At 41.1% G+C, this 57,366-nt stretch carries 62 protein-coding genes and 1 pseudogene (1 of these 63 running past the window's edge); 16 read left to right on the top strand and 47 right to left on the bottom strand.

Annotated elements, in window-relative coordinates:
* Positions 1-835, bottom strand: the 5' portion of a protein-coding gene (locus ACTJKA_RS01230) for an MFS transporter (protein WP_216099183.1). 557 nt of this gene lie to the left of the window's left edge; 835 of the gene's 1,392 nt are visible here — the first part of the coding sequence; its start codon is at positions 833-835; its stop codon lies off the left edge, out of view.
* 176 nt (positions 836-1,011) lie between these two features.
* Between ACTJKA_RS01230 and ACTJKA_RS01225 the strand changes: the two are divergent.
* From ACTJKA_RS01225 to ACTJKA_RS01205, 5 genes and pseudogenes are all read left to right on the top strand, one after another.
* Positions 1,012-1,900: pseudogene (locus ACTJKA_RS01225) on the top strand (transporter substrate-binding domain-containing protein).
* A 41-nt stretch (positions 1,901-1,941) separates the two neighbouring features.
* On the top strand, positions 1,942-2,619 hold the full coding sequence (locus tag ACTJKA_RS01220) for an amino acid ABC transporter permease (RefSeq protein ID WP_007497584.1): 678 nt from the start codon (positions 1,942-1,944) through the stop codon (positions 2,617-2,619).
* A gap of 10 nt (positions 2,620-2,629) precedes the next feature.
* On the top strand, positions 2,630-3,370 hold the full coding sequence (locus ACTJKA_RS01215; RefSeq protein ID WP_216099184.1) for an amino acid ABC transporter ATP-binding protein: 741 nt from the start codon (positions 2,630-2,632) through the stop codon (positions 3,368-3,370).
* 193 nt (positions 3,371-3,563) lie between these two features.
* Entirely contained in the window at positions 3,564-4,772 is a 1,209-nt protein-coding gene (locus ACTJKA_RS01210) for an ammonium transporter (protein WP_008343343.1), read from the top strand.
* 18 nt (positions 4,773-4,790) lie between these two features.
* Positions 4,791-5,138 carry a P-II family nitrogen regulator gene (locus ACTJKA_RS01205; protein WP_007497589.1) on the top strand — a complete coding sequence of 116 codons (348 nt, stop codon included), beginning with the start codon at positions 4,791-4,793 and terminating at the stop codon, positions 5,136-5,138.
* An 85-nt stretch (positions 5,139-5,223) separates the two neighbouring features.
* Here the strand turns inward: ACTJKA_RS01205 and ACTJKA_RS01200 are convergent, their stop codons facing one another.
* Positions 5,224-6,120 (bottom strand): peptidoglycan DD-metalloendopeptidase family protein, encoded by an 897-nt coding sequence (locus tag ACTJKA_RS01200; protein ID WP_007497590.1) that lies wholly within the window; start codon positions 6,118-6,120, stop codon positions 5,224-5,226.
* A 127-nt stretch (positions 6,121-6,247) separates the two neighbouring features.
* On the opposite strand from ACTJKA_RS01200, the gene ACTJKA_RS01195 reads away from it, so the two are divergent.
* A complete protein-coding gene (locus ACTJKA_RS01195; protein ID WP_008343345.1) occupies positions 6,248-6,745 on the top strand; it encodes a GNAT family N-acetyltransferase in 498 nt (165 codons plus the stop codon).
* A gap of 236 nt (positions 6,746-6,981) precedes the next feature.
* On the opposite strand, the gene ACTJKA_RS01190 is transcribed toward ACTJKA_RS01195, so the two are convergent.
* From ACTJKA_RS01190 to ACTJKA_RS01180, 3 genes are read right to left on the bottom strand one after another with little or no spacing between them, the layout of a single operon-like run.
* Positions 6,982-7,512 carry a TlpA family protein disulfide reductase gene (locus tag ACTJKA_RS01190; RefSeq protein ID WP_007497592.1) on the bottom strand — a complete coding sequence of 177 codons (531 nt, stop codon included), beginning with the start codon at positions 7,510-7,512 and terminating at the stop codon, positions 6,982-6,984.
* On the bottom strand, positions 7,509-8,078 hold the full coding sequence (locus ACTJKA_RS01185) for a MauE/DoxX family redox-associated membrane protein (RefSeq protein ID WP_039962976.1): 570 nt from the start codon (positions 8,076-8,078) through the stop codon (positions 7,509-7,511). The genes ACTJKA_RS01190 and ACTJKA_RS01185 overlap by 4 nt, the downstream gene beginning before the upstream one ends.
* A gap of 1 nt (position 8,079) precedes the next feature.
* On the bottom strand, positions 8,080-9,879 hold the full coding sequence (locus ACTJKA_RS01180; RefSeq protein ID WP_171465856.1) for an ABC transporter ATP-binding protein: 1,800 nt from the start codon (positions 9,877-9,879) through the stop codon (positions 8,080-8,082).
* A 98-nt stretch (positions 9,880-9,977) separates the two neighbouring features.
* On the opposite strand from ACTJKA_RS01180, the gene ACTJKA_RS01175 reads away from it, so the two are divergent.
* Complete coding sequence (locus ACTJKA_RS01175) at positions 9,978-10,487, top strand: thiol:disulfide interchange protein (RefSeq protein ID WP_144683470.1); 510 nt, start codon at positions 9,978-9,980, stop codon at positions 10,485-10,487.
* A 48-nt stretch (positions 10,488-10,535) separates the two neighbouring features.
* Here ACTJKA_RS01175 and ACTJKA_RS01170 read toward each other — a convergent pair whose 3' ends face one another.
* Positions 10,536-10,934, bottom strand: coding sequence for a hypothetical protein (locus ACTJKA_RS01170; RefSeq protein WP_007497596.1), 399 nt, complete (start codon positions 10,932-10,934; stop codon positions 10,536-10,538).
* A 516-nt stretch (positions 10,935-11,450) separates the two neighbouring features.
* Here ACTJKA_RS01170 and ACTJKA_RS01165 point away from each other — a divergent pair.
* The 4 genes from ACTJKA_RS01165 (at position 11,451) to rpsN (ending at position 13,726) form a co-directional block, all read left to right on the top strand.
* Positions 11,451-11,873, top strand: coding sequence for a DUF5362 family protein (locus ACTJKA_RS01165; RefSeq protein WP_058213515.1), 423 nt, complete (start codon positions 11,451-11,453; stop codon positions 11,871-11,873).
* A 140-nt stretch (positions 11,874-12,013) separates the two neighbouring features.
* Positions 12,014-12,163 carry a 50S ribosomal protein L33 gene (gene rpmG / locus ACTJKA_RS01160; protein WP_003214771.1) on the top strand — a complete coding sequence of 50 codons (150 nt, stop codon included), beginning with the start codon at positions 12,014-12,016 and terminating at the stop codon, positions 12,161-12,163.
* Positions 12,164-12,243: 80 nt separating this feature from the next.
* The gene (locus tag ACTJKA_RS01155; protein WP_008343361.1) at positions 12,244-13,440 is read left to right on the top strand and encodes a GTP-binding protein; all 1,197 of its coding nucleotides are present in this window, start codon (positions 12,244-12,246) and stop codon (positions 13,438-13,440) included.
* Positions 13,441-13,456: 16 nt separating this feature from the next.
* Complete coding sequence (rpsN, locus tag ACTJKA_RS01150; protein WP_008343369.1) at positions 13,457-13,726, top strand: 30S ribosomal protein S14; 270 nt, start codon at positions 13,457-13,459, stop codon at positions 13,724-13,726.
* Between the two features lie 254 nt (positions 13,727-13,980).
* Here the strand turns inward: rpsN and moaA are convergent, their stop codons facing one another.
* Both moaA and fdhD read right to left on the bottom strand, forming a co-directional pair.
* Positions 13,981-14,988 (bottom strand): GTP 3',8-cyclase MoaA, encoded by a 1,008-nt coding sequence (moaA, locus tag ACTJKA_RS01145; protein ID WP_017360030.1) that lies wholly within the window; start codon positions 14,986-14,988, stop codon positions 13,981-13,983.
* Between the two features lie 10 nt (positions 14,989-14,998).
* A complete protein-coding gene (gene fdhD / locus ACTJKA_RS01140; RefSeq protein WP_052320294.1) occupies positions 14,999-15,787 on the bottom strand; it encodes a formate dehydrogenase accessory sulfurtransferase FdhD in 789 nt (262 codons plus the stop codon).
* A 134-nt stretch (positions 15,788-15,921) separates the two neighbouring features.
* Between fdhD and ACTJKA_RS01135 the strand changes: the two genes are divergently transcribed.
* Entirely contained in the window at positions 15,922-17,187 is a 1,266-nt protein-coding gene (locus ACTJKA_RS01135; RefSeq protein ID WP_268359789.1) for an L-lactate MFS transporter, read from the top strand.
* An 82-nt stretch (positions 17,188-17,269) separates the two neighbouring features.
* Positions 17,270-19,618: an FdhF/YdeP family oxidoreductase gene (locus ACTJKA_RS01130; protein ID WP_268359787.1), complete on the top strand. Its 2,349-nt coding sequence runs from the start codon at positions 17,270-17,272 to the stop codon at positions 19,616-19,618.
* Between the two features lie 51 nt (positions 19,619-19,669).
* On the opposite strand, the gene ACTJKA_RS01125 is transcribed toward ACTJKA_RS01130, so the two are convergent.
* From ACTJKA_RS01125 to ACTJKA_RS01100, 6 genes are all read right to left on the bottom strand, one after another.
* Positions 19,670-20,344 carry a VWA domain-containing protein gene (locus ACTJKA_RS01125; protein ID WP_171465861.1) on the bottom strand — a complete coding sequence of 225 codons (675 nt, stop codon included), beginning with the start codon at positions 20,342-20,344 and terminating at the stop codon, positions 19,670-19,672.
* Between the two features lie 81 nt (positions 20,345-20,425).
* A complete protein-coding gene (locus ACTJKA_RS01120; RefSeq protein WP_375830738.1) occupies positions 20,426-21,124 on the bottom strand; it encodes a VWA domain-containing protein in 699 nt (232 codons plus the stop codon).
* A 324-nt stretch (positions 21,125-21,448) separates the two neighbouring features.
* Positions 21,449-22,471: a stage II sporulation protein D gene (gene spoIID, locus ACTJKA_RS01115; RefSeq protein ID WP_008343381.1), complete on the bottom strand. Its 1,023-nt coding sequence runs from the start codon at positions 22,469-22,471 to the stop codon at positions 21,449-21,451.
* Positions 22,472-22,729: 258 nt separating this feature from the next.
* Positions 22,730-24,037: a UDP-N-acetylglucosamine 1-carboxyvinyltransferase gene (murA, locus tag ACTJKA_RS01110; protein ID WP_007497616.1), complete on the bottom strand. Its 1,308-nt coding sequence runs from the start codon at positions 24,035-24,037 to the stop codon at positions 22,730-22,732.
* 32 nt (positions 24,038-24,069) lie between these two features.
* Positions 24,070-24,804: a YwmB family TATA-box binding protein gene (locus ACTJKA_RS01105; RefSeq protein ID WP_035389789.1), complete on the bottom strand. Its 735-nt coding sequence runs from the start codon at positions 24,802-24,804 to the stop codon at positions 24,070-24,072.
* Positions 24,805-24,932: 128 nt separating this feature from the next.
* Positions 24,933-25,163, bottom strand: coding sequence for a DUF1146 family protein (locus ACTJKA_RS01100; RefSeq protein ID WP_025208130.1), 231 nt, complete (start codon positions 25,161-25,163; stop codon positions 24,933-24,935).
* A gap of 170 nt (positions 25,164-25,333) precedes the next feature.
* Between ACTJKA_RS01100 and ACTJKA_RS01095 the strand changes: the two genes are divergently transcribed.
* Positions 25,334-25,810 carry a hypothetical protein gene (locus ACTJKA_RS01095; protein ID WP_045033929.1) on the top strand — a complete coding sequence of 159 codons (477 nt, stop codon included), beginning with the start codon at positions 25,334-25,336 and terminating at the stop codon, positions 25,808-25,810.
* A 42-nt stretch (positions 25,811-25,852) separates the two neighbouring features.
* Here the strand turns inward: ACTJKA_RS01095 and ACTJKA_RS01090 are convergent, their stop codons facing one another.
* The 21 genes from ACTJKA_RS01090 to prfA form a co-directional block, all read right to left on the bottom strand.
* Positions 25,853-26,248 carry a F0F1 ATP synthase subunit epsilon gene (locus ACTJKA_RS01090; protein ID WP_008343393.1) on the bottom strand — a complete coding sequence of 132 codons (396 nt, stop codon included), beginning with the start codon at positions 26,246-26,248 and terminating at the stop codon, positions 25,853-25,855.
* Positions 26,249-26,272: 24 nt separating this feature from the next.
* Positions 26,273-27,694: a F0F1 ATP synthase subunit beta gene (gene atpD, locus ACTJKA_RS01085; protein ID WP_008343395.1), complete on the bottom strand. Its 1,422-nt coding sequence runs from the start codon at positions 27,692-27,694 to the stop codon at positions 26,273-26,275.
* Between the two features lie 24 nt (positions 27,695-27,718).
* A complete protein-coding gene (locus ACTJKA_RS01080) occupies positions 27,719-28,585 on the bottom strand; it encodes a F0F1 ATP synthase subunit gamma (protein WP_007497628.1) in 867 nt (288 codons plus the stop codon).
* 88 nt (positions 28,586-28,673) lie between these two features.
* A complete protein-coding gene (atpA, locus tag ACTJKA_RS01075) occupies positions 28,674-30,182 on the bottom strand; it encodes a F0F1 ATP synthase subunit alpha (protein ID WP_035389793.1) in 1,509 nt (502 codons plus the stop codon).
* Positions 30,183-30,198: 16 nt separating this feature from the next.
* Positions 30,199-30,744, bottom strand: coding sequence for a F0F1 ATP synthase subunit delta (locus ACTJKA_RS01070; protein WP_007497632.1), 546 nt, complete (start codon positions 30,742-30,744; stop codon positions 30,199-30,201).
* Positions 30,741-31,253, bottom strand: coding sequence for a F0F1 ATP synthase subunit B (gene atpF / locus ACTJKA_RS01065; RefSeq protein ID WP_007497634.1), 513 nt, complete (start codon positions 31,251-31,253; stop codon positions 30,741-30,743). Before atpF ends, ACTJKA_RS01070 begins: the two co-directional genes overlap by 4 nt.
* A 120-nt stretch (positions 31,254-31,373) precedes the next feature.
* Positions 31,374-31,586: a F0F1 ATP synthase subunit C gene (gene atpE / locus ACTJKA_RS01060; protein WP_003214968.1), complete on the bottom strand. Its 213-nt coding sequence runs from the start codon at positions 31,584-31,586 to the stop codon at positions 31,374-31,376.
* Positions 31,587-31,634: 48 nt separating this feature from the next.
* Complete coding sequence (gene atpB / locus ACTJKA_RS01055) at positions 31,635-32,369, bottom strand: F0F1 ATP synthase subunit A (RefSeq protein WP_007497637.1); 735 nt, start codon at positions 32,367-32,369, stop codon at positions 31,635-31,637.
* Positions 32,370-32,376: 7 nt separating this feature from the next.
* Positions 32,377-32,760, bottom strand: coding sequence for an ATP synthase subunit I (locus ACTJKA_RS01050; RefSeq protein WP_007497639.1), 384 nt, complete (start codon positions 32,758-32,760; stop codon positions 32,377-32,379).
* 498 nt (positions 32,761-33,258) lie between these two features.
* The gene (gene upp / locus ACTJKA_RS01045; protein WP_003214553.1) at positions 33,259-33,888 is read right to left on the bottom strand and encodes a uracil phosphoribosyltransferase; all 630 of its coding nucleotides are present in this window, start codon (positions 33,886-33,888) and stop codon (positions 33,259-33,261) included.
* 147 nt (positions 33,889-34,035) lie between these two features.
* A complete protein-coding gene (gene glyA / locus ACTJKA_RS01040) occupies positions 34,036-35,283 on the bottom strand; it encodes a serine hydroxymethyltransferase (RefSeq protein ID WP_024718755.1) in 1,248 nt (415 codons plus the stop codon).
* A 177-nt stretch (positions 35,284-35,460) separates the two neighbouring features.
* Positions 35,461-36,000: a TIGR01440 family protein gene (locus ACTJKA_RS01035; RefSeq protein WP_322536071.1), complete on the bottom strand. Its 540-nt coding sequence runs from the start codon at positions 35,998-36,000 to the stop codon at positions 35,461-35,463.
* 12 nt (positions 36,001-36,012) lie between these two features.
* Complete coding sequence (rpiB, locus tag ACTJKA_RS01030; RefSeq protein WP_003214714.1) at positions 36,013-36,462, bottom strand: ribose 5-phosphate isomerase B; 450 nt, start codon at positions 36,460-36,462, stop codon at positions 36,013-36,015.
* Between the two features lie 141 nt (positions 36,463-36,603).
* Positions 36,604-37,062 (bottom strand): low molecular weight protein arginine phosphatase, encoded by a 459-nt coding sequence (locus tag ACTJKA_RS01025; RefSeq protein ID WP_017360042.1) that lies wholly within the window; start codon positions 37,060-37,062, stop codon positions 36,604-36,606.
* A 63-nt stretch (positions 37,063-37,125) separates the two neighbouring features.
* Complete coding sequence (locus ACTJKA_RS01020) at positions 37,126-37,680, bottom strand: manganese efflux pump MntP (RefSeq protein WP_025208133.1); 555 nt, start codon at positions 37,678-37,680, stop codon at positions 37,126-37,128.
* Positions 37,681-37,740: 60 nt separating this feature from the next.
* Positions 37,741-38,793: an L-threonylcarbamoyladenylate synthase gene (locus tag ACTJKA_RS01015; RefSeq protein ID WP_249476696.1), complete on the bottom strand. Its 1,053-nt coding sequence runs from the start codon at positions 38,791-38,793 to the stop codon at positions 37,741-37,743.
* 161 nt (positions 38,794-38,954) lie between these two features.
* Positions 38,955-39,398, bottom strand: a complete 444-nt coding sequence (locus tag ACTJKA_RS01010; protein WP_210552237.1) for a GNAT family N-acetyltransferase — start codon at positions 39,396-39,398, stop codon at positions 38,955-38,957.
* 63 nt (positions 39,399-39,461) lie between these two features.
* Positions 39,462-40,112, bottom strand: a complete 651-nt coding sequence (spoIIR, locus tag ACTJKA_RS01005; protein WP_007497652.1) for a stage II sporulation protein R — start codon at positions 40,110-40,112, stop codon at positions 39,462-39,464.
* A 162-nt stretch (positions 40,113-40,274) separates the two neighbouring features.
* Positions 40,275-40,754: a hypothetical protein gene (locus tag ACTJKA_RS01000; RefSeq protein ID WP_017360046.1), complete on the bottom strand. Its 480-nt coding sequence runs from the start codon at positions 40,752-40,754 to the stop codon at positions 40,275-40,277.
* Positions 40,755-40,891: 137 nt separating this feature from the next.
* The gene (gene prmC / locus ACTJKA_RS00995) at positions 40,892-41,779 is read right to left on the bottom strand and encodes a peptide chain release factor N(5)-glutamine methyltransferase (protein ID WP_035389803.1); all 888 of its coding nucleotides are present in this window, start codon (positions 41,777-41,779) and stop codon (positions 40,892-40,894) included.
* The gene (gene prfA / locus ACTJKA_RS00990; protein ID WP_008343422.1) at positions 41,769-42,836 is read right to left on the bottom strand and encodes a peptide chain release factor 1; all 1,068 of its coding nucleotides are present in this window, start codon (positions 42,834-42,836) and stop codon (positions 41,769-41,771) included. Before prfA ends, prmC begins: the two co-directional genes overlap by 11 nt.
* 210 nt (positions 42,837-43,046) lie before the next feature.
* Between prfA and racA the strand changes: the two genes are divergently transcribed.
* Positions 43,047-43,598: a chromosome-anchoring protein RacA gene (racA, locus tag ACTJKA_RS00985; protein WP_035389804.1), complete on the top strand. Its 552-nt coding sequence runs from the start codon at positions 43,047-43,049 to the stop codon at positions 43,596-43,598.
* Between the two features lie 35 nt (positions 43,599-43,633).
* On the opposite strand, the gene ACTJKA_RS00980 is transcribed toward racA, so the two are convergent.
* From ACTJKA_RS00980 to ACTJKA_RS00935, 10 genes are all read right to left on the bottom strand, one after another.
* Positions 43,634-44,590, bottom strand: a complete 957-nt coding sequence (locus ACTJKA_RS00980; RefSeq protein ID WP_017368214.1) for an AEC family transporter — start codon at positions 44,588-44,590, stop codon at positions 43,634-43,636.
* A gap of 91 nt (positions 44,591-44,681) precedes the next feature.
* The gene (gene malS / locus ACTJKA_RS00975) at positions 44,682-46,382 is read right to left on the bottom strand and encodes an oxaloacetate-decarboxylating malate dehydrogenase (protein WP_017368215.1); all 1,701 of its coding nucleotides are present in this window, start codon (positions 46,380-46,382) and stop codon (positions 44,682-44,684) included.
* A gap of 279 nt (positions 46,383-46,661) precedes the next feature.
* Complete coding sequence (locus tag ACTJKA_RS00970; protein ID WP_007497666.1) at positions 46,662-47,264, bottom strand: thymidine kinase; 603 nt, start codon at positions 47,262-47,264, stop codon at positions 46,662-46,664.
* An 87-nt stretch (positions 47,265-47,351) separates the two neighbouring features.
* Positions 47,352-47,552, bottom strand: coding sequence for a 50S ribosomal protein L31 (rpmE, locus tag ACTJKA_RS00965; protein WP_003215407.1), 201 nt, complete (start codon positions 47,550-47,552; stop codon positions 47,352-47,354).
* Positions 47,553-47,682: 130 nt separating this feature from the next.
* Positions 47,683-48,966 (bottom strand): transcription termination factor Rho, encoded by a 1,284-nt coding sequence (gene rho / locus ACTJKA_RS00960; protein WP_007497667.1) that lies wholly within the window; start codon positions 48,964-48,966, stop codon positions 47,683-47,685.
* A gap of 364 nt (positions 48,967-49,330) precedes the next feature.
* The gene (gene glpX, locus ACTJKA_RS00955; protein ID WP_007497670.1) at positions 49,331-50,296 is read right to left on the bottom strand and encodes a class II fructose-bisphosphatase; all 966 of its coding nucleotides are present in this window, start codon (positions 50,294-50,296) and stop codon (positions 49,331-49,333) included.
* Between the two features lie 32 nt (positions 50,297-50,328).
* Entirely contained in the window at positions 50,329-51,618 is a 1,290-nt protein-coding gene (locus ACTJKA_RS00950) for a UDP-N-acetylglucosamine 1-carboxyvinyltransferase (RefSeq protein WP_007497673.1), read from the bottom strand.
* 246 nt (positions 51,619-51,864) lie between these two features.
* Positions 51,865-52,503 (bottom strand): fructose-6-phosphate aldolase, encoded by a 639-nt coding sequence (gene fsa / locus ACTJKA_RS00945; protein ID WP_003215343.1) that lies wholly within the window; start codon positions 52,501-52,503, stop codon positions 51,865-51,867.
* A gap of 111 nt (positions 52,504-52,614) precedes the next feature.
* Positions 52,615-53,472: a class II fructose-bisphosphate aldolase gene (locus tag ACTJKA_RS00940; protein ID WP_007497678.1), complete on the bottom strand. Its 858-nt coding sequence runs from the start codon at positions 53,470-53,472 to the stop codon at positions 52,615-52,617.
* Positions 53,473-53,650: 178 nt separating this feature from the next.
* A complete protein-coding gene (locus ACTJKA_RS00935; protein ID WP_003214681.1) occupies positions 53,651-54,025 on the bottom strand; it encodes a response regulator in 375 nt (124 codons plus the stop codon).
* Between the two features lie 180 nt (positions 54,026-54,205).
* Between ACTJKA_RS00935 and ACTJKA_RS00930 the strand changes: the two genes are divergently transcribed.
* Positions 54,206-54,736, top strand: coding sequence for a DUF2529 domain-containing protein (locus tag ACTJKA_RS00930; protein WP_035389805.1), 531 nt, complete (start codon positions 54,206-54,208; stop codon positions 54,734-54,736).
* Positions 54,737-54,778: 42 nt separating this feature from the next.
* Here ACTJKA_RS00930 and pyrG read toward each other — a convergent pair whose 3' ends face one another.
* Together pyrG and rpoE are read right to left on the bottom strand one after the other, a co-directional pair.
* The gene (gene pyrG, locus ACTJKA_RS00925; RefSeq protein ID WP_035702325.1) at positions 54,779-56,386 is read right to left on the bottom strand and encodes a glutamine hydrolyzing CTP synthase; all 1,608 of its coding nucleotides are present in this window, start codon (positions 56,384-56,386) and stop codon (positions 54,779-54,781) included.
* A 238-nt stretch (positions 56,387-56,624) separates the two neighbouring features.
* Positions 56,625-57,161 carry a DNA-directed RNA polymerase subunit delta gene (gene rpoE, locus ACTJKA_RS00920; RefSeq protein WP_017368217.1) on the bottom strand — a complete coding sequence of 179 codons (537 nt, stop codon included), beginning with the start codon at positions 57,159-57,161 and terminating at the stop codon, positions 56,625-56,627.
* Positions 57,162-57,366 lie beyond the last annotated feature (205 nt).

Below are 57,366 nucleotides of genomic sequence, written 5' to 3'. Positions count from 1 at the left end.
AAATATTCAAAATGATAAATTGCACATACACAAGTGAAAGCCGTTTCTCCTGCCTGAACATCCGAATTTGGATAAATGGTTCATCCACCTGATGCTCCCACCATATAAAAGCACCCGCACTCACAAGACAGAGAATGCCCTGCACATACTGAATACCATCAGATAGTGATAATAAAAAAGAAAGCAAAAGGACAATACAAACTGTAAATAGAAACATCCCTGGCAAATCAAGCTTTCGGACAGTGTCTCCGATACGCAATTTTTTCTTCTTCTCCTTAGGAAACAAGGAAAGGCCTAGAAAAAAACTAATCAATATGAATGGCAGATTCACTAAAAAGATCGCCGGCCAGCTGCCGATCGTCATCAAAAACCCGCCAAGTGTCGGACCAAGTGCTGTCATCGCTGAAGCAAAAATAGACAATACCGCTAAAGCAGAAGCTTGTCGTTCCTTCACATGATCCCGAATCAGTCCAACACCTGAAGGATAGATCGCACTACTTCCAATCGCCTGAAGAAGCCGGATTACAATCAGCACCGCAAAAGTCGGGGCAAACGGCGCACAAATGGCTGAGACTGCCACTAGAACTAGTCCAAATAAAAATAAAGTTCTCCGGCTCATCACATGATCTCCAATTCGTCCACTCACCGGCTGCGTGACCGCGCTGGCCAAATAAAAGGTTGAAATGAGCCAAGATACCGTCGTAAACGACAAACCGAACTCATGCTGAATTTGATGCAAGGCTAAAGAAATCATTGAGGAATTCAGTGGATTTAACATCGTTCCAAAAGCAATCGCCGTTAAAAAGACTTTTCGGTTGTTTTTCCATTTGTTCATACACCCGCCCCCTTCTTTTGACATACACGTTCTTTGTCTATCTCCTCGTTATTATGAGATTCATTTCCCTTTTTTACCCTTAGCAATTCAAGTTCTCTCTCCGAAAAGCAAGACATACATTCTAAAAAGGGCAAGTGTTGGAAAAGCGCATATAAAATTGAGAATATGAGGAACAAATGGTAAGATGCTACACATATTTAAAAGCCTACTTTCTCCTTATACGGAGAACGGCTGAAAAGGAGGAGATAGCTTATTATTAAAAAAAGACGGTTTTGGGTCCCAGCCCTTTTCTCGGTTGCAGTATTACTTCTGTCTTCGTGCGGTTCAAATGAAACAAATGGGAACGGAGATAAACGTAATTCTACAGCGAAAGGGTCGCCGATTTTGGAAGATGGGAAATTTATTTTTGCAGCATCAGGTGAATTCCACCCATTCAGTTACATGGATGGAAACCAGATGTCCGGCTTTGATATTGATGTCGGCAATGCGATTAGTGACAAGATGGGCCTAGAGCCTGTACAGAAAAAATATAAATTCGCAGGCATCGTCGAAGGCGTCAAAGCAGGCAAATTTGATGCGGCCGTTGCAAGTCATACCATCAACGAGGAACGAAAAAAACACGTCCTTTTTTCTCAACCGTATTACTACTCCGGGCCGCAAATCTTCACAAGACCCGGCGCAGACATTCACAGTGCAAATGACTTAAAAAACAAAGAAATCGCTGTCTCTAAAGGTTCGTCCTATGCGGATATTGCCAAAGAACATAGCGGGCAGGAACCAAAATATTACGACAGTGATGTTGTCGCTTTAGAAGCACTAGCCAACGGCAAACACGATGCGGTCGTCACTGATTTTGCCACAGGTGCAGAAGCCATGAAGAAAAAACTTAAAATTGAAGCACAAGAAAGACTCGGGCAAAGTGAGCAAGCAATCGCTGTCTCTAAAGACAATAAAGAACTCATGAAAGAGATCAATGATGCGATTGATGCACTCAAAAAAGACGGAACATTAAGACAAATTAGCGAAAAGTATTTTGACGAAGATATTACCGTCAAACAGGATTAAAACCACGATTGTGCGCCTTTCTCTAGGCGCACTTTCTTCAAATGGAGATGATTGTTTTGCCTACCTTATCACACTTTTTTCAAACGCTGATTGATTCTAGAGGCGTTTTCTTAGAAGGAATGCTGCTCACCTTACAACTCACTGTCATCAGTATTTTCATCGGCATGTTCATCGGGCTTTTCTTTGCCTTACTAAAAATATCCCGCGTGGCCGTTTTCGGTTATATCGCAAATGCCTATATCTTCCTTGTACGCGGGACACCACTCATTGTGCAGATTTTTATCCTGTATTTTGGGCTGACAGAATTAAATATACCCGACTTTTGGGCAGCCTCTATTGCGCTTGCCTTCCATAACGGTGCCTATATAGCAGAAATATTCAGAGGGGCGATTCAATCAATCGATCAAGGTCAAAAAGAAGCAGGACGTTCTCTTGGCATGGGGCGATTTCTAACCATGAGACGTATCATTCTACCGCAAGCGATGCGGCGCGCCCTTCCCCCTCTCGGCAATCAGTTTATCATCGGCTTAAAAGATTCATCACTTGCTGCCTTCATCAGCGTCAATGAACTCTTTAACATAGCCACTACTCAAGGCTCCAACAGTTTTGACAACATGACGTACTTACTTGTCGTGGCTGTCTATTACTTAGTTCTTGTCCTGCTGTTAACATTCGCTGTGCAAACCGTTGAGAAGAAACTATCAGTCAGTGATCATTAGGAGGAGAAGCATGACAGAATCAAAAGAAATCATTCGTGTTGAAAAACTGAATAAATACTTTGGAGAGCTGCATGTCTTAAAAGATATCGATCTCACTGTATATGAAAATGATGTCGTCGTCTTAATTGGTGCAAGCGGCTCTGGGAAAAGCACCTTGCTCCGTTGTATGAATTTTTTAGAAATAAAAAATGACGGTCAGATCATCATTGATGGCAGTCCCGTTCATCCAAAACGAGATCAATTAAACGAAATGAGGCAGAAAATAGGCATGGTGTTTCAGCATTTTAATCTCTTTCCGCACAAAACCGTGCTTGAAAACATCATCGAAGCACCGGTCATGGTGAAAAAAACAAAGAAAGCACAAGCGATAACTGAAGCCAATATCTTATTAGAGAAAGTCGGACTAGCGGATAAAGCAAAAGTGTACCCTTCAAAGCTATCAGGCGGTCAAAAACAGCGCGTTGCCATCGCACGAGCTCTCGCCATGAAGCCCGATGTCATGTTATTTGACGAGCCTACTTCTGCGCTGGACCCAGAGCTTGTAGGCGAAGTGCTGCTAACCATGAAAAGTCTTGCCAAAGAAGGCATGACAATGGTCATCGTCACTCATGAAATGGGATTCGCAAAAGAAGTAGCTGACCGAGTTGTTTATATGCATGAAGGACGAATCGTCGAACAAGGTACCCCATCAGAATTATTTGATTCTCCTCAAGAGGAGCGAACCAAATTGTTTCTCAGTTCGATTTTATAGGTCAAACGCCCTTTATTTTTCGTGATTCATGCACGTTTATTCTCATTTTTTACGAACTTTTCATCCATTTATATTGATAATGACCAAAAAACCATGTTAGATAAACTTACATGAATATGTTATATATGACTTTTCTCTCTATAATGAAGAATTAAGAAATCTATTAATTCTGAATGATTCGGGGGAATGCAGCATGCAAATGGGTGATACAGTATTTATGTTCTTCTGCGCACTACTCGTGTGGTTAATGACACCGGGTTTAGCCTTATTCTACGGAGGACTTGTGAGAAGTAAAAACGTGTTAAGTACGACAATGCACAGCTTAACCTCACTAGCCATTGTCTCTATCGTCTGGATCGTGTTTGGCTATTCACTGGCCTTTGCGCCAGGCAATGCATGGATTGGAGGCTTTGACTGGGTTGGACTAAAAGGCGTTGGCTTTGAGCCTGGTTCATATAGTGATACGATTCCACATTCATTGTTCATGATGTTCCAAATGACCTTTGCCGTCCTCACAACAGCCATTATCTCTGGCGCGTTCGCTGAACGTATTCGTTACTCAGCGGTGGTCGTGTTTACACTCCTTTGGGTCACATTTGTATACGCTCCAGTCGCACACTGGGTATGGGGTGGCGGCTGGATTGGAGAAATGGGAGCACTTGACTTCGCCGGTGGAAACGTCGTCCACATATCATCCGGTGTGGCTGGTCTAGTCGTAGCCATTGTTCTCGGGAAGCGAAAAGAAGCGGCAAGTTCTTCTCCGCATAACTTGATCTACACACTTCTTGGTGGAGCTGTGATTTGGTTTGGCTGGTTTGGGTTTAACGTAGGAAGTGCCCTCACATTAGATAGTGTCGCCATGTATGCCTTTATTAACACGAATACAGCAGCTGCTGCAGGAATCATCGGCTGGCTGTTAGTCGAATGGATGATCAACAAAAAACCAACGATGCTAGGTGCAATCTCTGGAGCCATTGCAGGCCTAGTAGCGATTACGCCTGCCGCAGGCTTTGTCACACCATTCGCTTCGATTATCATCGGAATCATCGGCGGAATCGTTTGTTTCTGGGGCGTCTATTCACTTAAAGCCAAGTTCGGCTATGACGATGCACTGGATGCGTTCGGTCTCCACGGAATCGGCGGTACTTGGGGAGGCATTGCTACAGGCCTTTTCGCCACTACATCTGTCAATGATGGTGGAGCCAACGGCTTATTTTACGGCGATCCAAGCTTACTTTGGAAACAAGTTGTCGCCATCGTGGCCACATACGTCTTTGTTGCAGTTGTCACATACGTGATCATCAAAGTCGTCAACATCTTCTTCAAGATTCGCGCAACTGAAGAAGAAGAATCAGTCGGTCTTGATTTAACGATGCACGGCGAAAAAGCATATCAAGATTAAAGAAAAAGGGGTGTCTCTATGAGCAAAATGTATAAAGTGGAGATTGTCACACGTCCAGCTAATTTTGAAACATTAAAGGTGGAGCTTGGAAAGATTGGTGTCACCTCGATTACCTTTTCCAATGTGCACGGCTGCGGTTTACAAAAGGGACATACGGAACTATACCGTGGCGTCAAAAAGGAAAGCAATGTGTACGAACGTTTAAAGATTGAAATCGTCTTAAGCAAAGTACCTGTTGAACAGGTCGTGGAAACAGCACAGAAAGTACTGCGTACAGGCGAACCAGGGGATGGGAAGATTTTTATATATGAGATAGAAAATACAATCAACATTCGGACAGGTGAAGAAGGACCTGCCGCCTTATAGCATCCCCTCCGCCATATGGCGGAGGTTTTTTAAAGAGAGAAAAAAACCTCTGTGCATTTATCTACACAGAGGATCTGACATGACATTAAGATTGTTTTGTTTCTTCTGACTGACTGCGGTCTTTAGAGGAATCAGAAGACTTTTCTTGATCAGAGGATTTCCCCTTCTCATCAGACTTATCTTCAGATTTTTCTTCAGCCGGCTCTTTTGCCTTATCGTCAGCAGCAGGTTCCTTCGTTTTTTCATCAGCCTTTGGCTGAGCAGGTTCTTTTGCTTCTTCCGTCACTTCTTGCGCTGCTTTTTCAATGGAAGAAACAGGCTTATCAATGAAGCTAAGTGGATTAAGCGCTAAACCTTCCATACGAATTTCAAAGTGAACATGGTTGCCGCTTTCAGCACCATATAGATTCTTACCAGAAGCACCGATGACATCATTCTGCTTTACTTCATCGCCTTCTTTTACACTCACTTGAGACAACGATTGATACACAGTAGACAATCCATCTTCATGTTCAATTTCAACAACGTGACCGAGAACTGGATCTTTTTTCGCCTGAACGACTGTTCCACTAAGAGCAGCTGTGACATCAAACACTTTGCCATCTTTATCTGCAAGATCAATACCTTTGCTTAAGGTATAGGTGTTATTATAGTTTACAAGTGCTGCTTCTTTTTCTTTTTGATCAGCATCTGCTTCATAGAACTTTTTCACGACAGAAACATTCTCAGAATTCTGGACCGGCATAGCGACATTTTCAATTGGCTTTCCAACTTCAACGGCATCATCACGCTGTTCTTGTCCTGTTTGATTTCCATCAGATAGTTGGTCTTTCACATCTTTCGATACAGCTTGATACCAAAGAACGGCTGTTAACACGACCGCTGCGCTGACCAAGTAAATAGCAGGGAATACCCAGCGCTTACGGAAAAATTGCTGAACTTTTGTGATTTTGGAAGTACGTTTCTTTTCTTCCTCTCTCATTTTTCATCACCTCAGCAACATTCTGAACACTTTTCAAAAAATATATACACACGAAATCATTTTTCTTTTTATTTTGCGCAATCGCATCAATAATATGTATGATGAATGAAAAAAGATGGGGGTACATATGGTGAAAACTTTCAACCGCATGGCAACAGAAGATGACCTCAAAGAGATCGTCGATATCTACAATTCAACGATTGCTTCAAGAGAAGTAACGGCCGATACAGAACCTGTTACAGTAGAAGACCGCCGTCAGTGGTTTTTGAATCATTCAGAGAAACGTCCTCTCTATGTGAAAACAGATGAGGAAGGAAATATCTACGGCTGGCTCAGTTTTGAAACGTTTTACGGGAGACCTGCATACAACGGTACTGTTGAAATGAGTATTTACTTGAACCAAAACTATCGAGGAAAAGGTTTAGGGTCACTGTTCTTACAAGAGGCGCTCGAATTGGCACCCTCATTAGGCATCCGAACGTTACTTGCCTTTATTTTCGGCCACAACGAAGCCAGCATCAAATTATTTAAGAAGCACGGATTTGAGACTTGGGGACATTTGCCACGCATCGCAGAAATGGACGGCAATCGGTACGACTTAGATATTTTAGGAAAAGAATTATAAACTGAGCGTCTCTTGAAGAAAGAGACGCTTTAGATTGTTGACAAAGGGCTAAAATGAACTTGATTTTAGCCCTTTGTTTTCTTTTCAGCGTGATAGAAAACCTTTGCAGCCCGAGGAAGGACGAGTACTGGCGCGGAGCGAATGTCACATTCGTGAGCACCAGCACGCAGGACTGACAAAGAATGCGAGGGTTTGTCTACACGCTGGAGCGTCTCTTGAAGAAAGAGACGCTTTTTTTATGAAGCATGCACCAACTGCTCAAATTGCTTCGCATTTTGAAGCGATTTTCTTTTCAGAATGATACCATGTTCATCAATCAGAAGCGCTTGCGGAACAACTGTTACTCCATACAACTCCATAATTTGTGATGAGCGCATATAAACAGCTTGCTCCGGCAGCAATTGAAGAAGCGAGGCATCATCGGCTTGTTCATCTCCATTAATAACAATCACATGAGCATCATCATGTGAAGTTTGAGGCTGCACATCAGACAAAATACTTTTACAAGTCATACAAGTAGAATTCACAAATAACAGCATCACAGCTCGCCCATTTTGCAAATACTCCTTCAAGATCACCTTTTCACCTACATGCGAATAACTGCGAAATAACGGAGCCGGGTCACCAATATCCGCTTCCTTCAATTCAATTCCATCAAGGGACTTTATTTTATTCATAAATCTCCCGATAAAACGGGCAAGCAAAAAAACGACAGCCAGCTGGGCAATGACAATTAATAACACAATGATTAATAAAATATCTGTCACTTCATTTTATCTCCTTCTATAATTGATCCATCTGCAATCTGGAATGAGTCGATCCACTTTCGCTTCAATAGCACAATTTCTTGGCTGACCGCTATGATCAAACAGACAGCCGCTGCAATGAGAAAACAAATCATTTTCAACCGCAATGAAATCATTTCAACACTAGGATGTACATAAAATAACCCTGCCACAAGAGTAAGCATCAGCAGATTGCGAATCACAATCCCCCAATGCAGGCGATCGTTTTCCAGTAACCCTCCACAACCGCACGAAATATCACGATGCCCCCTCATTAAATTGAACGTAACCGCTCCAGTATAAATACATAACAGGGCTGTAAGGCCAATTGCAGGCAGGACAGACATGTTCCATATAAACAAATGAACCGTACAAACCAATTCAATCAACAAAAATAAATAAAACATAGGTGCCGCGAAAGAAGGCGGCAGCAGCCGATAAGCATTGATCTGCTGGACATGTGCCTTCTGTTTCCTTGCTTTATCGAGCCATGCACCCGCAAAAATGATTCCTAGTAAATAGACGCCTATGAAATAAAAGACACTCACCTTACACCATCTCCTTTTGTTGAAATAGTTGAGATTGTGCCTCGTACAGCCTTCTGTACTCTCCGTGCAACGCCATCAGTTCATCATGGTTGCCCTCTTCTATGAAAGCACCATCTTTCATGACGATGATACGGTCTGCTAAGCGGGCCGCTCCCATACGATGTGTAATAAACAAAACCCCTTGATCCTGCGTATGATCGAATAACTTTCGAATGAGCGAGATCTCCGACAATGGATCGAGAGCAGAGGTCGGTTCATCTAAAATAACAAAATCACTTTCTCTAAAGAAGGTTCTCGCCATCGCAAGCTTTTGCCATTGTCCGCCAGACAATTCATGTCCTTCTTCAAAAAAGCGACCTAGCTGCGCATCATATGTGTCATCCATTTCATTAATTCTTTTCTCTATACCTGCTTGACGGGCGGCTGAAATCAACCGCTCTTCCTCTTCTATATCATCAATACGGCCAAACCCTATGTTTTCTCTCACAGTGAATTCGTACTTCATAAAATCTTGAAAAAGAACAGCCATTCTCGCATGATAGGTCTTTTTATGGATGGTGGAAATATCCTCTCCATTGACTTTGTGCATATTCTGTTGATCTGGATCGTATAAGCCGGTTAAACATTTGATTAAAGTGGTTTTACCGGACCCATTATCTCCTACTAATGCAATTCGTTCACCTTTATTCATATGAAAATGAATATGCTCAATCGCTGGTTTTTTCATATTCGGATAAGTAAAAGAGAGATTGTCTAATGTAATGGACTGGATATGCTCAATTCCCTGAAGCGACGCTGCCTCTTCCGTCTGTTCATGCATTTCCTCTTCTCTCTTTAGAAAAGCTCTCATTTCATCAACATATAGACTCGTTTCATATAAACTAGAACATTCCCTCGTTAAATCTTGAAACCCACTTTGAATGTTTTGTACAGCTTGTAGCACTGCAACAAACGTACCCGCAGCTAATTTTTTTTGAAAAATAAGAAAGACAATCAATAAACCACAGCACACATAGGCCAATGTCATGAGCAACCCGCCTGCCATCTCCCAGCGCACTTGGCGTTTCAGCAAATTATATTTTTCATCTGCACTTTTAACGTAGTGACCTCTCCACTTTTGAAGAAGATAATTCCCTATTCCATATAAACGAACTTCCTTTAAAGAATCTCGCTGTGCGACGAGATCAGATACATACATTTCTCTTCGATCATTAGCCGTTAACAAACGATTTAATCGATAACGTGCGCCTCCAAAGAAAAGTTCAATCCATAATACAGGCAAGGTAAACAAGAACAATATGACCGCTAAGCCCCAATGAATACCGATCATATAAATAAGAAGTGATACAACAGTAATCAACGCGCTCATCATTGTAAAAATACTTCTCACCATACTGAGAACATGCTGATGACTGTTCATCACACGTTGACTTTCATTGTAAAAGGACGGGTGCTCAAACGTAATAAACGGCAGTCTTATCGCTTTTTGAAGCAATTCACCTTTCAAATGCAGACCAATCAGATTTGTCGCTTTCTGTTGACTAAGCTGAAGAATGAATTGAAGTCCATATCCTAAAATCACAATGACCATTTGCAGTCCAAATAACCACAAAACCTTTTGGATGTCACCTGAAGACGTCATAAATAAAATAATTTCATTAATCAAAGTTTGAATAATCCAGACACTAGCCAAAGGCATAAAACCAACGATCACTTGAATGAACAAAGTTAAAAGAAGATAAGAACGACTTTTTTTCCAAGTATAGGAGATTGCATATAAACAATGGTTCACTGTACTCATGAGATGCTCCACCTTACAACATTTAGTATAATTGACATATTTTTGATATTTGTAATATGATAGCTTTGCGTAACTTCACTTTGAGAGGACGATATACGATGAATTCAATTTTTCTTATACAGCTCGCTCTTATGATTTGCAGTCTTCTATTAACGGCTGGAATTATCATCTATTTAAAACAACAGATGCAGCTTATCATTTTACCTATAAAACACGTGGGGCAGAAACTTGCGCATCCACTTCTCGAACAGCCATCACCCATTCACATGAATGATCTGCTGCAAACAAATCGTACACAACAATTACTGATCTTCACTGACACAGCATGTCCGCACTGCATTCCATCACTCGAACAATTCCTAGAAACAAAAAAGCAGCGTAAACTAAACGTTTCATTGAGTATTTTGTTGAAAAACGGGCAAAAAAAGGACCAAGAATTATATCGTGATAACGAAACAAACTTGCGAATTATTCCGGTAGACGAACAATTGATAAACGCATTCCAAATTCAGGAGTTTCCGTTCTACATCATGGTAGAAGACAATGATACCATCTCATATGCAGCACCTTTTCCAGACGGTCTTTATTCAAGACTAGCTGCAAACTAAAGATAAATGAGGCATGTGAAGAGCATCAAACACATGCCTCATTTTTTATTATTGTGAATTTGGCTGAACATCCTTCCCTTTTTCCTCTGCAGCGATTTCATTAGCTTCGCTTGAAGCGGATGTTTGTTCCTCAGCTTGTTCAAACTCACTGCGAGCTTCATTTGAAATGTCAACTTGATCACCGTGCTGATTCACAGTAACGGAAGAAGACCCCTCTTTTTGAACCTCTTTCTCTAGTTCCTTTAATTTAGAAACATGAAGCTCTAAATCTTTTCCTTGCTGAACTAAAGTCAGTTGTTGAAATAACGCCTTTCTCTCTTCTGGAGAATGGTCGCCTTGAACAATTTGCGCTGCTTGGGTCAAAAAAGAATTTGATGTATGGCCAGCTTGACGCTTATTTGACGTCTGCATAGCATTTGTTACTAATGAAATTGGAGTTATGCTCATGCGTTCACACCCTAATAAATAAGATACTTAAATTTAGCAGCCACATTTAACGCGTTCTTGGCTAGTACAAATCTCACCTGTGTCACGATCCACATAGTAACGGAAAGTTCCAACGCCTTGAAGGAAACAAGTTGGTGCTGATTGGCAAGAAGTTACCAATCTTTGCAAAATACATCTAGCAGCTGCAGGTTGAACATTGGTCATTTTGTTTAAAATTCGATCTAACATATGAATTCCACCTTCCAATTTTTATGGTAATACAATACAATAATAACCAATTGATAGACAACTAACAACATATTTTGATAAATTTTCTAATTACTTCAAACTACTTTTCTTATTTATGACAAAATTTTTCGATTATAATTGTAGTAATTGTTACTTTTTTCTTATTCGAAAATAATTTATTTATCCATAAAAAGTAAATAAAAGATAGAAATAAGGTCAATTCACTCTTCCTAAAGTACTACTTGCTCAGGTATGATATAGAGTGAATACATAAAGGAGTGAACACAATTGCAACAAACTGAGAAAATCATTCAATCTCTTCATTCAATAACAAAGTGGGGAAAGGTTGGGAGCATCTTTCTTTATATTTCAGGTGGTCTATCCATCCTCAGTGGATTTTGGCTTGTTCTTCCTGCTGCCATTGGCGTTTTTCTGATTATGATGGGAATTCATGTCCAAAAATCCGTGAAAGCAGCTGAACAATTGATTCAAGCGTCTGATACTTCTTACGAAGAATTATTGGAACAATATGCTAAGATGATGAAAATGCAGACACTTTTTGCCATTTCAAGTATTGCCGCAGTTATTCTCTCATTCATCGCTATCGTTTTGATGTTTATACTAGGCGGGCTAGCCTTTCTCCAAGAGCTTCCTACCGATGTCCAACAGTACGAAGATTATTACGAAGAAGAACTTGGTGACTTTTATTAATAGAAAGGGGTATCAATAAAATGCGATACCCCTTTTTTATTTGAGTTGGCATAGCCTTGATACTAAACTTGACAATCAGCCTTTATCATTTTAAAATACAAATCGTAATCATTACGGAATAAAGGAGGGTTATAGCACTTATGCGCGTGAAAATCACCTTAGCCTGTACAGAAACAGGTGACAGAAACTATATCACTACAAAAAATAAACGAACGAACCCAGACAGATTGGAGTTAAAAAAATATTCTCCACGATTAAAGAAATACACCCTTCATCGGGAAACAAAATAATTTTTGGGATTCAAATCGTAACAATTACTATTTAAGCGAGGCGGCATACAAAATGATTATGTTCAAAAGGACTAAACCAAATGGATAAGAGAATACCTGTCACAGTTCTAAGCGGCTTTTTAGGAGCTGGAAAAACCACGATATTAAATCATGTTCTACAGAATCGTAAAGGGCTAAAAGTAGCTGTTATTGTCAATGACATGAGCGAAATAAATATTGATGCAGAATTAGTTAAGCAAGGCGGAGAACTCTCTCGATCAGATGAGAAACTGGTTGAACTATCTAATGGTTGTATTTGTTGCACATTGAGAGAAGATTTATTAATTGAAGTAGAACGCCTTTGTAAGGCTGGGAATATCGATTATATTGTCATTGAATCTACAGGTATTAGTGAACCAATTCCTGTCGCTCAAACTTTCTCTTACATTGATGAAGAAATGGGCATAGATTTGACACGTTTTTGCAGATTAGACACGATGGTAACGGTGGTAGATGCAAACCGTTTCTGGACAGATTTCCAGTCAGGAGAAAGTTTATTGGATCGTAAAGAAGCAGTTTCAGATGATGATGAACGAGAGATTTCCGATTTACTTATTGATCAAATTGAATTTTGTGATGTGCTCATTATCAATAAATGTGATCTTGTATCAGCATCAGAACTAGATCGGCTTGAGCACGTGTTAACCAAACTTCAACCAGAAGCAGCCATTATTAGAACCTCTAAAGGTAACGTACAGCCTAGTGATATTTTGAATACTGGTTTATTCGATTTTGAAAAATCTAGTGCTTCTGCGGGCTGGATCAAAGAAATTAATGCTGGACACTCTCAGCATACGCCTGAAACAGAAGAATACCAAATCTCATCTTTTGTTTATGAAAGAAGGCTTCCTTTTCATACTGGCAGACTGAATGCATGGTTAGATCAAATGCCAGAGCAGATTGTTCGAGCGAAAGGATTTACATGGCTAGCGACACATCATGATTTAACCATTTTAATTTCACAAGCCGGAAAATCTGTTGCAATTGAACCAATCGCATACTGGATTGCTGCCTTGCCTGAGCAAGAACGATCACGGATCTTAAATCAGGAACCAGAAATTTTAGATGAGTGGGATGCAGAGTTTGGTGATCGACATACAAAACTTGTCTTTATCGGTGTAGATTTACCTAAAGCAGATATTATTCGTACACTAGATCAATGCTTACTCACACCTGAAGAATTTGATCAAGATTGGACAACGTTTGAAGACCCCTTTCAATGGAACATACACACTTAAACCAGGAGGGTTTTAAATGGCAAAGAAATCAAAAATAGCAAAAGAAAAAAAGCGGCAGCAGCTCGTTTTGAAATATGCACAATTAAGGAAAGAGCTAAAAGAAAAAGGTGACTATGAAGCTTTGCAGAAACTACCTAGAGACTCTTCACCCACTCGCTTAAAAAACCGCTGTGAATTAACTGGCCGTCCTAGAGGTTACTTGAGAAAATTTAAAATGTCTCGAATTGCTTTTCGTGAGCTTGCCTATAAAGGACAGATTCCAGGAGTGAAAAAATCGAGTTGGTAAAAATTGATTTGATCTTAGCATAGTTCCTGTAAATGTAAAGCAGGACAAAATGAATAAAAATCTTTTTTTCATCCTTACTCCGTCAATTTTGAGGTACAAAATAGCATTTTAAAAAAACAGCAGAATCTCTGCTGTTTTTTTATGGGGATGAGCTTATAGGAAAGATTGTCCTGATGTTAAAAGAAGATTTTCAACAGTGATTATAGCATTTTCTCTTCTTTTCAAAAATCGATGATCATGATACTTTGTTGTCATTACCCGCCGATGTAGGACATCTCAACTTTTTTCTGATCTTTCTTTTGCTCTCTCTCAGCTGAATATTGATCCTGTCTGTTTGACCAAAGTTCCTTCAATATGTTCACTAGATATTCATCATTTTCTGAATTACGGATGAATCGTCTCAGATCAAAACCCGATGATGCAAAAAGACAGGTGAATAATTCGCCACGTGCAGATAGTCTAGCTCTATTACACGATCCACAAAAAGCATCTGAAACGGAAGAAATAATGCCAATCTCTCCTGACCCATCCTCATAAAAATAACGCTTGGCTACTTCACCTTGATATCGAGGGGGTTCTGGTTTGATAGGGTATTTTGAATGAATTAGCTCCATAATCTCTTTTTTCGTCAATACATGCTTGAGATTCCATTTGTTCGTATTGCCAACATCCATGAATTCAATAAATCGTAGAATGTGTCCTTCTTTTTTAAAATAGGCTGCCATTGGTAAGATATCTTGATCATTCACACCTTTTTGGACAACCATATTGATCTTAATAGCAAGTCCAGCTTTTTTTGCAGCCTCTATCCCATCAAATACTTTTTGGATAGAAATGTGTCTTCCATTCATCTGCTTAAAACGATCTGGATTTAAAGAATCTAAACTAATGGTGACTCTATTCAGACCTGCTTTCTTTAGCTTATCTGCGTACAACGGTAACAGCGTTCCATTGGTTGTCATCGCGATGTCTTCAATACCTGGAATTTTTGCGAGTTTTTCTATCAAAACGGGCAAATCTTTACGCATTAAAGGTTCACCACCCGTAATACGTAATTTCACCACACCTAATTCCTTTGCAAAAAGCGCAGCAAGTCGTTCAATTTCCTCAAAGCTAAGCAGCTCTTCTTTATCTAAAAAAGGATAATCTGGTCCAAAGATTTCAGCAGGCATACAGTACGTACATCTAAAATTACAGCGATCTGTTACGGATATTCTTAAATCGCGCAATGGTCGATGTCTTTTATCCAAAATACTGACCATACTTAGCCTCCTATTCTGTAATACGCTGATAATGAGTATAGATATTAAAAGATTCTCCTCTTACGAATCCAACTGTTGTTATATTTAATTCTTCTGCCATTTTAAGTGCTAACTCAGTAGGAGCTGATTTTGATATGACGATTGATACTCCTAATTTTGCTGCCTTCAACAGAACTTCAGACGATATCCGGCCGCTAAATACAAGGATTTTATCTCTCAGTGGGATTTTATGAAGTAAACAATATCCATAGATTTTATCCAACGCATTATGCCGTCCTATATCCGTCCTAGTGATGAATAGCTTTTCTGTATCACACAGTCCAGCATTATGGACACCACCAGTATGTTGAAATAACTGACTTTCCTCCTGTAAACATTTCATTAAATGAATACAAGTTTCAGCAGAAATACTGATTCGGTCAATGGCTGTTTTTGCCGTCTTCACATCTTGGAGAAAATAAAAATGTCTTCCTTTCCCACAGCAAGATCCGATCACTCGTTTTGTAAAATCTGAGGATTGGAACTGAGTTGAGTGATGTAAGTCAACATATGCAAAACCCATACTTTCATCTATTGTAAACCTTTTAATCTCTTTTTCAAATCGAATGACTCCTTCTGAAGCTAAAAAACCGATCACCAATTCTTTCAAATGATCCGGTGAACAAACGAGTGTGACAAACTCTTCACTATTCACCAGCACGGTTAAAGGGAATTCTTCTACAACTTCATCTGTTTTACATGTCATTTGACCTCTGCGATATTGGTGTATGCGTCGTTTCGTTTTAACAGAAGGATTCATGATCTGATCTTCCTTTCAACACAAATTTAGTTATATGAACCAGACGAATTGTGATATTATTTTAAAAAGTCATAAAAATGTAACATATTTCTATCTTATCAAACTTTTTGTTTGCTTTATATGGAGGGAACACAATGAACAAAACAAAAAACCGTTGGCTTATCGCTACAAGTGCTGTGGGGATTCATTTATCTATCGGATCTGTTTATGCATGGAGTGTTTTTACGAATCCTTTACATCAAACCTTTCAATGGTCATTAACAGAAATAAGCCTGACATTTAGCATCGCTATTTTATTTTTAGGTTTATCAGCTGCCTTTATGGGGCATTTCGTTGAAAAGTATGGGCCGAGGGCATCAGGGCTCTTCTCAGCTATTTTCTTCGGCATTGGGATGACTGGATCAGGGTTTGCTGTCCATATGTCTTCATTACCTCTCCTCTATTTATTTTATGGTGTACTCGCTGGAATCGGATTAGGTGTAGGCTATATTGCTCCAGTATCCACATTAGTCAAATGGTTTCCAGATCGAAGAGGACTCGCAACGGGTTTAGCCATTATGGGCTTTGGGTTTGCTTCTCTGATTTGCAGTCCCATTATTCAATTTCTCATTGAAAAAGTTGATATTGCAAATACCTTCTATATTCTCGGAATCTCTTATTTTATCATCATGGTCGTTTCATCTCTTTATTTATCACCACCAACACCTGATGATGTCAAACAATTTAACGTGCTAAAAACAAGCCAAAGGAAAATTCCTCAAGATTTATCACAGCTCACCGCAAATGAAGCCATTAAAACACGGCGCTTTTATTATTTGTGGATCATGCTCTTTATCAATATCACATGCGGAATTGCTATTATTTCTGTAGCATCACCGCTTGCTCAAGAAAGTGTTGGTTTCACGGCCGGTGCAGCAGCTACTCTTGTTGGAATTTTAGGTGCTTTTAATGGGCTAGGACGGATCGGATGGGCATCCTTCTCTGATTATATCGGAAGGCCAAATACGTATACGATTTTCTTTACTATACAGCTCATTGCTTTTCCCTTACTTCCCAACTTAAAAGAACCGCTCATCTTTTCAATCGTGATGGCAATCATTTATACGTGCTATGGAGGAGGGTTCGCTTCAATTCCAGCCTATATCGGAGATTTATTTGGTACGAAGCAGCTAGGTGCCATACACGGTTATATTCTCACCGCTTGGGCCGCTGCTGGTTTAGCAGGACCTTTATTTTCCTCCTTTATTCGTGACATTACAGGCAATTACACACAAAGTCTCATGGTCTTCTCTGGCCTATTTTTCATTGCGTTTATCATATCTCTTCTCATTCGGAAGGATATTAAACAACTTCGTGAATCAAATCTTACTGCTCCTTCTTCTGTCACGATCCACTCTTAAGATGAATTTGACAGAATGACAATCTACAGGTAATTTTTAGATATGAAAACGCTTTACAAAGTAATAGGAGGGTGACGATATCATGGGAAAAACAAAACACAAGGGGCCTATTAAACTCAACAAAAAACCCTCACCAAAGCTATGGGCCTCTTTTGCTCCTATGGGGCTTGGAAAAGTAAAACCGAAACACATTCGAGACACAATGAAAGTGGCATGGGAGAACAAAGATAACCTCCCCTATGCGTACCGTATTTTGACTCAGGGCGTTTGTGACGGCTGTGCTCTTGGTGTATCAGGTTTATACGATCAAACACTAGCAGGACCCCATATATGCACAACAAGACTGAATGTGCTACGGCTTAACACAATGCCAGCTATTGATCCAAAATGGTTCGAAGATATTGAGCGGCTCAAACAAATGGATAGCACGTCTCTTCGAAAACTTGGGCGTATTCCTTATCCACTGATTCGAAAAAAAGGTGAGAATGCCTTTACACGCATTTCTTGGGATGGTGCATTAGATCAAATCGCCGCTAAAATCAAATCGATTGATAAACGTCAACTTGCTTTCTATTTAACGGCTAGAGGGATTACAAATGAAGTGTACTATACTGCGGCGAAAGCTGCGCGATTTATTGGAACAAATCATATCGATAATGCTTCTCGTATTTGCCATTCACCAAGCAAAACCGCTCTTAAACGCTCCCTTGGTATAGGTGCATCCAGCTGTAATTACAGTGATTGGATTGGAACAGATGTATTGATATTTTGGGGATCTGTTGCAGCAAACAACCAGCCGGTTTCGACTAAATATATGTACGCCGCTAAAAAGAAAGGAACCAAGATCATTGTCATCAATCCATATAAAGAGCCTGCAATGGAAAAATATTGGGTCCCTTCTATCCCAGAAAGTGCTTTATTCGGCACAAAAATAGCGGATGATTTTTATCAAGTCAATATAGGCGGCGATATTGCGTTTATGAATGGTGTCATCAAACATTGGTTTGAAATGGAAGAGCAAGCGCCTCATTCCGCTCTTGACCATGAATTTATCCAAGCGCATACAACCGGCATAAAAGATGTAAAGCAGCATGTCACTCAGTTAAAATGGTCGGATCTCGAAGCATCGTCAGGCTTATCTAAAGAAAGAATGAAGGAATTCGCTGTACTGCTTGCCAATGCCAATTCAGGGGTGTTTATTTGGAGTATGGGTCTCACTCAGCATCGCTTTGCCACTGATAATATATCACAAGTCGCAAACCTTGCCATGTTACGTGGATTTATTGGCAGAAAACATTGTGGCGTTATGCCGATTCGTGGCCATAGCGGTGTCCAAGGTTCAGGCGAAATGGGTGCTGATCCATTCGTATTGCCCGGCAGTGATTTTGATGAAGAGAATATTAAAAGAATCGAGAAGATATGGGGATTTGATATTCCAAAATGGCATGGTGACACGATTGGGCAATCATTTGAAAAAATGGCTCTTCCAAAAGAACACCCGCAAAAGCTGAAGATGCTGTTTACTAGCGGTGGAAACTTTTTAGAAACGATGCCAAATCCTGAAGCGATTGAAAAAGCACTATCCGAACTTGAACTCCGTGTCCATCAAGATATTATTTTGAACACCTCTACACTAGTAGAAGCAGAAGAGACTGTGATTGTTCTGCCTGCAATGACAAGATATGAACAGCCAGGCGGCGGTACATCAACCAGTACGGAACGCATGGTGTATTTCAGTCCGGAAATTGAAGGACCTCGCATTGAAGAAGCCAGAGCTGAATGGGACATTTATATTGACCTAGCAAAAAGAGTTCGCCCAGAAGACGCGAAGTTGATTCATTTTGACCATGCTGAAGACATTCGCCGTGAGATTGCCATCGCAAATCGGAACTATGATGGGATCCAACATTTGCGTCATAAAGGGGATGTCTTTCAATGGGGTGGCGCATGGCTTTGCGAAGATGGGGTGTGTCCAACAACGGATGGAAAAGGACACCTGCTTCCAGCACAGCTGCCTCAATATCGAAAAACTGAGGGACATTTCAATATCACGACAAGACGAGGCAAGCAATTCAACTCTATGATTTACAGTGAAAAGGATGCCTTTAATGGCGGAAAGCGTCATTCTATCTTGATGAATGAAGAAGATGCGAAAGAGCTTTACGTCCAAGAAGGCGATCCTGTTGTCCTTTTCAATCAATATGGATCCTACCAAGGAGTGGCTCAATTCGGAGAGCTGAAACGTGGAAATATTGCAGTTTATTGGCCTGAAGGAAACGTGTTAATACCAAAAGGAGTTTACGAAAGCTATTCCCAGATCCCAGAATACAATACCACCGCGATATTAGAAAAAGCCGAAACCTTTCATGCAAGAAAAGATCAGCACTACGTGGAGAAACGGATTGATGAATTAGAAACGACTTTAAATTGATCCTTTATGAAAAAACAGCTGGGGGTTTCTCCCCAGCTGTCTATTCACATCTTATTGACCAAAAGAGTTCGCTTCTTTTTGAAGAATATGATTTAATTCTTCTGCATTTGCTGCTGGTTGATATTGTCCACCACCAGCTTTGGCAACAGATTTTAGACTTTTTGCTTCTTTTTCATTTACATCGAAGCCAATGATATTGACGATTGTGTCAATACCTTCTTCATGTAATTGCTTCGCTACTTGTGATGGGCTTCCGCCGCATGTTTCCTCACCATCGCTGACAACATATACAATATTTTTTCCTTCAGCTTGGTGATCTTCAAAATCTTGTTTCGTATCAGTTAATGCTTTGGCAAGTGGTGTCCAGCCTGTTGGACCATACACATTTAGCGCTTGTTGAAAGGTTGCTTGCTCATATGTTCCAAATCCATAAACTGCTTCGGAACTTGCACAAGAAACAGCTTTTCCTGCATTTTTATTCGTTCCTTCATGACCAAAAACACGAAGCAAGACTTGTGTATCTTCTGATAAAATACTTGCGAAACTTTGGATCGAGCGTTTTGCGATATCAATTTTCTTTTCGCCTTCAACCGATTGTGCCATGCTTCCGCTTAAATCAAGTAAAATCACCACATGAGCAGGCTCCTTTTTCGTTACAGCATGAGCTGGTGAAGAAAGAAGCAGAACAAGACTCGCTAAAATGGTTAATATAATATTTCTTTTCATTAAAAAATCTCCCTTTTTTTCATTTGTACAGAAAAAGAGAAACGAAAGCATCAATCAATCGTTTCCCTTTTCTTCAGCAAGTTATTCGTGTAGTTTTAATGATTCTGCTGTAAGGATAGAACCCATTTCTTTCCCAGTGCTTGCTTGGTAGTAATGACCTTTACCAGCTTTAGCTACTTGCTTCAATTGACCTTCATAGCCATCGTTAAAGTCTAATCCAATCACATTGACTACAGTAGATCCCTTTGAGTTATGAAGCTCTTTCGCTACTTTCACTGGATCTCCACCACAAGTTTCTTCACCATCAGTAATTAAGTACACAATGTGTTTTGTTCCCTTATGAAGCTGCTTATCCGCTTGCTTTGCACTTTCAAGAGCACGTGCAATCGGTGTCCAGCCATTTGGTCCAAGACCGTTTAGAGAGTTTTCGAAACTATCCTTTTCATAAGGCTGAACGCCATAAACGCCTCTAATGACTTCACATGATTGAGCTTTACCTGAGTTTTTGTTGTTGCCTTCAGACCCAAACAAACTCATACGGATTTTAGCATCTCTCGGAAGAGACTGAGCAAATTTAAATACCTCTTGTTTTGCTAAATCGAATTTGCGCTCTCCATCCACTTTTCTTGCCATACTTCCACTTGCATCAAGTAAGATCGTCACTCTTACATCTTTCTTATGTTTTTTGGCTGATGCTGCTTCTGCAAATACTGGTGAAGAGATTGACATTGATAATGTCAATACAGCTAAGGTTACGAGTGTAAATACTTTTTTTAACATGCTTTTCCTTCCTCCTTATGTATTTGATTGAAACATCTTAATCGTAAAATATTCTGTCTTGGAATGGTATAGGACTCGATCCCTTTTTCTCTTTCATCAAAATCACTAAAATTCTGTCAGATGTCTAGATATATTCACCTAACGACTCTTTTGTCACCCTCGTTTTCTCATTCTTTCGAGGGGCTTTGTATCGGCCATCGGTTCTTGTCGGGATGTAAATGTTTAAGATTTCCTGAGGTGCGCCTTAAGTCGCAATTTGTCACATTCTGTTCAAACCTCTTCACACATAAAAAAAGATGCCCCCATTTTGAGGCACCTTTGCTTTTATTTCTTAGCCATATATGTGTTCAGAAAGCGATCAGCTGATTCAATTTTTATCCCTTGATAATAATGTTTCACGATCGCCTCTACTTTTTTGCCTGACTGTGCCATATAATGTGCACCATACTGACTCATGCCCACACCATGGCCATACCCTTTTGTCGTAATCACGATTTGCTGACCCTTTCGTTCCCATGTAAAGTCTGCAGAGTGCAATCCTAGTGATTCGCGAATGTCTCTGCCCGACAATGTTTTTCCGTTAATGACGGCTTTGGCTACTTGATTGCCTGGTGTTCGTTCTACAATTTCTCCCACCTGCTGCTGGCCAAGGGTCACACCCAGTTTTTGCTGAAATTCGCTCACTGTGATGGTTTTCTTGTTTTGGAATTTGGGTGATTTTTCGTCCCATTTGCTTGAGACGCTTTTCAAATAAGGGATTTCATTTTTCCAATAAGCTTCTGCATTTTCGGTTTTCCCATTACTTGTCGAAAAGAAGGAAGCATCAATTGGTTTTTCGTCATACGTCAGTACTTTCCCTTGTGTACTGGCGACCGCTTCTGTGACCTTTTTTAATTTCCAATTGTACGCTTTTCCCCAAATTTTCTTCAGTTCCTGTTTATTTTTGTACACTTGGAACATTTGGGTGTCATCTACAAGGGAACCTTGTGGAGATTTGACGGTTTTATCAATGATCATTTGTCTGACGATATACGTTCTAGCGGCGAGTGCCTGTGCCTTGAGCGCCTCTATTTCAAAATCGGCTGGCATTTCAGAAGCGACGACACCGATCACATACTCTTCTAAGGGGATGTTTTCTACCTGCTGATGCGCTGAACGGTAGACGGGAATGGAGACGGGTGATTGTTTCAATTTGACTGAACCTTTCACTTCTTTTTTAACTGATGGTTCTGCTGCTACGTGTTGGCTGGCTGCTGGTTTTCCTTGGAACGTCGGCAACACTAGTAAGGTTGGAATCATTAAAATGATGATGCAAATTCCTGCGATTGTCCATATCATTGGTTTCATATTGGCTGCCCCCATTTGTCATTGAATCTCTTTTATCCTATGGGCAAGGACAAGCTAATATGACAGCTTCTTTCATTCATTGGACAAGTCTTTTGGTGATACGCTCGCGCTCTTCATCATTTGATTTACTGTTCGTCTTTATGAATAAAATTTAAAATGATTGGATACACTAATGATAAGCTTTTGAAAATGCAACCAGTCTATGATTCTAAAAAAAAAATCAGCATGCCCAAATGGACACACTGATTTCTTTTATGATTATGCGTTTAGATCTGATACAACTTGTTCTTGTGTCACATCTGCTGATTCATCATTTACTCTTTCAATGTCTGCACCGATTGCTGCTAGTTTTTGGTGGAAGTTCACATATCCACGGTCAATATGCTTCAATTCAGTGACACGTGTATGACCTTCTGCCACTAATCCAGCAAGTACAAGTGCTGCTCCTGCTCTTAAATCAGTCGCTGCCACTTCAGCACCTTGAAGTTGAACAGGTCCATTGATTATCACAGAGCGACCCTCAATTTTAATATCGCCATTCATGCGGCGGAATTCTTCAGCATGCATAAAACGATTTTCAAACACAGTTTCTGTGATCATGCTTGTTCCGTTCGCACGAAGCAATAGCGCCATCATCTGAGATTGCATATCCGTTGGGAAACCAGGATGCGGCATTGTTTTTAGATCGATTGGCTTGAGCTCAGATGGTCCAATGACTCTTAAACCTTCTTCTTCTTCAATGATCTGAATACCCATTTCTTCCATTTTCGCCACAAGTGAAGTCATGTGCTCAGGCACAGCGCCTTTTACAAGAACATTTCCTTCAGTAATGGCTGCTGCCACCATAAACGTACCAGCTTCAATTCGGTCAGGGATGATGTTGTGTTTTGCACCGTGAAGTGTTTCTACACCTTCGATTTTGATTGTACCAGTTCCAGCACCGCGAACCTTACCGCCCATGGCATTGATGTAGTTTGCCAAATCAACAATTTCAGGTTCTTTTGCTACGTTTTCTAAAATCGTCGTTCCTTCAGCCAATGCTGCTGCCATGATGATGTTTTCAGTTGCCCCTACACTTGGGAAATCCAAATAGATTTTTGCACCTTTTAAACGGCCATTTACTTCAGCCTCGATGAAACCATTACCTACTTGAATTTTAGCTCCCATTGCTTCAAAGCCTTTTAAATGCTGATCAATTGGTCTTGAACCAATCGCACAGCCACCAGGTAATGCAACTCTTGCATGACCTGTTCTAGCTAAAAGTGGTCCCATGACGAGCACAGATGCTCTCATTTTACGGACGTACTCAAACGGAGCCTCAGTTTCTAGTGCATGAGATGCATCTACTGATACTTCGTTATTTTCAAAATGTACTTCTGCTCCTAAATGACGTAACACTTCATTGATTGTATATACATCGGAGAGCGTAGGTACATCACAAATTACGCTTTTTTCTGTACTTGCTAACAAAGATGCAGCGATAACTGGTAAAACGGCATTTTTTGCGCCTTCTACTTTAACTGTGCCGTTTAACTTTTGACCGCCGCGGACGATGATTTTTTCCAAGGTCTTCCCCTCCGCGTCCCAAATTCTCTATATTAATATTCAGTCGTTACGATTGGTGTGCCAACCGTAATCGTATGATTTTCGTTCATTTCCGAACTTCTGATGGCAATTTGAACATTCATTTTATCATTTGAAGTCATAATGAACTGTTCCCACTTCTCTGTGTAAGCGGAAAGCGACACAAAATTAGACTCAACGAGATACTCAACAGGTTTTGCTTGAAATTCATTTGCTATCATTTCAGCTTTTTTTTGCAAAACAACATCCATCATACCATTTACATGACCATCGAGACAAGTAAAAATCACAAATTTTTCTTGTAATATGCTTTTTGCATGACGTACGAACTGATCATATGTATGCTCCCAGGTATTCAGTGGGCGAGCACCTTTTTGCTCATATAATAAATACGACTTTTGGTTTGATTTTGTGTCGGTCTTCACGAGTAAAATTTTAGATAATGTATCATTTTTTTCATCTTTGTAAATTCCTGTGACTTTGGTGACATGTTTCTCTTTTTTTTCGGTCCACTCATACTGTCGTAGTTCGTCTTTCAAACGTTTCACTTTTTTTGAAAATTGTTCGGATGAAATGTCTATATTTGTTTTGGCATGAAGCGTCCATCCACTTACTTCGATTTGCTGGTTTTTCATACCTTCTGCTATTTGGGCGAGCGTGGATGTTTCTTCCGCCCGAACACCTTGAATCATCAGAACAAAAAAAAGAATAAATGCAAATAATGGCCAACCTTTTAAACACTTTCTCACTTGTCATTCCCCCTTGCTACAAGTGTTGCCGCAAGGAGATCAATGCATACGTGGAAAAGTCATCAAAGGCCATATTTTTGACACTTCTTTTTACGTTCCCGCAGAAGGCAGTGACCAAACCTTTTATGTTAAAACATATAAGGGATTTGTCTGGAGAAATTTAAATAATCAAGGAAGAAATTGCTGACTGCCGATGCAATAGCAATCGTGATCAGCATCATGAGCAATCTAGCTTGAATAATTTTTCCCTTTTTAATCAGTGGATCGATATTCACCGCAAGCAATGCCCACCACGTAATGGCGATAAAAAATAGGTGGATCACAATACTGACAATTGCTTGTTGTCCTACGTCTTCCATACACTTGAATCCTCCTTTTATTGATTTCTGTAAAGGAAAACTCCCTTTCATTATATCCTCCAAAATCGGAAAGATGAATCATTTGGAAAAAAGAGCTACATTTAGAGTGAATCCCCTCTTATTCTGATGCGAAGGAGATGATATACTGCGGTGGAAGGAGCTGATCATATTTGAAAGATTCTTTTCCTGACTTTGTTGATTTGTACGGAGAACTGGTTCCCTCATTTGAACATGAATGGGAAGCCATTGCTTTCTACTTTGATTATAGACAGACACAGCTAGAAGAATTAGCACAATTGTGTCATTTTCATAACATTTCTTTGGATTACTCAGAGGAAAGCCTTTATCAGTTAGAGTCATTATACTTCGATGCCTTCCGTCAGCAGCTTTTTGCTGAGTGGAAAATGCCAATAGATGCATTAGAAGCGATGATGAGTGTGTATTTAGGAGAGGTTGTCATCCGTCATCATTCAGATGCTGACTGGGTCGTGCGGCCTTATATGGACTCTTCGCACCAATATACGCTTGGCTTACGCAGAAACAATAAAACATGGCATTGCAGTACGCAATTTTGCGAGCAGTTATATCTTGAAAAGCAAGCATCTCATCCGTATGTGTCGATGTATCAATCTCTCATGTCATCCTAAAAAAAATCCTTCTTATCACAGTGATAAGAAGGATTTTCTGTTTTATTTCCCTGCTACATTTAAACGGTTTAATGCCCGTTTTAATGCGAGTTCCGCCCTGCGTACATCACTTTCATTCGGGTGGTTCAAATGCTCTTCAGCACGCTGTTTCGCTGATTTTGCACGATCGACATCAACTTTGTCTGATGTTTCAGCAGCCTGAGCAAGAATGGTTACTTTTTCGGGGCGAACTTCAACAAATCCACCGCTTACTGCAACCAATTCAGTTGATCCACTATGTTTTAAGCGAACTGCACCGATTTTTAGCGGAGCAACCATTGGAACGTGGCCAGCTAAAATCCCAAGCTCACCGCTTTCTGCTCTTACACTGACCATTTCCACATCCGCTTCATACACTGGGCCGTCGGGAGTAACGATATTGACTTGAACGGTCTTCATGCTTTTACCCTCCTAAGGACCAGATTAGGCCTCTACACCCATCTCTTTGGCTTTTTCAACCACTTCTTCAATGCGGCCGACTAAGCGGAATGCATCTTCTGGAAGGTGATCGTATTTACCAGATAAGATTTCCTTGAAGCCTTTAACAGTTTCTTGCAATGGCACATAAGAACCTTTTTGGCCAGTGAACTGTTCTGCTACGTGGAAGTTTTGAGATAGGAAGAATTGAACACGACGAGCTCTGTGTACCACAAGCTTATCGTCCTCAGATAATTCATCCATACCTAAAATGGCAATGATATCTTGCAATTCTTTATAACGTTGCAATGTTTGCTGAACTTCACGCGCGATCGCATAATGCTCTTCGCCAACAATCTCAGGTGCAAGGGCACGAGATGTTGAAGCAAGTGGATCTACCGCTGGGTAAATCCCCATCTCTGTCAACTTACGCTCAAGGTTTGTCGTTGCATCAAGGTGAGCGAACGTTGTAGCTGGAGCTGGATCTGTATAGTCATCCGCAGGTACATAGATCGCTTGAATCGATGTAACCGATCCTACGTTTGTAGACGTGATACGCTCTTGAAGCTGACCCATTTCTGTTGCAAGAGTTGGCTGATAACCTACCGCTGAAGGCATACGTCCAAGAAGGGCTGATACTTCAGAACCTGCTTGTGTAAAACGATAGATGTTATCGATGAAGAACAATACGTCTTGACCTTGTTCATCACGGAAATGCTCTGCCATTGTCAAACCAGTTAGAGCTACACGCATACGTGCACCTGGTGGCTCGTTCATTTGGCCGAAGACCATCGCTGTTTTTTCGATAACGCCAGAATCTTTCATTTCGTAGTAAAGGTCATTTCCTTCACGTGTACGCTCTCCAACACCAGCGAATACAGAAATACCGCCGTGTTCTTGTGCGATGTTGTTGATCAATTCTTGAATCAGAACGGTTTTACCAACACCGGCTCCACCGAATAGACCGATCTTTCCACCTTTGATGTAAGGAGCAAGAAGGTCAACAACTTTGATACCTGTTTCAAGAATTTCAACTTCTGTAGAAAGTTGATCAAAAGAAGGCGCTTGTCTGTGGATTGGGTCTCTTTGCGCTTCCACACCAAGTGGCTCATCTAAGTCAATGTTATCTCCCAGTACGTTGAATACACGTCCAAGTGTTACGTTACCAACTGGTACTGAAATTGGTTTTCCAAGGTCTACAGCTTCCATACCGCGCTTCACACCGTCTGTTGATGCCATTGCGATGGTTCTCACTGTATCATCACCTAAATGTAGTGCTACTTCTAAAGTTAAGTCGATATCAACTTCACTTTCGCTTTCCGCTTTATGCGAAACTTTGATCGCATTATAAATCTCAGGCAAGTGACCGTCTTCAAAACGAACGTCTACGACTGGTCCCATGATCTGACTGATGCGTCCTGTTTTCATTGCATTCCCTCCTGACAATTATTTCTATTCTAAGGCAGCTGCTCCGCCGACAATTTCTGTAATCTCTTGTGTAATCGCTGCTTGACGAGCACGGTTGTAAGAGAGTGTCAGGCTGTCGATCAATTCTTTTGCGTTGTCTGTTGCACTCTTCATTGCTGTCATCCTTGCAGCATGTTCACTTGCTTTGCTGTCAAGAAGCGCACCGAAAATCAAACTCTCTGCATATTGAGGAAGGAGAACTTCAAGAATTTCTTCTTCAGAAGGCTCAAACTCATAAGATGCGGAACGTTTATTTGGTGTCGCTGCGGCCGAAAGGTCCGTTAGCGGCAATAATTTTTTCTCTGTTACTTCTTGTGAAATGGCACTGACGAAATGGTTATAGAACATGTAAAGCTCATCAAACGCTTCATCAGAGAACATTTGCACTGTACTGCTTGCTAATTCTTTAATATCAGCAAACGCTACTTCGTCTCCAAGCCCTGTTACTTCAGAAATAACTGGAATACCACGCTTTTTGAAGAAGTCGCGTCCGATTTTACCAATCACAATCACCGCATATTCATCAGCAGATTGATGACGAGATTGAATGGCTTGGTAAGCGGCACGTAAAATCGAGCTGTTAAAAGGTCCTGCAAGTCCTCGATCAGATGTAATGACGAGATACCCTGTTTTCTTAACAGGTCTTGAAAGAAGCATTGGGTGCTTAGCACTTGTTCCAGTTGCGATTGCCGCAACGACTTCTTGGATTTTCTCCATGTATGGAACAAAGGACTTCGCATTATTTTCAGCACGATTCAGTTTCGCAGCTGATACCATTTGCATCGCTTTTGTGATCTGACTCGATTTTTTTGTTGACGTGATCCTTGACTTAATATCGCGTAATGAGGCCAAAGATTTCACCACCTTTTTTCAGGAATCCGTGTTCATTTACGTGAAAAGAGAGAAAAAGAGAATCTTTTTCTCTCGGAAAGATTACTAATTAGTTGCTTGGTGCAAACGTACGTTTAAAGCCTTCGATCGCTGTTTTCCACTCTTCATCAGCAGGCATGTTTCCTGTTTGAGAGATTGTGTCAAACAAGTCTTTATGGTTTTCTTCAATGTACATGAATAACTCAGCTTCAAAGCGTTTGACATCAGCAATCGCTACATCATCTAAGTATCCTCTTGTCAGTGCATAAAGAATCGCTACTTGTTTTTCAACTTTCAGCGGTTTGTTCAAGTCTTGTTTTAAGACCTCAACTGTTCTAGCACCACGGTTTAATTTGGCTTGAGTCGCTTGGTCTAGATCAGATCCAAACTGAGCGAATGCTTCAAGCTCACGATAAGAAGCAAGATCCAGACGAAGTGTACCTGCTACCTTTTTCATCGCTTTGATTTGTGCAGAACCACCTACACGAGATACAGACAATCCTGCGTTTACCGCTGGACGTACGCCTGAGAAGAAGAGATCAGATTGTAAGAAGATCTGTCCATCTGTGATTGAGATAACGTTTGTTGGGATATATGCAGAGATATCACCAGCTTGCGTTTCTACGAAAGGCAATGCTGTGATAGAACCGCCACCCTTTTCATCACTAAGCTTCGCTGCACGCTCTAATAAACGAGAGTGAAGATAGAAAACATCACCAGGGAATGCTTCACGGCCTGGAGGACGACGAAGCAATAATGAAAGCTCACGGTAAGCTGCCGCTTGTTTAGAAAGGTCATCATACACAACAAGCACATGCTTGCCGTTATACATGAATTCCTCACCCATCGTTACACCTGCATAAGGAGCAAGGTAAAGAAGTGGAGCTGGCTGTGATGCAGAAGCTGTGACAACGATTGTGTAGTCAAGCGCACCATGCTTACGAAGTGTTTCAACAACACCACGAACAGTTGATTCTTTTTGTCCGATCGCTACATAGATACAGATCATGTCTTGATCTTTTTGGTTAAGGATCGTATCGATTGCAACAGATGTTTTACCTGTTTGACGATCCCCAATGATCAATTCACGCTGTCCGCGTCCGATTGGAATCAAGGCATCAATTGCTTTAATTCCCGTTTGAAGCGGCTCATGTACCGATTTACGATCCATAACGCCTGGTGCTTCACTTTCGATTGGACGTGTTTTGCTTGTTAAAATTGGACCTAGTCCATCAACAGGCTGACCAAGTGGGTTCACAATACGTCCGATTAACTCTTCTCCTACTGGAACCTCCATGATACGACCTGTACGTTTTACGTCGTCACCTTCACGGATATCTTTGTAAGGTCCTAAGATTACGATACCTACGTTAGACTCCTCAAGGTTTTGAGCCATACCCATTACACCGTTAGAGAACTCAACAAGCTCTCCTGCCATAATGTTGTCAAGGCCATGTACACGCGCGATACCGTCCCCTACTTGAATGACTGTACCGACATCTTTTACTTCAATTTCAGATTGATAGTTTTGGATTTGCTGCTTTATCAGCGCGCTAATCTCTTCAGCTTTGATACTCACTAAGGTTTCACCCCTTCTAACGATTTTCGCCTGCAAGCTGACGTTCAATGCGGGAAAGCTTTCCGCTGACACTGCCGTCATAAATGCGGTTTCCGATACGGATTTTCACTCCGCCTATTAGATCCTTGTCAATCACGTTTTCAACACGCAGTGATGTGACTCCGGCTTTTTTGGCAAATACTTCAGATAAAGATTGAATTTCAGCTCCGCTGAGCGGTTTAACTGAATACACGATCGCATCGTCTATTTGTTTCGTACGGTTTGCAAGTTTCACAAACTCAGACGCCATTTCAGGAAAAATATTCGTGCGCCCGCGGTCAATCAGTAAATACATTGTGTGCAAAACATATGTCGAAACACCTTTGAAAGCTTCTGCAATCAGATGTTTCTTTTTGTCTGCCGTAATCTTCGGATGAACAAGAAAGTCATTTAATTCTTGGTCAGCCTTCAGAACTTTTTTGATCTCATTCAGCTCTTTTTCAGTTTCGTCTACTGCCGAAGAAGCAAGAACGATGTCAAAAAGAGCAGAAGCGTAACGCTTAGAGACAATAGTCACGCTCATCGGCTTTCGCCTGCCTCTTTAAGATACTCTTGAATCAATTTCTCTTGTGCCTGCTCATCAAGTTCTTTTTCAATCACTTTAGAAGCAATTAATACAGATAGTGATGCAACTTGCTCACGCAGTGCAGCCACAGCTTGTTCTTTTTCTTTCACGATTTCAGTTCTAGCAGACTCTTTCAAGCGCTCTGATTCTTGACGCGCTGCTTGAATGATATCTTCTTTTTGTTTCTCACCAATCTTTTTCGCATTTTCGATGAGTGTATGTGATTCTTCGCGTGCTTCTTTTAATAAGACACGTTGTTCTTCAAGAAGCTTTTCAGCTTGAACGTGCTTTTCTTCAGCACTTGAAATTTCATTTCCTATATAATCTTCACGCTGTTTCATAATCCCTAATAAAGGCTTAAGCGCAAATTTCTTTAAAAGTGCAAGCAGGATGAGCATAGCGATCAGCTGGAATATGATATCTCCGGTGTTTAGACCTGCTCCTAAAACTACTGGTAACTGAGACATTTAGTACGGCAACTCCCTTCTTTAAATAATATGTTAAGAAACAAAACATAAAGGAATGGCGAAGTTTCGAACTAATCTGATCTTCGCCATTAAAATTCATATTAGAACGCTTCTCACATATTAACCAAAGAATGCCAAGAATGCGATAACGACAGCGATAATTGGAAGTGCCTCAACTAAAGCTACCCCGATGAACATAAGTGTTCTTAGTTCTCTACCAGCCTCTGGCTGACGAGCGATTCCTTCAACTGTTTTAGATACGATTAGACCGTTACCAATACCTGCTCCTAGTGCTCCTAAACCGATTGCAATTGCTGCTGCTATTAAATTCATTAAAAAGCTCCTCCTTTAAAATAACGTCCATTTTGGACTCTCAATTTTTTAGTGTTCGTCGCTGACTTTATGGGAGATATACACCATTGTCAGCATGGTGAAGATAAATGCCTGGATGGTTCCGACAAACAAACTGAATGCCTGCCATACAATCATCGGCACGATGGCACCTAATGTACCAATGATACCTAGTGCAAGGTTTTGCGAATAGAAATTAGTCGCAAGTCCTGCAAGTAAACCAAGAAGAATCTCTCCAGCGAAAATATTTCCATAAAGACGCAAACCAAGTGTTAATGTGTTTGCAAATTCTTCAATAATTTTCAGCGGTACTAAGAGTGGGATTGGTCTAAAGTAGTCTTTTGTATATTCCTTGACTCCTTTTGCTTTAACACCATAGTAGTGTGTCAATCCCATGACCATAACCGCTAGTGTCATTGTGATTGCAGGATCAGCAGTTGGTGATTTCCACCATAAGTTGTGATCGACCGTAATCGAGAATGGCAGTCCAAGCATGTTTGAAACAAATATGTACATGAGTAATGTAACGCCAAGCGCTAGAAATGGGGCTCCTGTTTTCATGTCCATCGAACTACCTATGATATTTCGAACAAAATCAACAATCCATTCCATGAAGTTCTGCGCCTTTGTCGGACGAATAGCCAGAACACGAGTAGTCAGCACCGCTATGAGAAGAACGATGATACTAGCAATCGTAATCATGAGAACATTGGATAAGTTGAACGTTAACCCTAAAAATTCTGTAGTTTTTGAACTGTGACCCAAAGAGTATTCACCTCTCTTCCATAGTAGAACGTTTAAGTTGAATGAAGGAATCTATCATAATGACAGGATATATTGTCATTAATCCTATAACAACACCTGCCAGATGAACTTCGTTAGGGTAACGCCAAGCAATCGCTACTGCGAGAATTGCGTTGGCCCACCTGGCTGTACTTCCCATTGAACGAATAGATTTTCCTTTTTTAACTGCTCGATCAAAAGCATGCATTCTCCGAATAAGCAGGAATAAATTAAAGAAAGCAAAAATTGTGCCGATAATGAAACCAAGAAACAGTGGTTTAAAACCAGGCATGGCATAGCCAAACACAAAAATTGCCAATAAATAGAACATATATTTACTCTGTCTGCGGAAAATGACGTTTGGATCGTTCATTCATCTGACTCCCGATGAAAAATATTGTAAAAAAGGTGATAAATGGTGATGAAAACTGCGTAGAAGACGCTTATAATAAGCCGTCCTGTTTGAAAAAAATCAATCACCCATCGGTCTAATTGTGCAATCAGACTTGAAATCTTTAGATCTATGGGATTCTGCTTCATTCGCTGATACAAACCCTGATTATTAAAGGGTTCACAATGAGGATTAGTAGAGTGCTATAGGCTATGAAAACCTTACCATAATACCCTCGTTTAGCATACAATAGCGTCTATGATGTGTCAATCCGTTGAAAGTTAAAAAACTTTTCTATAATGAGAGAGCACACAAAATGTTCACAATTTCATCAAACTTTAGGAGAGTTGTGACATTCATGCAAAAAAACTGCTAATGTTCAGTATACATTGATTTTTCTAAGAACGATATCAACCGTTTGTCATATTTTTCAAAAAAGCCCACATGCACGTTTGCATGTGGGCTTTTCATGAATCATTCTTATTTTGTTCCATACATACGGTCACCAGCATCACCAAGACCTGGGATGATGTAACCTTTTTCGTTTAACTTCTCATCTAATGCCGCAATGTAGATATCAACATCTGGATGATGTTTTTGCATTTCTTCTACACCTTCTGGCGCAGCAATCAGACACATGAAGCGGATGTTTTTCGCACCGCGTTTTTTCAAACTGTTTAATGCTTCTACTGCTGATCCGCCCGTTGCAAGCATTGGGTCTACTACGATAAATTCACGCTCTTCCACATCAGATGGAAGCTTCACATAATATTCAACAGGCTTTAATGTCTTCGGATCACGGTATAAACCGACATGTCCCACTTTGGCAGCTGGAATGAGTTTCAAAATCCCGTCTACCATTCCAAGACCTGCTCTTAAAATCGGCACAACTCCGAGTTTTTTACCTGAGATCACGTTTGATTTAGCGACTTGTACAGGTGTTTCTACATCTACCTCTTCAAGCGGTAAGTCTCTTGTGATTTCAAATGCCATTAATGTTGCGACTTCATCCACTAGCTCTCTAAATTCTTTTGTTCCTGTATGAACGTCACGAATATATGTAAGTTTGTGCTGAATAAGCGGGTGATCAAATACATAAACCTTTGCCATTGCTTGCTACAACTCCTTTTCTGTCATCTTCCGGTGAACTTTGCACACTTCCTACAATTCTACATAAAAAGACATCATCTTTCAATATGATTCGCAAATCCTACAAAAAAAACCCACATGCCAAAAATAGGCAAATGGGTCTGCATCTTAATAATCTAATTCTTGATATAGAGGGAAACGAGCTGTCAGATCAGATACACGCTTTTTCGCCTCTTCTAATTTCGCTTCATCTTCATGATGTTTCAGCGCAAGCGCAATGATGGAACCGACTTCTTTCATCGCTTCTTGATCGAAGCCACGGCTTGTCACTGCTGCTGTACCTACACGTACACCACTTGTAACAAATGGTTTCTCTGGATCATAAGGAATCGCATTTTTGTTCACTGTGATACCAATTTCATCAAGAACGTTTTCTGCAATTTTTCCTGTAATGCCAAGAGAGCGCAAGTCGATGAGAACAAGATGGTTATCTGTTCCACCAGATACAAGCTGAATATCCTCAGATAAAAGTGTTTCAGCTAGTTGTTTTGCGTTATCAATCACGTTTTGTGCATATGTTTTGAAATCTCCGTTCAATACTTCACCGAAAGAAACAGCTTTTGCAGAGATCACATGCATGAGTGGTCCACCTTGAATACCAGGGAAGATCGATTTGTCGATCTTTTTACCAAACTCTTCACGGCATAGAATCATTCCGCCGCGAGGTCCGCGCAATGTTTTGTGAGTTGTCGTTGTCACAAAATCAGCGTAAGGAACTGGATTTGGATGAAGACCTGCTGCAACAAGACCCGCGATGTGAGCCATGTCCACCATAAAGTAAGCACCGACTTCATCGGCAATTTCACGGAACTTTTTGAAATCAATTTGACGTGGGTAAGCACTTGCACCCGCTACGATTAGTTTCGGCTTATGCTCACGTGCTTTTTCAAGTACATCTTGGTAGTCGATATGTTGTGTTTCTTTATCTACACCGTATTCTACAAAGTTGTACTGTACGCCGCTAAAGTTTACAGGGCTTCCATGTGTTAAATGCCCGCCATGTGATAAGTTCATGCCTAGCACTGTATCGCCATGCTCAAGGATTGTAAAGTATACGGCCATATTCGCTTGAGCTCCTGAGTGAGGCTGTACGTTCACATACTCAGCGCCAAAAATTTCTTTTGCGCGGTCACGTGCGATATCTTCTACAACGTCTACATGTTCACAGCCGCCATAGTAGCGTTTACCAGGGTAACCTTCTGCATATTTGTTTGTTAAGACAGAGCCCTGCGCTTCCATGACTGCTTCGCTTACGAAGTTTTCTGATGCAATTAATTCGATTTTGTCCTGCTGGCGTTTCCGCTCTAGTTGAATTGCTTTGAATACTTGTGCGTCTTGCTCAGGTAAATGTTTCATCAGCGAAATCCTCTCCAATCTATTTCCATTCGATGTTTTCACCATCTCATTGTACACGGTTTTTGAGTAAAATGTAAAAGTTTTTTTTGGAAAATCGACTTCTTTTTTATGAAAACCCGAATATTCAAGGGGCGAAGCGTCTTCATCATTCAACATTATATTAGAAATATATCCGAACTATGATCTTGTATAAACGGCTCGTTCTCCGCCAATCAGCTTTGGACGAGTTTTTGCAAACGTCACATGTGCTTGTCCTAATTGATGACGGCTGAGACGGACCGGTACGGCTACCCGCTTTAAGTGCATGCCGATGAATGTATCACCGATATCAATCCCTGCATGTGCTGAAATGGATTCAACCAGCACAGGGTGTTCCATTTGCTGATACGCATGCGCCGCCATAGAACCACCCGCTTGACGGACAGGTACCGCCGCTACAATTTCTAAGTTAAGCCGGTACGCCACCTCTTCTTCCACAACGAGGGCACGATTCAAATGCTCGCAGCATTGGAAGGCCAATTCGATTCCTGTTTCACGTCTCAGTTGATCGAGCTCTTGAAAAATAGCTTCAGCAATTTGCTCACTTCCCGCTGTCCCAATCTGCTCGCCAGCCACTTCTGACGTACTGCAGCCAATCACTAAAATGTGGCCAGCTCGCAGTTCAACTGTTTGATGAAACTCTTTTAACATTTCAAGCCAATCTTGACCAATGTTCATGTTAAGCGCTCCTTACAGGTGCTTTTCTTCGTAATCAGCGATTTTACCAATCCGCACAGCATGACGTCCTGCAGTAAATTCTGTTGTCAGCCAAATGTGGGCAATCTCTCTTGCCAATCCTGGTCCAATGACTCGTTCTCCCATCGCAAGAACATTTGTATCGTTATGTTCTCTCGTCGCCTTTGCACTGAATGTATCATGCGCCAGTGCACAGCGGATGCCTTTCACTTTGTTTGCTGAAATGCTCATACCGATACCTGTCCCGCAAATCAAAATGCCGCGATCAACTTCTCCGTTTGCCACCATATTGGCTACAGGAAAAGCATAGTCAGGGTAGTCTACAGAACCTGATCCACATTCACAACCCATATCAATGTATTCAATCTTTAATTCATCCATTAGTTGTTTGATTTCTTCACGAATATTCGTTCCGCCGTGATCGGATGCAATGGCTACTTTCATCGGGCAATTCCTCCTAAGGGTGAGTTAATCTGTCATGTCTTACATTCATTCTTTATTTACAGTTATATTTTAACCTCTGCCTAGTCATTTGCAAACAAAAGCAGAAAAACCGTTTGCGCAACGGTTTTACAAGTTGTCCATTTATGAGGATTTGTGATCCTGTTTAAGCTTTTTAGCAAGTTGATACAATAGCGTTTCTAATTCATCTCGTGTCTCCTGATAAATGGAGAGACTCCCTCCAAATGGATCCGACACGTCACCTTCTGATCCTGTCGCAAATTCTTTTAGAGTGAAGACCTTGTCTTTCACATGAGCATATTGCTCCACAATCAACTGTTTATGCTGAATCGTCATGGTGAAGACATAATCTGCTTCATGAAGAAGTTCTTCTGTTAGTTTAGACGACGAGTGATTCAGTGGAATGCTTTTCTCAAATAATGCTTCGACTGCTTGAGGAGAAGCCTTCCCTGCATCAGAGGCGAAGATGCCCGCTGATTTTACAGTGACCTGTAAGCCTTTTTCATCTGCAATGGAGGAAAAAAGGGCTTGAGCCATCGGACTTCTGCAAGTATTTCCCGTACAAACAAATAAGATATTCATCTTTCGACCTCCTTTTCTTCTATTATATAGCATTTCATTCTACATGTTATGTAAGGAGACTGGCTAGAGCGGAAATAATAATTTGATTCCAAAGGCTAGTAAAATCAATCCGCCAAGCGCCCCGCTGTATGAACCTACCCATGACCGAACCTGTTTACCGAGTAATAATCCAAGCCATGTGAGCATCATACTAAAAAAGCCAAACAATAAAATGGTCATCAACACCCGAGAACCGTAAATCCCCAGGCTTAAGCCAACGGAAAAACTATCTAAACTCACACTTGTTGCAAAAAGAACGAGACCGGCCCCAACAGGTGCGATAAATGGCTTATCTTCTTTTCGGATAGAAGCGATGATCATTTGCAGACCCAGCACCAAAAGCAGCGCCCCGCCAATATAGGTTGCTAGGAGCCCAAGCCAGCCAGATAAAAGCTGACCTGTCAGCATGCCAAAAAGAGGCATAAACATATGAAATATCCCAATGACAAGTCCAATATAAAGGATCTGGCGGAACCTCAGCTGAATCATCCCCATGCCGAGTCCAACCGAAAAGGCATCCATTCCAAGTGCAAAAGCCATGATACTGAGTGTCAGCAATTCGCCAGCTAGTTCATTCATGTAAATCCCCCTTGGACACGCATTCTCCTTTAACCTATGTTTGTCCAAGAGAGGTTAGAACTATTTGAATGAAGAGAGAGTGCGCCCTCCTGCCGCTTTTTGCAGACGGTTCATGATCGCAGAACCAACTCCCTGCTCTGAGAAGGCTTCTGAAATGATCAAGTCTACATCCGTTTCATCAAATTGTCTCAGCACACGATATAAGTTTGCCGCAACCGTTTCAGGCTTTTCTCTCCATCCACAGCTAAAGATAACATCTGCCGCAAACCATTCCTTCTTTTCTTCTGTCGTCAGCACACCTACTTTTAGCCCTTCAGCTCGGTACTTCTGAATGTGCAGCTGCATGTCTTCATCACTTCCATGAAATATATACATTTGTGCTTCAGGTGCATAATGTGTGTATTTCATTCCCGGCGATACAGGCGCCTCATCCTTTTTCGTCAGCCCTGGATCTATGTTGACTGTTCCTACGACCTCTTCTAACGCTTCTTTTGTAATACCGCCCGGCCTTAAGATCACTGGAATCTCGTCTATACAGGATACAACCGTTGACTCCACACCAATACCTGTTGAACCACCATCGACAATGCCAGCAATTTTCCCATCAAGATCACTCGCGACATGATCCGCAAGTGTCGGCGACGGTTTTCCCGAACGGTTGGCACTTGGCGCGGCAATTGGCAGACCAGCTGCTCGGATGAGTTCAAGCGCAACAGGATGATTAGGCATTCTTACGCCTACTGTAGATAAATCTGCCGTCACCTGCTTTGATAATGTGCCCGGCTTACAAGGTAGAACAATGGTGAGAGCGCCTGGCCAAAAGGCATCCATCAGCGCTGTTACTTTTTCATTTTCTATTTGCGCAAATTCATGAAGCTGTTGAACGTCCGCAATGTGAACAATCAACGGATTATCACTTGGGCGTCCTTTCGCTTCATAAATTTTTTTCACAGCCTCTGTCTCTTTTGCATTTGCCCCTAGTCCATAAACCGTTTCTGTCGGAAAAGCGACCACTTCATTTTTCCGCAACAACAGAGCTGCTTGTTCAATTTGTGGATAGTATGTGGATAAATCCTTTTTTAAATCCACAGACCACCTTTTTGTATTTAACATCATACAAACTCCTTTTAAAAAAGATAAAACTGTTGATATATCTCAATTATCCTTTTGAAAGTATAAAAGATGATGCTAAATAAAACAAGCGTTGTCCACAATTTGTGGATAACGCTTGTTTTAAAGTGGATAAGTATGTGAATAAGTCCGGTGTTTTGTGATTAACTAGCTGTTTTTTGCAGCACAACCGCCTGCTCTTTTCCCAACGACTCTTTAGCATGCGCAGATACCCACACACTTTCTGGGATTTCCTCTAGAGGCGTAAAGCCCATCAGCGCTAAAAAATCATGCGAGGAGGAGTGATTGGCTACAACATAAAAGGTGTCCACACCTTGTTTTTCCCCTAGCGTTTGAACACTTTGGAACAAAGAAACGATATGCCCTTGGCCGAGTTTATCTGATATCACAAGTGATCTTAGCAATCCTTCTTGTTCATTTAGTCGTTCAAGACCTAAACAGCCTGCAAGCTCACCGTCTGCATCTTCCATGACCACAAATGACGTACGCTCTGCAATCGTCACCCCGCCTTTTGCTTGGCCTTTTTCAAGAAAAGCATTAATGGCCGGGGCATCTTCTTCTGTCGCTATTCTTAATTGATAATACATGCTTTCACCTCTTTTTGTTCTCTTACTTCAACTCTATGAGGCAAAAGCAGATTTAGACCTTTTTTAAGAGAAAAGACTAGAGACCCATTCGAACAGAAAGAATTTCACTTCACCCGTCTCTTCTTCTTTTACCACTTCATTGACAGATTCATTTGATGGCTCTGCGGCTACCTGCTCTTTATCATCTCCTTCTGGTGAGGCGATCGCTTCTCCGTTTGAAAAATCGATAAAGCAGAGCGGTGGGAATAACACACACCACCAATTGGCTCCGTCTCCTTCCCCTAACGTAATCAAAATGGCTTCATATTTCCCAGCAGGATAAACAAAGTTGCCATATAGCTTTGTTGGAAATGAGGCTTTTTGAAAGCTGACCGATACGGATTGATCAATGTGTTGTTCCTTTAATTTTGCTTTGGCAATACGATTGATGTCTGGAAGCTTTGAACGAATCACACGTCTAGCTTCTTCAATGGATGTGAGGTCTTTCACCCACTCCGTTATATTGGCATTGACCTCATCTCGAATACTTCGTTTCACATCTTGATCTGCCGACCGGTCACTGTTGGCTAAAATGCGTAAACGAATGGCTTCATCTGGAATCACAACAGGCTGATTGGCAGAAGCAGCCGCCGTCTCCTCTTTTCCAAGGTTTGCAAAAGCACCACATAATAATAGAAACATATAAAGACAAATCATCATTTTACTTTTGAACATAATGTGTTCCCCCCACTTTTTCTCTTCGCTACAAACATTGTGTCCAGGAAACGCATCTCGTAAACAGCAAAAATGATTTTTTTAATAGATTATGAGTAAAAAACAACTACATGAGGTGAGCGAATCAATGTTTTTTTGCATGCAAAAAAGCCATTCAACAACTTATGAACGGCTTTTTAGTGAGGATTGGTAATCGGAAGGGTACAGTCTCCCATCCCAATCTCGGCTGATTTTTAATCCCGAATCTGTTTTGATCACTGTCATTGCACCTTTTTTCTCAATTTCCTTTTTGACCTTTCCTTTATGGTCAATAAATTGAATGATCATTTCATAGTCAAATTCAATCCTGTCATCGCTTTCATCTGAAGGTGTAAACGTAATTTTTTTCAGTTTAATTTGACAATCTTGATCTTTTGCTGCTTCTAATACACTTGGAAACATGCTGTCTTGTGTATATTCTTGATATTCATGCTCGGTTAAATAATCCTTCAACTTCTCCTTCATGTCAGATAGGTCATCCGTTCGATTCACTGTGTATTGTGCTTTTTTATAGTTTTCCCCAAATGCTGCTGCTTCTTTTTTAAAGCTCGGTTTACCGCAAGCACTCACAATCAATAGTACACTGACGATGACCAACACCATCGCATACCTTCTGTTCACACCATTCGCTCCTTCAAAACAAATTTATGTAAAAAATCATGATCAGAATGTTCATTCTTCTATATATACGTTTCCCTTTTACCATAAGTTTCATCTTTACATAATAAAATAGTCCGACTTTATTCAGCCGGACTTCCGTTTTGAATGTGTGCGCAAACCGCTCGATCCTTTCCGTTGATGTCCTTGATGATATGAACATCAGCTGAAGGGAACGCCTGCAAAAGAAGCGCTTTTACATCTTTTGCTTGTGTATGTCCTATTTCAAAGACAACCACCGCTTGCTGATGAAGTACCTTGTGGAGATCACAAGCGATACGCTCATAAAACCACAGGCCATCACGCCCATCTGTCAGCGCATTGACAGGTTCATGCTTTGTGACAACCTCTGATAAACCATCCATTTCTTCTGCCGCAATATAAGGAGGATTGGAAATAAACACATCGACTTTGATGCCTTGAGCCATAATCGGTTCAAGTAAATCCCCTTGGACAAAATGAACGTCTGCACCAAGCGCTTCTTGATTTCGCTTTGCTACTTCAAGTGCTTCATGTGAAATATCCGTCGCTGTCACAGTGAGAGATTCTTTTTCAAGAGCTAACGTAATCGCAATTGCACCGCTACCTGTTCCTACATCAACAGCTTTGAGCGGCTGATCATCAGGAAACACACGATTCATCATGTTTAATGCCGCCAGCACCACTTCCTCCGTTTCAGGACGAGGAATCAGAACGTGTTTGTTTACCTCAAAAGGACGCCCATAAAAAAATTCAACACCCGTTAAATGCTGCACAGGCACTCCACGCTTGTGCTGCGCGACGAACTCGCTGAATTGTGAATCTTGCTCCTCTGGCAGTGGATCATGAAAACGGGCAAGAAGTTCACTTCTGCTCCATCCAAGCACATGCATCAACATTAACTCTGCTGCGTTTTGGTCTCTGCCCGCTTCCGTTAACAAAGAAGAAGCCCATTTAAGGGCTTCAAAGATCGTTCGCTCTTTATTTTGCATTTTGAAGTTTTCTTGCTTGGTCTTCCATAATTAATGCATCAATGACCTCGTCAAGTTTCCCTTCTAAAATTTGATCAAGCTTTTGAATCGTCAATCCAATGCGGTGGTCCGTCACGCGGTTTTGCGGGAAATTGTACGTACGGATACGCTCTGAACGATCCCCTGTTCCAACAGCAGATTTACGGGTTTGGTCATATTCAGCTTGTGCTTCACGCTGGAATTTATCATAAATTCTCGCACGCAAAACTTTCATCGCTTTTTCTTTGTTTTTGATTTGTGATTTCTCATCCTGACAGGAAACCACTACACCTGTTGGAAGGTGAGTCAAACGAACAGCAGACATTGTGGTATTAACACTTTGTCCCCCTGGTCCGCTTGATGCGAATGTATCCACACGAATATCTTTTTCGTGGATATCAATTTCAACTTCCTCAGCCTCTGGTAATACAGCAACTGTCGCTGTTGATGTATGAATACGGCCGCCTGACTCAGTTTCAGGAACACGCTGCACGCGGTGTGCACCGTTTTCAAACTTTAGTTTAGAATATGCACCTTTACCGCTAATCATAAAGATGATCTCCTTATAACCGCCAGTTCCAGTGACACTCGCTTCCATGACTTCTGTTTTCCAGCCTTGCATTTCAGCATAACGGCTGTACATACGGTACAGGTTTCCTGCAAACAGCGCAGCCTCTTCTCCGCCCGCTGCACCACGAACCTCCACAATAACGTTCTTATCGTCATTCGGATCTTTCGGGATGAGTAAGATTTTTAGCTCGTCTTCTAAACGTTCTGTTTCCTCTGTGAGCTCTGAAATTTCTTCTTTGACCATGTCGCGCATATCGGCATCGAGCTTATCTTCCAGCATGGCTTTCGCATCACTTAGCTGATCATATGCCGCACGATATTGTCTATATACCTCAACAGTTTCTTGAATATCAGATTGTTCCTTCGAATATTCACGAAGCTTCTTAGGGTCGTTCACCACTTCAGGGTCACTTAAATATTCATTTAGCTTTTCATAGCGTTCTTCAATTGATTTTAAACGGTCTAACATGGTCTTCACCTCTGTTTTGTGCGTAACAGTCTAATTATAGTATAGCGGGGTATGACAGTCAAAAAAATTTCCAAAACAATTGATTTTCTGCAATTTTTCACTAGAAAACACGATCTTTGGCGATTGGTTACTTGTTTTGTCTAACGTGAAGGAACGGATGCTCACGAAAGAGAATGGTACTTGTAATTGAAAAAAGGGAGGGCATTTGGTTTGAATACAAATGAGGTTGCAAAGGAAATTGGTGTATCTTCAAAAACCATTCAGCGCTGGGTCAAACAGCTCAACATCCCTGTCGCCCGGAATGAACTAGGACATTATGAATTTCATGATGACATTGTCCAGCTGCTCAAAGAGGTCCAACACCAAATGAACGAAGGTGTGATTCTCCATGACATTAGACTGCCGATCCATGAAGAAACCGCCCAGCAATTATCACCTACTGTAGAAACTTCTGACTCATCAAAACGGATAGAAGCCTTAGAAGAACAAGTGAAACAGCTCCTTCAAGAGCAATCACATGTCAGTCATATTGAAGCCCGTTTTCAAGAATTAGAACGGAAACTCGCTAAGAAAGCAGATGAAGGCGTTTCCTACCAGCTCCTCCAGCACAGAAGAGAAATTGAAGAATTAACTGCAAAATTAGAACGCCTCACAGCCGCATTGACAAAACCAAAACCATCAAAAGAAGAAGAAAAGGAAAAGGCACACCCCGAAATGAAAAAAAAGCGTGCACTCTTCCCTCTGTTTCATTCATTTCGCTAAGAAAGGCTGCCTAACGAGGCAGCCTTTCTACTATATTATACGGTAAGTGCAATAATGATTGGTAATGTAATGAGTGACATGATCGCACTGATCACAAATGCGGATGCTGTTTCTGCTTCCTGTTTCTCAAATCGAGTGGCGATCATGGCCGCAACAGCTGAACCTGGGAAGGCAACAAGCAATACAGCTTTTGTAATTTCATCCGCCGAAAGACCCATAAGAATGGCGATGAAATACATAAGTAACGGTTGTACAGCTACTTTGAGCAATGCGATACTGAAAGCTGGTAAGCTCAGTTTAATCTTGCGGATACCGACTGTGACACCGACTGCAAAGAGCGCAACCCCTGATGTCACACTTCCAATTTCCTCTAGCATTTCATGTCCGATTTCAGGAAGTTTAAATCCTAAAAGAACAAGAATGATACTTGCTAACGGTGCAAGCGCAAGCGGCTCTGATAAGCCGTGTAAAATCGCTTTCGTCGTCATTTTTAGGAAACTTTCGCCGTCTTTGGCTTTTCCTTTTGTTTTTTCACCGACAGTTGACACAATAATAGCAATTGGATCAAGCAATGCATTTACAACTATTCCGGTAATAGCAATCGGAATTGCAACTTCTTGAGCCCCAAATAAACTGCCCAAGACCGGAATCCCCATAAATGCAAAGGTCGGTTGTGCTGAGTTTAATGAGAAAACAGATGAATCTGTTAAATCATATTTAAAAGCAAATTTCGTAACTAAAAGGATAATGATATAAAAGCCTACGATTCCGAAAATCAATGCAACGAAAAATGGAATTTGACTATAGAATTTATCTTTTGGTGTTGACAGAATGCTGGCGATAAAGTGCGCTGGCAAAGCATACTTTGTAACAAGTGTACTTACACCTTTTGCAGATTTAGCGTCATAGCTGCCGAAGTTCCCTGCGAACCAACCCAGCGCGATAACGAAAAAAATCGGTGCTAGGAGGATCAAAATATTTAAAAAGTCCATCTTACTATTCCTCCTTGAATCCTTTACATGTTTCTTATTTTATAGCGGCATTGCTTACATTACCCGAAACAATGCCGCGTTACACATTTTATTATGCTCTTACAATTTTTTTATATTCAGGAATCCACATAGCATCTTTCACAGCTTGTTCAATGTTTTCAGGTGTTTTTCTTGCGACACCATCTTTAATTGCTGCTTTTGCCACTTCAATAGCTACTTTGATAGAAACTTCTTGTAACTTATCAATGCTTGGAAGTAGACCAGCACCTGGTTTATCATGATCAACCATTTCAGCAATCGCATCCGCTGAAGCAACGAACATGCCTTTTGTGATGATTTTTGATTCCGTTACGATTGAACCAAGACCAAGTCCAGGGAAAACGAACGCATTGTTTGATTGTCCGATTTCATGTTCAATTCCGTTATACTCGACATTTTCGAATGGGCTTCCAGTTGCAACAAGCGCACGACCGTCTGTCCATTTGAATAGATCTTCCGGTACTGCTTCAGCAAGTGGAGTTGGGTTAGACATCGGCATGATCACTGGACGCTCAGTATGAGCTGCGATTTCTTTAATAATTTCTTCAGTGAATGCGCCGCCTTGACCTGATGTACCAATAAGAATGGTTGGCTTCACCTTACGAACAGCTTCAGCAAATGAGATTTGTCCTTTTTCATCACGAGCCCAGCCTTCTACTTCATCAGAAGAACGAAGGTATGGTTTTTGGAAATCAAGCACTTCATCTTCAAACTGATCTGTTAGTAACCCTCTGTAGTCTAACGTCCAGAATGCATTGTTTGCTTCTTCTTCACTTAGACCTTCAAGAACCATTGTGTCACGCATTTGATCGGCGATTCCGATTCCAGCTGATCCAGCTCCGAAAATCATCACACGGTGATCTTTCAATTGAGTACCAGTTTTCTTGACAGCTGCAAGAACACCCGCTAAAGTAATGGCACCAGTACCTTGGATATCATCATTAAATGTTAAGATGTTGTCGTTGTATTTTTTCATGATGTTACGCGCATTTTTGTTTCCAAGGTCTTCCCAGTGAAGCAATGCTTTCGGGAAGAATTTAAGTGCTGCTTTGACATACGCATCAATGAATTCTTCGTATTTTTCACCTTGTACACGTTTGTGGTGGTTCCCGATGTACAATGGATCATTTAATAATTTTTCATTGTTAGTTCCAACATCTAATACAACTGGAATGACGCGGCTTGGATCAATACCTGCTGCAGCCGTATAAACAGCTAATTTACCAATTGCGATGTTGATACCACCAACACCCCAGTCACCAATTCCAAGAATACTCTCAGAGTCAGTTGCTACGATGAGGTCGATGTCGCCTGCTGTTGCATGTAAGTTTTCAAATGCTTTCTCAATACCGTCAATGTTGTCGATTGAAAGGTAGACACCATGAGGTCTTCTGTATTCATGGCTGTATTCTTGAATCGCTTCACCAACAGTTGGTGTGTAAACAACAGGAAGCATTTCACGAAGCTTGTCCGTTAGAAGCTTATAGAATAATACTTCGTTACGGTTTTGCAAATCACTTAAGTATACGTTTTGACGAAGACGATCTGGCTGAGCTAGAAATTGCTTGTATGCTCTCTCTGCTTGCTGTTCTAAAGTCAGAACAGTTGGAGGAAGTAATCCTTCTAGTCCAAGCTCTTGTCTTTCTTCTTCAGAGAAAGCAACGCCTTTGTTCAACGTTGGAATCGATAATACATCTTTACCTGTCAAAGTGGTTTCGAGGTACCCTTCTTTTGTTTTCTTCACGTTGTTCATCAAAAACTACCCTCTTTCTAAAATATAAATAAAGTGAACTATTAATACAAAGAACGATCAAGGAGAAAAATCCTTAATCAAAAAAATTATGACAAGAAATCGAACTTTTCGTTTAAATGCTTTACACTACAGTTAGTCATTTTATGCCTGCTTATACCAAAACGCAAGCGTTGAAAATTAGATAATTTTTTCGTAGCGTTATTTAATTTATTTAAGTACAAATGATGGGTGTTCAGCCAAAATCTCGAAAAACGAAACACAGCGGCATTTGCTATTTTTTTAATTGTCAAGTGTTGTACCAACATCTAGTTTTGGTACTTCATGGTGATGTCTGCATCGTGCTTCGTATGATTCCTGCGCACCTACTAAAATAATGGGATCATCATAAGATGCGGGTTTACCGTCGATCAAGCGTTGTGTTCTACTCGCTGGGGAGCCGCATACCGAACAAACTGCTTGAAGTTTTGTTACAAGCTCTGCACATGCCATTAAATGCGGAACAACACCAAATGGCTCTCCTCTGAAGTCTTGATCAAGGCCTGCAACAATGACTCGGTAGCCTTTATCAGCCAATTGAGTGACAATATCAATGATTGTCTCATCAAAAAATTGCACCTCATCAATGCCAATGACATCGGTTCGTTCTGATATGTGCGTTATTATGTCTTTTGGTGAGGTTACTGCAATCCCATCGACGGATGAACCGTTATGTGACACAACTGAGCTTGTGCTATACCGGTTATCAATCGCTGGTTTGAATATTTTTACTTCTTGTTTGGCAAAGGTGGCTCTTTTGGCTCTCCGAATCAATTCTTCCGACTTTCCAGAAAACATACTTCCGCAGATGACTTCAAGCCAACCGCTTTGTTTCATCACATACATAAGGTCTTCTCCCCCGTTTTAAAGTTCCATCAATCCACGTAAAAAAACAGGCAAGAACGGATTCCTGCCTGTTTATTGTATCTATTATTACTTAAGACCGTATTTTTTGTTAAAGCGGTCAACACGTCCATCAGCAGAAGCGAATTTTTGACGGCCTGTATAGAAAGGATGGCACTCAGAGCAAATCTCGATGCGTACCTCTTCTTTTACTGATCCAGTTTCAAACTCATTTCCACAAGCGCATTTGACTGTAGCTTTTTTGTAGTTAGGATGAATTCCTGTTTTCATCTACTGTCATCTCCTTCCGCCCTGAATCCAATTCGGAAACAGAGTTAATATCTCAGAATAAATTCTGAAACGCACATGATAAAATTATAACAGTGTAAGTCTATGATTGCAAATGTATTTTTTCAGGAAGCTATCTTCTTGATGCAGACATATTTGCTTGTTTCCACTCTTGCGTTAAAATATCGAAAAATTCTTGGTTTGTCTTTGTTTTTCTCATTTTGCGCATGAATTTCTCAGCGAAATCAGGTGTATCTGACATTGATTTTCTCATCGCCCATAGACGATCAAGATGCTCTTTAGGCACAAGCAGTTCTTCTTTTCTTGTACCGGAACGACGAATGTCGATGGCTGGGAAAATTCTTCTTTCTGCAAGAGAACGGTCTAAATGGAGCTCCATGTTCCCTGTTCCTTTAAACTCTTCATAAATCACATCATCCATACGTGATCCTGTATCAACAAGTGCAGTAGCTAAAATGGTCAAGCTTCCACCTTCTTCGATGTTACGCGCAGCACCAAAGAAGCGTTTTGGACGGTGGAAAGCCGCTGGATCAATACCGCCGGAAAGCGTTCGGCCGCTTGGCGGGATGACCAGGTTGTATGCACGAGCAAGCCTTGTGATGCTGTCCATTAAGATGATGACATCTTTTTTATGTTCAACTAGACGCATCGCACGCTCTAATACAAGCTCTGCTACTTTAATGTGGTTTTCCGGTACTTCGTCAAAGGTTGAACTAACAACATCCCCTGCAACAGAACGTTCGATATCTGTTACTTCCTCTGGACGTTCGTCAATAAGAAGAACAATCAGTTCTGCCTCTGGATGATTTTCAGAGATACTGTTGGCAATTTCTTTGAGCAAAATGGTTTTCCCAGCCTTAGGCGGTGCAACAATTAAACCACGCTGTCCAAACCCAACTGGTGCCATCATATCCATAATTCTAGTAGACAGGTGATTAGGCTGTGTTTCAAGAATCATTTGACGATCAGGGAATAGCGGCGTGAGTGCAGGAAAGTGAACACGTTCCTTAGCTGATTCTGGGTCGTCCCCATTTACCGCTTCGACATGAAGGAGGCCATAGTAGCGTTCATTCTCTTTTGGAGGTCGTACCTTTCCAGACACCTTATCACCATTTCTTAAATCAAAGCGTCTGATTTGTGAAGCAGAAATATAAATGTCTTCAGAGCTTGGGGAATAGTTAATTGGTCTTAAGAAACCAAATCCCTCTGACTGAATAATTTCTAGAACCCCTTCCATAAATAAGAGATCCTCTTGCTCAGCGTTTGCCTTTAAGATAGCAAAAATTAATTCTTTTTTTGTTAGTTTGCTGTAATAAGAGATTTTGTACTTTTTTGCTAACTCATACAGCTCTTTTAATTTCATATTTTCCAAAGATGAAATCGAAACATCTTTCAATATGGACACCACACTTTTCTAGTCAATGTATTTCATTACGAATGCATGACTATTGTATTTGATTAGCTTTTAATTCCGTTTTTGTTGGAATGACCTCGCTCTCATGGTAACGCTCACACTCGTTTTATCGTAAAGATAGGAACAATGTGAAATTGAGCTTTGTCAACATAGAGAAGGATAATGAGTATATCGTCATGATGCGGCAGTATTTAAACTTGTTGAAGCTTAAAAGAAGTAAATTCGCAGAAAATTTCGCAGCACTCTTTAGTTTTACCTCATTTGCAGGGAATATTCAACTTTAAAAAGAAAATGATATATATTTGACACCTATATGAAAAGCGGGTAAAGAATACCCGCTTTCAGATTACGGACGAATGACAAGATTCGGTTTTTTCTTTAAACTATGTCTGCCATCGACGAATCGAACAGTACCTGATTTCGCACGCATGACAACACTATGTGTTGTTCCAACAGAGCCTTTAAATTGAACACCTTTTAATAACTCGCCATCTGTTACACCTGTCGCTGCAAAAATGGCGTCATCGCCTTTCACGAGGTCTTCCATTCTGAGGACTTTTCCAACATCCAGCCCCATTTTCTCACAGCGTCTCAGCTCTTCTTCACTTTGTGGAAGAAGCTTACCGTGGATTTCTCCACCAAGTGCTTTAAGCGCAACAGCAGAAAGGACACCTTCAGGCGCTCCACCTGAACCAAATAGAATATCAACACCTGTGTGATCAAATGCTGTATTAATGGCTCCTGCAACGTCACCATCATCGATCAGCTTGATTCTTGCTCCAGCTTCTCTCAGCTCAGCAATGATCTTTTCATGTCGCTCTCTGTTTAAAATTGTCGCAACAACATCTTCAATATCTTTGTTTTTTGCTTTTGCAACAGCACGAAGATTGTCAATGACAGGCGCTTCAATGTCGATGCAGCCTACCGCTTCTGGACCTACTGCGATCTTATCCATGTACATATCAGGTGCATTCAGCAAGTTGCCATGATCAGCAACAGCGATAACAGCTAAAGCATTCCAGCCACCGCTTGCCACAATATTTGTTCCTTCCAATGGATCAACAGCAACATCCACGCGAGGTCCATATCCGTTTCCAAGCTTTTCCCCAATATAAAGCATTGGCGCTTCGTCCATTTCTCCCTCGCCGATGACCACAGTTCCCTTCATCGGAATCGTATCAAATACATCACGCATGGCACTTGTTGCAGCATCATCCGCTTCGTCTTTTAAACCTCTACCCATCCAACGAGCAGATTTTAATGCAGCTGCTTCTGTCACCCGTACTAGTTCCATCGATAAACTTCTTTCCATTTTTGTCCAAATCTCCTCTCACAGTCAAAGCCTTATGAATTTTGAAGTTCTTCTATTTCTTGGTCATTCAGCTTTTCACGCCAGATGGTTGCACCCAAGCCTTCAAGCTTCTCCTCAAGCATACTATATCCTCTGTCTATATGTTCAAGCCCTGTGATTTCGGTCACACCGTCTGCCATTAACCCTGCAACAACGAGACAAGCACCTGCTCGCAGATCACTTGCTTTGACCTTTGCACCTTGAAGCTGCGTTTGACCTGTAATAATGGCAGATCTTCCTTCCACCTTCATGTTAGCACCCATTCGACGCAATTCGTCAATGTGTTTAAAGCGGGCAGAGTAAATGGTATCTGTCACGACACTCGTGCCTTTCGCTTTTGTTAACAAAGCCGTCATCGGCTGTTGAAGATCAGTCGGAAAGCCCGGATACACAAGGGTTTTGATATCGACAGGCTTGAGTCCTTCATTTCTGCCAACGATCAGCATTTGATCGTTGCTTGTTTCAATTGTGAATCCCATCTCTCTAAGTTTCGCCGTAATTGATTCTAAATGAGTTGGGATCACATTATCAAGCACAACTTCATCCCCCATCGCTGCACCTGCAATTAAAAATGTACCTGCTTCTATGCGGTCAGGGATGATGGAATGCCTGCAGCCATGAAGAGATTCCACACCTTCGATCCGAATCACATCCGTCCCCGCACCTTTGATTTTAGCTCCCATGCTTGCAAGCAGTGTCGCTACATCAATAATTTCGGGTTCTTTTGCGGCATTTTCAATCACTGTTTTCCCTTCAGCAAGCACGGCTGCCAGCATGATGTTGATGGTCGCACCTACACTGACAACATCAAGATAAATACGGGCTCCGACTAATTTTTCAGCGCGCAAATAAATCGCACCCTGTTCGTTTGTCACCTCGGCTCCAAGTGCTTCAAAGCCTTTGATATGCTGATCGATCGGTCTAGGTCCTAAGTGACATCCTCCTGGTAATCCAATGACAGCCTGCTTGAATCTACCGAGCATGGCGCCCATTAAATAATAGGATGCTCGTAGTTTCTTCACTTTCCCATTAGGAAGCGGCATACTGATCATGGAGGCAGGATTGACAACCATCTCACCTTTTTCAAATGTGACCTTTCCGCCAATCTCTTCTAACAGATCTCGTAATGTGTCAATATCTGAAATATGCGGAAGGCCTTCAATGGTTACTGGAGAATCAGCGAGAATCGTGGCAGGAATCAGTGCCACAGCACTATTTTTCGCACCACTAATATGTACGGTCCCGCGCAAGGGGTCACCGCCGGCAATGTTTAACTTTTCCATATTTGTCTCCCTTCTTAAAGAAGATCACTGTTGGAGTTATACTGTTTGTGGATGTCGCGCTTTAAAAGGTCTTGTCCAAAATTTAGCCAATATCAAGAGAAAGAATACAGGTTAAACGAAATTTGTCGGAAGAAAAATAATCGAAGCTTTGCGAGGCTGTGATGTTCTCTTCTTTGCACAAAACATTTCTTAGCGTATTTAAGGAAAACTGCGGCAAACGGATGCGTATCCGTCTGCCACAATCACTTATTTATTCCAGTCTGCTAAAAATTGCTCAATGCCTGCATCCGTTAATGGGTGTTTTGTCAGCTGCTTGATGACTTTCAGCGGCATTGTGCCGATATGAGCACCTCTAAGCGCAGCTTCTGTCACATGTTGCGGGTGACGAATGGATGCAGCAATGATTTGTGTATCTAATCCATGAACATCAAAAATGGTTTTCACTTCACTAATGAGATCAAGACCATTTTGGCCAATGTCATCTAAGCGGCCGAGGAATGGAGAGACATACGTCGCACCAGCTCTAGCTGCAAGAAGTGCCTGGTTTGCACTAAAAATCAACGTGACGTTTGTTTTAATCCCAAGGTCTGTTAACGCTTTGACTGCTTTAAGACCGTCTGTTGTCATTGGGATTTTCACTGTGATATTTGGTGCAATAGCAGCCAGCTCTTTTCCTTCTTCAATCATTTCTTCTGCTTTGAGAGAAATGACTTCCGCACTAACTGAACCTGATACCACGTCAGTGATTTCACGAAGGCGGTCGTGGAACGATACGTCCTTTTCTTTCGCTACTAAACTAGGGTTTGTTGTCACGCCTGCTAAAATGCCAAGCTCGTGTGCCTCTTTGATGTCTGCGATATTCGCTGTGTCTACGAAAAATAACATAACTGTGCCACTCTCCTATCAATAAATTGTCTAAAATGTAAATTTGATTGCGCTTTCTCATGATATGGAGAAAACCGCCTGTGACTCAGGCGGCTTTCGGTTCTCATCAAATTATGCTTGGTTAGAAGAACCAAATTCACGCATTTTGCCGATAACAGTCGCTTTAATTGCGTCACGAGCTGGTCCAAGATATTTACGTGGATCATACTCTTCTGTTTTTGCAGCAAGTGTTTCGCGAACTGCTTTCGCAGAAGCAATTTGGTTTTCAGTGTTTACATTGATTTTTGCTGTACCAAGTGAAATCGCACGCTTGATGTCAGCAGTTGGGATACCTGTTCCGCCGTGAAGAACAAGTGGAAGTCCAGTTGTTTTACCGATTTCTTCCATTTCAGCGAAACCAAGGTTTGGTTCACCTTTGTATGGACCATGAACTGAACCTAGTGCAGGCGCAAGGCAGTCAATACCAGTACGTTCTACAAGCTCTTGGCACTCTTTTGGATCAGCATAAATAACGCCCTCAGCGATGACGTCGTCTTCTTGTCCACCAACAGTTCCAAGCTCAGCTTCTACAGATACACCGTGGAAATGTGCAAGCTCAACCACTTTTGCAGTTGTCGCTACGTTCTCATCAAATGGATGGTGAGAAGCATCAATCATCACAGAAGTAAATCCTGCATGAATCGCTTTTGCACAAGATTCAAAGCTTGAACCGTGATCTAAATGAATCGCAACAGGAACTGTTACATTATATTCTTCGATTAACGCTTTTACCATTGCGACAACTGTTTTGAAGCCGCCCATGTAGCGTCCTGCTCCTTCAGATACTCCTAAGATAACTGGAGATTTCTCTTCTTCAGCAGCTTGTAAAATCGCTTGCGTGAATTCTAAGTTATTTAAGTTAAACTGTCCAACAGCGTAACCTTTTTCCTTTGCGTCTTTCAACATTTCTGTCATTGAAACTAAAGGCATGATGAAAAATCCTCCCTATGTAGCTAATTTGCTTACTAAAAAAAGCTCTCCACCCTAGCATGACCAGAATTTCTCGCCATATGTAAACTTTCAAAGTCAGATCGCTTTCTTCTTCTTATCTAGAATACCAATTATTCGACAAATCGGCAACAGAATGACTTGATTCAATCATTTCCATCTAGCCATTTGTTTCGAGCGGCAAGTATTCTTTGACCGCATCACGGATTTCATCAATATCAAATGGTTTAGCAAAATGCGTTAATGCACCGAGCTCTTTAGACTCTTGAATCATATCTAGTTCGCCATAAGCTGTCATAATGATCACGCGAATGTCTTCATCAATTAATTTCATGCGTTTTAAAATCTCAATGCCATCCATTCCGGGAATTTTCATATCAAGCAGGACAAGGTTTGGTCTATGGTTTTTCACAATATCTAATGCCTGTAGTCCGTTAGCGGCTTGAAAGGTTTGATAGCCTTCTTTATGAAACACTTCATTCAGCAATATTCTAATACCGTACTGATCATCGACAATTAAAATTTTCTCATTCATCTGTTACACCCCATTGCTTTCATTTTTCGCCATAAAAAGAGCTGTTGTTAAATAATTCTGTTTGATTTTCACATTTCCTTTAATTATAATAGTTTACTTTACGACATTTTCTGAGCATTTTTCCTAATATTCTCTTTATATTCTATTATAAAATGATCTGACAGAAGGAGGAAATGAGTCTTGTTAAAAATTTTCACTACCCAATTATCAGGTATTTTTTCACGTATTGGAGATAAGCAGGCCGAAGCGATCGAAGACGGTGCACGCCTTCTTGCTCAGGCCGTTGTCAGTGGACATGCCGTGTATTTTCATGGCAAGAATGAACTGGCGGCTGTAGCCTTAGAGGCATCTGAGAGCAAGGAGCCGTTTCCGGGTGCGAAGGTTCTGCCGCTGGATCAAAAGGAGCGCAGCATACTTCATCCAAGTGACAGGGTGCTTTTATTTTATTCAGATCCAGAAGATCAAGAGATTCAATCCCTTGTCAAAGAGCTGCACGAACAAGGCACACCTATTGTCGGTGTCGGCCCTGCACAAAAGGAGACATCATTTATTGAAGAGCATTGTGATGTCCACATTGATTTTCAGCTCAAAAAACCACTTGTGCCTGCTGAAGATGGAACAAGGTTCGGCTATCCTGCACTGATGACCTGCTTATATGTCTACCATGCTCTATCGTTTACTGTGAAAGAAATCGTTGAGGAATATGAATAAAAAAAACTGCCGAGAAGATGATATTCTCGGCAGTTTTTTGTTTTATTTTGATTCAGATGCTTGTAGTGAAGCACCAACGAAATCTCTAAATAATGGTTGTGGTCTTGTCGGTCTTGAAACGAATTCTGGGTGGAACTGAGAAGCAAGGAACCAAGGGTGATCCTTCAGTTCAATGATTTCAACAAGACGTCCGTCTGGGCTTGTACCAGAGAAGACAAAACCTGCTGCTTCCATTTGCTGTCTGAATTCGTTATTAAACTCATAGCGATGACGGTGGCGTTCGTACACGACTTCGTCATTGTATGCAGCAAATGCTTTTGAGTCTTCATTTAATTTACAAGGATAAAGACCGAGACGAAGTGTTCCGCCTAGATCATCTACATCCTTCTGTTCTGGAAGAAGGTCAATGATTGGGAATGCTGTTTCAGGATCAATTTCCGCTGAATGAGCTCCTTCAAGGCCTAATACGTTTCTCGCGTATTCGATTGATGCCACTTGCATTCCTAAGCAGATTCCGAAGAATGGCACTTTGTTTTCACGGGCAAATTGTGTAGCAATGATTTTCCCTTCTACTCCGCGGTCTCCGAAGCCTCCAGGAACAATGATGCCGTCAACATCTTGTACGAAATCAGCGATATTCTCTGCTGTCACTTCTTCTGCATTGATCCATTTAATTTGAACATCTGCATCAAACGCATAACCAGCATGACGAAGTGATTCAACGACAGAAATATAAGCATCTTGCAGCTCAACATATTTCCCTACAAGACCAATTGTGACTTGTTTTGAAAGGTTTTGCACTTTATCAACAAGTGCTGTCCACTCTGTCATGTCCGCATCTTGGCAGTCAAGTTTCATATGTTCACATACTAGCTTGTCCAGCCCTTGTTTTTGTAAATCAAGCGGAATAGAGTAAAGCGTGTCTGCATCCTGACATTCGATAACAGCTTTTGTATCAATATCACAAAACAGTGCAATTTTGTCCTTCATATCTTGTGCCAATGGCATTTCCGTTCTGACCACGATGACATTTGGCTGAATACCAAGACTGCGAAGTTCTTTTACACTATGCTGTGTTGGTTTTGTTTTCAATTCACCCGCTGCACGGATGTAAGGAACGAGGGTACAATGAATGTACATCACGTTTTCGCGGCCGATGTCACTCTTCATTTGACGAATGGCTTCAAGGAATGGAAGGGATTCGATATCTCCTACTGTTCCGCCGATTTCTGTAATAACCACATCTGCACCCGTTTCTTTTCCGGCACGGTACACGCGGTCTTTGATTTCATTTGTAATGTGGGGAATGACCTGTACTGTTCCACCTAAGTAGTCACCGCGGCGCTCTTTCTTCAGAACAGTAGAGTAGATTTTACCAGTTGTGACGTTGCTGTACTTATTTAAGTTAATATCAATGAAACGCTCGTAGTGACCTAAGTCAAGGTCTGTTTCAGCACCATCATCTGTGACAAAAACCTCACCGTGCTGGTATGGACTCATTGTCCCTGGGTCTACGTTGATGTATGGATCAAATTTTTGAATGGTGACATCCATCCCTCTATTTTTCAGAAGGCGGCCTAACGAAGCAGCCGTGATTCCTTTTCCAAGTGAGGAAACAACTCCTCCTGTTACAAAAATATACTTTGTCATTTCGTATGCTCCTCTCTTTTTTACCCTTGCATGACTAGACATGCACAGCTTCATCCTTTTAGAGTGTATCCCTAAATCTCTTGAAAAATAAGAAAGCTCCCTTTCAAATAAATGAAAGGGAGCGTAAATGAACGTATCTTTACGTACTCTTTTTTAGAGAGCCCAAAATACATACTACATAGTTCGCTCTGGAAAGTCAAGACGGTTTTGTCCTGTTTTCAGGACCGGTTTGTGAGGGTTATTTGTCTTCCTCATCATCGTCTAAATCGTCTTCATCAATTTCCGTTAAGCCGTCATCATCTTCATCATCATCTTCGTCGAAGTCTTCTATCTCTTCATCGATTTCTTCATCATCTAGGTCAAGGTCCTCGTCGTCTTCAACAAGATCAAGATCTTCTTCAAGCTCGTCGATTTCTTCTTCCTCTTCAATATCATCGAAGTCTTCTTCAACGACAGCAGCTTTTGTTTTTTTCTTTTTCGCTTTTGTTTTCACAGCTGGCTGAACTTCTTCTTCGATTTGATCAACTGGATACCAGCTGCGAAGTCCCCATCTCTGATCACCTAACGAAATAAAGCGGCCATCTATATTTAAGTCTGTATAAAATTGAGCAAGTCGATCATCAAGATCAGATTTTTGTATCCCTTGCAAACGGACAATTTCATCTATTAACTCGGAAAACGTAATCGGTGTTTTGCTGTCTCTGAAAATTTCATAAGCAAGTTCAACTAAAGACATTTGTTTGAGCTGTTCCTGTGAGTATTCTTTCAAACTCAAGGTCAGACACTCCCTTTCTATTACATGTATGTATCCATTTATCAGTGAAATAATAAGTATTTATACCTTATTCTTACGACAAACCATACCTCTCATTATAAACAAATTAGGGGAGTTTATGCCACCTTTATTGATGTTAATTTTTGATTTTTTCACAAGAGAAGCCTCTAGCGGTCAATCATTTGTGCCGAATTGGCATAATTCA

The organism is Bacillus sp. 22190 (assembly GCF_052045575.1).
Classification (GTDB): domain Bacteria; phylum Bacillota; class Bacilli; order Bacillales; family Bacillaceae; genus Bacillus; species Bacillus altitudinis.
This window is presented reverse-complemented; position numbering and strand designations above follow the sequence as displayed.

What these genes read in the sequence shown, in the direction of transcription:
- ACTJKA_RS01220 (WP_007497584.1), top strand. Translation starts at nt 1,942, where the DNA reads ATGGAGATGATTGTTTTGCCTACCTTATCACACTTTTTTCAAACGCTG.
- ACTJKA_RS01215 (WP_216099184.1), top strand. Translation starts at nt 2,630, where the DNA reads ATGACAGAATCAAAAGAAATCATTCGTGTTGAAAAACTGAATAAATAC.
- ACTJKA_RS01210 (WP_008343343.1), top strand. Translation starts at nt 3,564, where the DNA reads ATGCAAATGGGTGATACAGTATTTATGTTCTTCTGCGCACTACTCGTG.
- ACTJKA_RS01205 (WP_007497589.1), top strand. Translation starts at nt 4,791, where the DNA reads ATGAGCAAAATGTATAAAGTGGAGATTGTCACACGTCCAGCTAATTTT.
- ACTJKA_RS01200 (WP_007497590.1), bottom strand. Translation starts at nt 6,120, where the DNA reads ATGAGAGAGGAAGAAAAGAAACGTACTTCCAAAATCACAAAAGTTCAG.
- ACTJKA_RS01195 (WP_008343345.1), top strand. Translation starts at nt 6,248, where the DNA reads ATGGTGAAAACTTTCAACCGCATGGCAACAGAAGATGACCTCAAAGAG.
- ACTJKA_RS01180 (WP_171465856.1), bottom strand. Translation starts at nt 9,879, where the DNA reads ATGAGTACAGTGAACCATTGTTTATATGCAATCTCCTATACTTGGAAA.
- ACTJKA_RS01175 (WP_144683470.1), top strand. Translation starts at nt 9,978, where the DNA reads ATGAATTCAATTTTTCTTATACAGCTCGCTCTTATGATTTGCAGTCTT.
- ACTJKA_RS01170 (WP_007497596.1), bottom strand. Translation starts at nt 10,934, where the DNA reads ATGAGCATAACTCCAATTTCATTAGTAACAAATGCTATGCAGACGTCA.
- rpmG (WP_003214771.1), top strand. Translation starts at nt 12,014, where the DNA reads ATGCGCGTGAAAATCACCTTAGCCTGTACAGAAACAGGTGACAGAAAC.
- ACTJKA_RS01155 (WP_008343361.1), top strand. Translation starts at nt 12,244, where the DNA reads ATGGATAAGAGAATACCTGTCACAGTTCTAAGCGGCTTTTTAGGAGCT.
- rpsN (WP_008343369.1), top strand. Translation starts at nt 13,457, where the DNA reads ATGGCAAAGAAATCAAAAATAGCAAAAGAAAAAAAGCGGCAGCAGCTC.
- moaA (WP_017360030.1), bottom strand. Translation starts at nt 14,988, where the DNA reads ATGGTCAGTATTTTGGATAAAAGACATCGACCATTGCGCGATTTAAGA.
- fdhD (WP_052320294.1), bottom strand. Translation starts at nt 15,787, where the DNA reads ATGAATCCTTCTGTTAAAACGAAACGACGCATACACCAATATCGCAGA.
- ACTJKA_RS01135 (WP_268359789.1), top strand. Translation starts at nt 15,922, where the DNA reads ATGAACAAAACAAAAAACCGTTGGCTTATCGCTACAAGTGCTGTGGGG.
- ACTJKA_RS01130 (WP_268359787.1), top strand. Translation starts at nt 17,270, where the DNA reads ATGGGAAAAACAAAACACAAGGGGCCTATTAAACTCAACAAAAAACCC.
- ACTJKA_RS01125 (WP_171465861.1), bottom strand. Translation starts at nt 20,344, where the DNA reads ATGAAAAGAAATATTATATTAACCATTTTAGCGAGTCTTGTTCTGCTT.
- ACTJKA_RS01120 (WP_375830738.1), bottom strand. Translation starts at nt 21,124, where the DNA reads ATGTTAAAAAAAGTATTTACACTCGTAACCTTAGCTGTATTGACATTA.
- spoIID (WP_008343381.1), bottom strand. Translation starts at nt 22,471, where the DNA reads ATGAAACCAATGATATGGACAATCGCAGGAATTTGCATCATCATTTTA.
- ACTJKA_RS01100 (WP_025208130.1), bottom strand. Translation starts at nt 25,163, where the DNA reads ATGGAAGACGTAGGACAACAAGCAATTGTCAGTATTGTGATCCACCTA.
- ACTJKA_RS01090 (WP_008343393.1), bottom strand. Translation starts at nt 26,248, where the DNA reads ATGAAGACCGTTCAAGTCAATATCGTTACTCCCGACGGCCCAGTGTAT.
- atpD (WP_008343395.1), bottom strand. Translation starts at nt 27,694, where the DNA reads ATGAAAACAGGACGCATCAGTCAGATCATGGGACCAGTCGTAGACGTT.
- ACTJKA_RS01070 (WP_007497632.1), bottom strand. Translation starts at nt 30,744, where the DNA reads ATGAGCGTGACTATTGTCTCTAAGCGTTACGCTTCTGCTCTTTTTGAC.
- atpF (WP_007497634.1), bottom strand. Translation starts at nt 31,253, where the DNA reads ATGTCTCAGTTACCAGTAGTTTTAGGAGCAGGTCTAAACACCGGAGAT.
- atpE (WP_003214968.1), bottom strand. Translation starts at nt 31,586, where the DNA reads ATGAATTTAATAGCAGCAGCAATTGCAATCGGTTTAGGAGCACTAGGA.
- ACTJKA_RS01050 (WP_007497639.1), bottom strand. Translation starts at nt 32,760, where the DNA reads ATGAACGATCCAAACGTCATTTTCCGCAGACAGAGTAAATATATGTTC.
- upp (WP_003214553.1), bottom strand. Translation starts at nt 33,888, where the DNA reads ATGGCAAAGGTTTATGTATTTGATCACCCGCTTATTCAGCACAAACTT.
- glyA (WP_024718755.1), bottom strand. Translation starts at nt 35,283, where the DNA reads ATGAAACATTTACCTGAGCAAGACGCACAAGTATTCAAAGCAATTCAA.
- ACTJKA_RS01035 (WP_322536071.1), bottom strand. Translation starts at nt 36,000, where the DNA reads ATGAACATTGGTCAAGATTGGCTTGAAATGTTAAAAGAGTTTCATCAA.
- rpiB (WP_003214714.1), bottom strand. Translation starts at nt 36,462, where the DNA reads ATGAAAGTAGCCATTGCATCCGATCACGGCGGAACGAATATTCGTGAA.
- ACTJKA_RS01025 (WP_017360042.1), bottom strand. Translation starts at nt 37,062, where the DNA reads ATGAATATCTTATTTGTTTGTACGGGAAATACTTGCAGAAGTCCGATG.
- ACTJKA_RS01020 (WP_025208133.1), bottom strand. Translation starts at nt 37,680, where the DNA reads ATGAATGAACTAGCTGGCGAATTGCTGACACTCAGTATCATGGCTTTT.
- ACTJKA_RS01015 (WP_249476696.1), bottom strand. Translation starts at nt 38,793, where the DNA reads ATGTTAAATACAAAAAGGTGGTCTGTGGATTTAAAAAAGGATTTATCC.
- ACTJKA_RS01010 (WP_210552237.1), bottom strand. Translation starts at nt 39,398, where the DNA reads ATGTATTATCAATTAAGAATAGCGACAGAAGAAGATGCCCCGGCCATT.
- spoIIR (WP_007497652.1), bottom strand. Translation starts at nt 40,112, where the DNA reads ATGTTCAAAAGTAAAATGATGATTTGTCTTTATATGTTTCTATTATTA.
- ACTJKA_RS01000 (WP_017360046.1), bottom strand. Translation starts at nt 40,754, where the DNA reads ATGGTGTTGGTCATCGTCAGTGTACTATTGATTGTGAGTGCTTGCGGT.
- prmC (WP_035389803.1), bottom strand. Translation starts at nt 41,779, where the DNA reads ATGCAAAATAAAGAGCGAACGATCTTTGAAGCCCTTAAATGGGCTTCT.
- prfA (WP_008343422.1), bottom strand. Translation starts at nt 42,836, where the DNA reads ATGTTAGACCGTTTAAAATCAATTGAAGAACGCTATGAAAAGCTAAAT.
- ACTJKA_RS00980 (WP_017368214.1), bottom strand. Translation starts at nt 44,590, where the DNA reads ATGGACTTTTTAAATATTTTGATCCTCCTAGCACCGATTTTTTTCGTT.
- malS (WP_017368215.1), bottom strand. Translation starts at nt 46,382, where the DNA reads ATGAACAACGTGAAGAAAACAAAAGAAGGGTACCTCGAAACCACTTTG.
- ACTJKA_RS00970 (WP_007497666.1), bottom strand. Translation starts at nt 47,264, where the DNA reads ATGTATGTGATGAAACAAAGCGGTTGGCTTGAAGTCATCTGCGGAAGT.
- rpmE (WP_003215407.1), bottom strand. Translation starts at nt 47,552, where the DNA reads ATGAAAACAGGAATTCATCCTAACTACAAAAAAGCTACAGTCAAATGC.
- glpX (WP_007497670.1), bottom strand. Translation starts at nt 50,296, where the DNA reads ATGGAAAGAAGTTTATCGATGGAACTAGTACGGGTGACAGAAGCAGCT.
- ACTJKA_RS00950 (WP_007497673.1), bottom strand. Translation starts at nt 51,618, where the DNA reads ATGGAAAAGTTAAACATTGCCGGCGGTGACCCCTTGCGCGGGACCGTA.
- fsa (WP_003215343.1), bottom strand. Translation starts at nt 52,503, where the DNA reads ATGTTATTTTTCGTAGACACAGCGAATATCGCAGACATCAAAGAGGCA.
- ACTJKA_RS00940 (WP_007497678.1), bottom strand. Translation starts at nt 53,472, where the DNA reads ATGCCTTTAGTTTCAATGACAGAAATGTTGAAAGACGCAAAGGAAAAA.
- ACTJKA_RS00935 (WP_003214681.1), bottom strand. Translation starts at nt 54,025, where the DNA reads ATGAATGAGAAAATTTTAATTGTCGATGATCAGTACGGTATTAGAATA.
- pyrG (WP_035702325.1), bottom strand. Translation starts at nt 56,386, where the DNA reads ATGACAAAGTATATTTTTGTAACAGGAGGAGTTGTTTCCTCACTTGGA.